Origin of the sequence: Pseudomonas putida, assembly GCF_050990305.1 — a bacterium.
GTDB classification, from domain to species: domain Bacteria; phylum Pseudomonadota; class Gammaproteobacteria; order Pseudomonadales; family Pseudomonadaceae; genus Aquipseudomonas; species Aquipseudomonas putida_AH.
The window spans coordinates 2,406,818-2,459,881 of sequence record NZ_CP158817.1 but is presented as its reverse complement, the minus strand read 5'-3'; the positions used below and the strand labels follow the sequence as shown (position 1 = coordinate 2,459,881).

59 protein-coding genes and 1 pseudogene (1 of these 60 running past the window's edge) are annotated in these 53,064 nt (G+C 60.2%); 26 read left to right on the top strand and 34 right to left on the bottom strand.

The genetic code is table 11. The features are described from left to right. Window positions 1–604 carry the 5' portion of a polysaccharide deacetylase family protein gene (locus ABTV22_RS11445; RefSeq protein ID WP_433740206.1) on the bottom strand. Its footprint begins 296 nt before the window's first position, so the window shows 604 of its 900 coding nt (coding positions 1–604); the start codon lies at window positions 602–604; its stop codon lies beyond the left edge, outside the window. A gap of 225 nt (window positions 605–829) precedes the next feature. Here ABTV22_RS11445 and ABTV22_RS11440 point away from each other — a divergent pair, with 225 nt between their 5' ends. Both ABTV22_RS11440 and ABTV22_RS11435 read left to right on the top strand, forming a co-directional pair. Then, window positions 830–1,510 (top strand): SOS response-associated peptidase, encoded by a 681-nt coding sequence (locus ABTV22_RS11440; RefSeq protein WP_433740205.1) that lies wholly within the window; start codon window positions 830–832, stop codon window positions 1,508–1,510. Window positions 1,511–1,801: 291 nt separating this feature from the next. Continuing rightward, entirely contained in the window at window positions 1,802–2,044 is a 243-nt protein-coding gene (locus ABTV22_RS11435; RefSeq protein ID WP_433741367.1) for a hypothetical protein, read from the top strand. A gap of 111 nt (window positions 2,045–2,155) precedes the next feature. On the opposite strand, the gene ABTV22_RS11430 is transcribed toward ABTV22_RS11435, so the two are convergent. The 3 genes from ABTV22_RS11430 to ABTV22_RS11420 form a co-directional block, all read right to left on the bottom strand. Further along, on the bottom strand, window positions 2,156–2,311 hold the full coding sequence (locus ABTV22_RS11430) for a hypothetical protein (RefSeq protein WP_433740204.1): 156 nt from the start codon (window positions 2,309–2,311) through the stop codon (window positions 2,156–2,158). A gap of 68 nt (window positions 2,312–2,379) precedes the next feature. Next, the gene (locus ABTV22_RS11425; RefSeq protein ID WP_322618258.1) at window positions 2,380–2,691 is read right to left on the bottom strand and encodes an AzlD domain-containing protein; all 312 of its coding nucleotides are present in this window, start codon (window positions 2,689–2,691) and stop codon (window positions 2,380–2,382) included. Further along, the gene (locus tag ABTV22_RS11420; RefSeq protein WP_433740203.1) at window positions 2,691–3,389 is read right to left on the bottom strand and encodes an AzlC family ABC transporter permease; all 699 of its coding nucleotides are present in this window, start codon (window positions 3,387–3,389) and stop codon (window positions 2,691–2,693) included. The genes ABTV22_RS11425 and ABTV22_RS11420 overlap by 1 nt, the downstream gene beginning before the upstream one ends. Before the next feature lie 163 nt (window positions 3,390–3,552). Here ABTV22_RS11420 and ABTV22_RS11415 point away from each other — a divergent pair, with 163 nt between their 5' ends. Together ABTV22_RS11415 and ABTV22_RS11410 are read left to right on the top strand one after the other, a co-directional pair. After that, window positions 3,553–3,909, top strand: a complete 357-nt coding sequence (locus ABTV22_RS11415) for a DUF2784 domain-containing protein (RefSeq protein ID WP_433740202.1) — start codon at window positions 3,553–3,555, stop codon at window positions 3,907–3,909. Window positions 3,910–4,000: 91 nt separating this feature from the next. After that, window positions 4,001–4,918 (top strand): LysR family transcriptional regulator, encoded by a 918-nt coding sequence (locus ABTV22_RS11410; protein ID WP_433740201.1) that lies wholly within the window; start codon window positions 4,001–4,003, stop codon window positions 4,916–4,918. An 11-nt stretch (window positions 4,919–4,929) separates the two neighbouring features. Here the strand turns inward: ABTV22_RS11410 and ABTV22_RS11405 are convergent, their stop codons facing one another. Together ABTV22_RS11405 and ABTV22_RS11400 are read right to left on the bottom strand one after the other, a co-directional pair. Then, complete coding sequence (locus ABTV22_RS11405) at window positions 4,930–6,483, bottom strand: sensor domain-containing diguanylate cyclase (RefSeq protein WP_433740200.1); 1,554 nt, start codon at window positions 6,481–6,483, stop codon at window positions 4,930–4,932. 313 nt (window positions 6,484–6,796) lie between these two features. Continuing rightward, a complete protein-coding gene (locus ABTV22_RS11400; protein ID WP_433740199.1) occupies window positions 6,797–7,324 on the bottom strand; it encodes a DUF3087 domain-containing protein in 528 nt (175 codons plus the stop codon). Between the two features lie 213 nt (window positions 7,325–7,537). Between ABTV22_RS11400 and ppnN the strand changes: the two genes are divergently transcribed. The 3 genes from ppnN (at window position 7,538) to ABTV22_RS11385 (ending at window position 10,266) form a co-directional block, all read left to right on the top strand. Beyond that, window positions 7,538–8,911 (top strand): nucleotide 5'-monophosphate nucleosidase PpnN, encoded by a 1,374-nt coding sequence (gene ppnN / locus ABTV22_RS11395; protein ID WP_433740198.1) that lies wholly within the window; start codon window positions 7,538–7,540, stop codon window positions 8,909–8,911. A gap of 133 nt (window positions 8,912–9,044) precedes the next feature. After that, entirely contained in the window at window positions 9,045–9,779 is a 735-nt protein-coding gene (locus tag ABTV22_RS11390) for a response regulator (protein WP_433740197.1), read from the top strand. 172 nt (window positions 9,780–9,951) lie between these two features. Next, the gene (locus tag ABTV22_RS11385) at window positions 9,952–10,266 is read left to right on the top strand and encodes a phage infection protein (RefSeq protein ID WP_433740196.1); all 315 of its coding nucleotides are present in this window, start codon (window positions 9,952–9,954) and stop codon (window positions 10,264–10,266) included. A 469-nt stretch (window positions 10,267–10,735) separates the two neighbouring features. Here the strand turns inward: ABTV22_RS11385 and ABTV22_RS11380 are convergent, their stop codons facing one another. From ABTV22_RS11380 to ABTV22_RS11370, 3 genes are all read right to left on the bottom strand, one after another. Then, window positions 10,736–12,172, bottom strand: a complete 1,437-nt coding sequence (locus ABTV22_RS11380; protein WP_433740195.1) for an FAD/NAD(P)-binding protein — start codon at window positions 12,170–12,172, stop codon at window positions 10,736–10,738. A 306-nt stretch (window positions 12,173–12,478) separates the two neighbouring features. Next, the gene (locus ABTV22_RS11375; RefSeq protein WP_433740194.1) at window positions 12,479–13,882 is read right to left on the bottom strand and encodes an LLM class flavin-dependent oxidoreductase; all 1,404 of its coding nucleotides are present in this window, start codon (window positions 13,880–13,882) and stop codon (window positions 12,479–12,481) included. 160 nt (window positions 13,883–14,042) lie between these two features. After that, window positions 14,043–14,606: a helix-turn-helix domain-containing protein gene (locus ABTV22_RS11370; RefSeq protein ID WP_433740193.1), complete on the bottom strand. Its 564-nt coding sequence runs from the start codon at window positions 14,604–14,606 to the stop codon at window positions 14,043–14,045. On the opposite strand from ABTV22_RS11370, the pseudogene ABTV22_RS11365 reads away from it, so the two are divergent. The 7 genes and pseudogenes from ABTV22_RS11365 to ABTV22_RS11335 all read left to right on the top strand — a co-directional run bounded on the left by ABTV22_RS11365 (window position 14,601) and on the right by ABTV22_RS11335 (window position 21,950). Further along, window positions 14,601–15,627, top strand: a pseudogene (locus ABTV22_RS11365) (DMT family transporter). The gene ABTV22_RS11370 and the pseudogene ABTV22_RS11365 sit on opposite strands and share 6 nt — an antisense overlap. Before the next feature lie 268 nt (window positions 15,628–15,895). After that, complete coding sequence (locus ABTV22_RS11360; RefSeq protein ID WP_433740192.1) at window positions 15,896–18,814, top strand: monovalent cation/H+ antiporter subunit A; 2,919 nt, start codon at window positions 15,896–15,898, stop codon at window positions 18,812–18,814. Further along, the gene (locus tag ABTV22_RS11355) at window positions 18,814–19,158 is read left to right on the top strand and encodes a Na+/H+ antiporter subunit C (protein ID WP_095196030.1); all 345 of its coding nucleotides are present in this window, start codon (window positions 18,814–18,816) and stop codon (window positions 19,156–19,158) included. The genes ABTV22_RS11360 and ABTV22_RS11355 overlap by 1 nt, the downstream gene beginning before the upstream one ends. Then, window positions 19,155–20,834 (top strand): monovalent cation/H+ antiporter subunit D, encoded by a 1,680-nt coding sequence (locus ABTV22_RS11350; RefSeq protein ID WP_433740191.1) that lies wholly within the window; start codon window positions 19,155–19,157, stop codon window positions 20,832–20,834. The genes ABTV22_RS11355 and ABTV22_RS11350 overlap by 4 nt, the downstream gene beginning before the upstream one ends. Next, window positions 20,831–21,319 carry a Na+/H+ antiporter subunit E gene (locus tag ABTV22_RS11345; protein ID WP_433740190.1) on the top strand — a complete coding sequence of 163 codons (489 nt, stop codon included), beginning with the start codon at window positions 20,831–20,833 and terminating at the stop codon, window positions 21,317–21,319. The genes ABTV22_RS11350 and ABTV22_RS11345 overlap by 4 nt, the downstream gene beginning before the upstream one ends. Continuing rightward, window positions 21,316–21,594 carry a K+/H+ antiporter subunit F gene (locus tag ABTV22_RS11340; RefSeq protein ID WP_433740189.1) on the top strand — a complete coding sequence of 93 codons (279 nt, stop codon included), beginning with the start codon at window positions 21,316–21,318 and terminating at the stop codon, window positions 21,592–21,594. The genes ABTV22_RS11345 and ABTV22_RS11340 overlap by 4 nt, the downstream gene beginning before the upstream one ends. Further along, a complete protein-coding gene (locus ABTV22_RS11335; RefSeq protein WP_433740188.1) occupies window positions 21,591–21,950 on the top strand; it encodes a Na+/H+ antiporter subunit G in 360 nt (119 codons plus the stop codon). The genes ABTV22_RS11340 and ABTV22_RS11335 overlap by 4 nt, the downstream gene beginning before the upstream one ends. A 96-nt stretch (window positions 21,951–22,046) precedes the next feature. Here the strand turns inward: ABTV22_RS11335 and ABTV22_RS11330 are convergent, their stop codons facing one another. The 4 genes from ABTV22_RS11330 to ABTV22_RS11315 all read right to left on the bottom strand — a co-directional run bounded on the left by ABTV22_RS11330 (window position 22,047) and on the right by ABTV22_RS11315 (window position 24,529). Beyond that, the gene (locus tag ABTV22_RS11330; RefSeq protein WP_433740187.1) at window positions 22,047–22,484 is read right to left on the bottom strand and encodes a DUF3995 domain-containing protein; all 438 of its coding nucleotides are present in this window, start codon (window positions 22,482–22,484) and stop codon (window positions 22,047–22,049) included. A gap of 257 nt (window positions 22,485–22,741) precedes the next feature. Then, on the bottom strand, window positions 22,742–23,758 hold the full coding sequence (locus ABTV22_RS11325) for an ABC transporter substrate-binding protein (RefSeq protein ID WP_433740186.1): 1,017 nt from the start codon (window positions 23,756–23,758) through the stop codon (window positions 22,742–22,744). 118 nt (window positions 23,759–23,876) lie between these two features. Continuing rightward, window positions 23,877–24,080, bottom strand: coding sequence for a hypothetical protein (locus tag ABTV22_RS11320; protein ID WP_433740185.1), 204 nt, complete (start codon window positions 24,078–24,080; stop codon window positions 23,877–23,879). Then, complete coding sequence (locus ABTV22_RS11315) at window positions 24,080–24,529, bottom strand: hypothetical protein (protein ID WP_433741366.1); 450 nt, start codon at window positions 24,527–24,529, stop codon at window positions 24,080–24,082. The genes ABTV22_RS11320 and ABTV22_RS11315 overlap by 1 nt, the downstream gene beginning before the upstream one ends. 434 nt (window positions 24,530–24,963) lie before the next feature. On the opposite strand from ABTV22_RS11315, the gene ABTV22_RS11310 reads away from it, so the two are divergent. Beyond that, window positions 24,964–25,200 (top strand): hypothetical protein, encoded by a 237-nt coding sequence (locus ABTV22_RS11310; RefSeq protein ID WP_433740184.1) that lies wholly within the window; start codon window positions 24,964–24,966, stop codon window positions 25,198–25,200. A gap of 151 nt (window positions 25,201–25,351) precedes the next feature. Further along, entirely contained in the window at window positions 25,352–25,582 is a 231-nt protein-coding gene (locus ABTV22_RS11305) for a hypothetical protein (protein ID WP_433740183.1), read from the top strand. A 101-nt stretch (window positions 25,583–25,683) separates the two neighbouring features. On the opposite strand, the gene ABTV22_RS11300 is transcribed toward ABTV22_RS11305, so the two are convergent. From ABTV22_RS11300 to ABTV22_RS11290, 3 genes are all read right to left on the bottom strand, one after another. Further along, window positions 25,684–25,893, bottom strand: coding sequence for a hypothetical protein (locus ABTV22_RS11300; protein WP_433740182.1), 210 nt, complete (start codon window positions 25,891–25,893; stop codon window positions 25,684–25,686). Between the two features lie 242 nt (window positions 25,894–26,135). Further along, entirely contained in the window at window positions 26,136–27,359 is a 1,224-nt protein-coding gene (locus ABTV22_RS11295) for a methyl-accepting chemotaxis protein (protein WP_433741365.1), read from the bottom strand. Between the two features lie 630 nt (window positions 27,360–27,989). Next, on the bottom strand, window positions 27,990–28,394 hold the full coding sequence (locus tag ABTV22_RS11290) for a TraR/DksA family transcriptional regulator (RefSeq protein WP_007935965.1): 405 nt from the start codon (window positions 28,392–28,394) through the stop codon (window positions 27,990–27,992). Window positions 28,395–28,756: 362 nt separating this feature from the next. Here ABTV22_RS11290 and ABTV22_RS11285 point away from each other — a divergent pair, with 362 nt between their 5' ends. Next, a complete protein-coding gene (locus ABTV22_RS11285; protein ID WP_433740181.1) occupies window positions 28,757–29,368 on the top strand; it encodes a glutathione S-transferase in 612 nt (203 codons plus the stop codon). A 100-nt stretch (window positions 29,369–29,468) separates the two neighbouring features. Beyond that, the gene (locus ABTV22_RS11280; protein ID WP_433740180.1) at window positions 29,469–29,927 is read left to right on the top strand and encodes an REP-associated tyrosine transposase; all 459 of its coding nucleotides are present in this window, start codon (window positions 29,469–29,471) and stop codon (window positions 29,925–29,927) included. Window positions 29,928–30,276: 349 nt separating this feature from the next. Here the strand turns inward: ABTV22_RS11280 and ABTV22_RS11275 are convergent, their stop codons facing one another. Further along, a complete protein-coding gene (locus ABTV22_RS11275; protein WP_433741364.1) occupies window positions 30,277–30,579 on the bottom strand; it encodes a hypothetical protein in 303 nt (100 codons plus the stop codon). A 181-nt stretch (window positions 30,580–30,760) separates the two neighbouring features. Here ABTV22_RS11275 and ABTV22_RS11270 point away from each other — a divergent pair, with 181 nt between their 5' ends. After that, a complete protein-coding gene (locus tag ABTV22_RS11270; RefSeq protein WP_433740179.1) occupies window positions 30,761–31,444 on the top strand; it encodes a response regulator transcription factor in 684 nt (227 codons plus the stop codon). Further along, window positions 31,422–32,816 carry a sensor histidine kinase gene (locus ABTV22_RS11265; protein ID WP_433740178.1) on the top strand — a complete coding sequence of 465 codons (1,395 nt, stop codon included), beginning with the start codon at window positions 31,422–31,424 and terminating at the stop codon, window positions 32,814–32,816. Before ABTV22_RS11270 ends, ABTV22_RS11265 begins: the two co-directional genes overlap by 23 nt. Before the next feature lie 79 nt (window positions 32,817–32,895). On the opposite strand, the gene ABTV22_RS11260 is transcribed toward ABTV22_RS11265, so the two are convergent. The 3 genes from ABTV22_RS11260 to ABTV22_RS11250 are packed head-to-tail and all read right to left on the bottom strand — an operon-like array spanning window position 32,896 to window position 35,151. After that, on the bottom strand, window positions 32,896–33,306 hold the full coding sequence (locus tag ABTV22_RS11260; RefSeq protein ID WP_433740177.1) for an SRPBCC family protein: 411 nt from the start codon (window positions 33,304–33,306) through the stop codon (window positions 32,896–32,898). Window positions 33,307–33,334: 28 nt separating this feature from the next. After that, window positions 33,335–34,132, bottom strand: coding sequence for an SDR family NAD(P)-dependent oxidoreductase (locus ABTV22_RS11255; protein ID WP_433740176.1), 798 nt, complete (start codon window positions 34,130–34,132; stop codon window positions 33,335–33,337). Window positions 34,133–34,134: 2 nt separating this feature from the next. After that, window positions 34,135–35,151 (bottom strand): aldo/keto reductase, encoded by a 1,017-nt coding sequence (locus tag ABTV22_RS11250; protein ID WP_433740175.1) that lies wholly within the window; start codon window positions 35,149–35,151, stop codon window positions 34,135–34,137. Between the two features lie 221 nt (window positions 35,152–35,372). Between ABTV22_RS11250 and ABTV22_RS11245 the strand changes: the two genes are divergently transcribed. Together ABTV22_RS11245 and ABTV22_RS11240 are read left to right on the top strand one after the other, a co-directional pair. Further along, window positions 35,373–36,287, top strand: a complete 915-nt coding sequence (locus ABTV22_RS11245; RefSeq protein ID WP_433740174.1) for a LysR substrate-binding domain-containing protein — start codon at window positions 35,373–35,375, stop codon at window positions 36,285–36,287. Between the two features lie 354 nt (window positions 36,288–36,641). Continuing rightward, a complete protein-coding gene (locus ABTV22_RS11240; protein WP_433740173.1) occupies window positions 36,642–37,562 on the top strand; it encodes a LysR substrate-binding domain-containing protein in 921 nt (306 codons plus the stop codon). On the opposite strand, the gene ABTV22_RS11235 is transcribed toward ABTV22_RS11240, so the two are convergent. The 3 genes from ABTV22_RS11235 to ABTV22_RS11225 all read right to left on the bottom strand — a co-directional run bounded on the left by ABTV22_RS11235 (window position 37,483) and on the right by ABTV22_RS11225 (window position 39,683). Then, window positions 37,483–38,076, bottom strand: a complete 594-nt coding sequence (locus ABTV22_RS11235; RefSeq protein ID WP_433740172.1) for a DinB family protein — start codon at window positions 38,074–38,076, stop codon at window positions 37,483–37,485. The genes ABTV22_RS11240 and ABTV22_RS11235 overlap by 80 nt on opposite strands. Window positions 38,077–38,272: 196 nt before the next feature. Then, the gene (locus ABTV22_RS11230) at window positions 38,273–39,379 is read right to left on the bottom strand and encodes an NAD(P)/FAD-dependent oxidoreductase (RefSeq protein ID WP_433740171.1); all 1,107 of its coding nucleotides are present in this window, start codon (window positions 39,377–39,379) and stop codon (window positions 38,273–38,275) included. Window position 39,380: 1 nt separating this feature from the next. Further along, window positions 39,381–39,683 carry a hypothetical protein gene (locus ABTV22_RS11225; protein ID WP_433740170.1) on the bottom strand — a complete coding sequence of 101 codons (303 nt, stop codon included), beginning with the start codon at window positions 39,681–39,683 and terminating at the stop codon, window positions 39,381–39,383. Between ABTV22_RS11225 and ABTV22_RS11220 the strand changes: the two genes are divergently transcribed. After that, complete coding sequence (locus tag ABTV22_RS11220; RefSeq protein WP_433740169.1) at window positions 39,682–40,002, top strand: DUF2388 domain-containing protein; 321 nt, start codon at window positions 39,682–39,684, stop codon at window positions 40,000–40,002. The genes ABTV22_RS11225 and ABTV22_RS11220 overlap by 2 nt on opposite strands. A gap of 161 nt (window positions 40,003–40,163) precedes the next feature. Here the strand turns inward: ABTV22_RS11220 and ABTV22_RS11215 are convergent, their stop codons facing one another. Beyond that, the gene (locus ABTV22_RS11215; protein WP_433740168.1) at window positions 40,164–41,078 is read right to left on the bottom strand and encodes a pyridoxal-phosphate dependent enzyme; all 915 of its coding nucleotides are present in this window, start codon (window positions 41,076–41,078) and stop codon (window positions 40,164–40,166) included. A 127-nt stretch (window positions 41,079–41,205) separates the two neighbouring features. After that, window positions 41,206–41,997: an SDR family NAD(P)-dependent oxidoreductase gene (locus ABTV22_RS11210; RefSeq protein WP_433740167.1), complete on the bottom strand. Its 792-nt coding sequence runs from the start codon at window positions 41,995–41,997 to the stop codon at window positions 41,206–41,208. A gap of 120 nt (window positions 41,998–42,117) precedes the next feature. Here ABTV22_RS11210 and ABTV22_RS11205 point away from each other — a divergent pair, with 120 nt between their 5' ends. Next, on the top strand, window positions 42,118–43,059 hold the full coding sequence (locus tag ABTV22_RS11205; protein ID WP_433740166.1) for a GlxA family transcriptional regulator: 942 nt from the start codon (window positions 42,118–42,120) through the stop codon (window positions 43,057–43,059). A 107-nt stretch (window positions 43,060–43,166) separates the two neighbouring features. Continuing rightward, window positions 43,167–43,826: a methyltransferase family protein gene (locus ABTV22_RS11200; RefSeq protein ID WP_433740165.1), complete on the top strand. Its 660-nt coding sequence runs from the start codon at window positions 43,167–43,169 to the stop codon at window positions 43,824–43,826. A gap of 108 nt (window positions 43,827–43,934) precedes the next feature. Here the strand turns inward: ABTV22_RS11200 and ABTV22_RS11195 are convergent, their stop codons facing one another. After that, entirely contained in the window at window positions 43,935–44,549 is a 615-nt protein-coding gene (locus tag ABTV22_RS11195; protein ID WP_433741363.1) for an HAD-IA family hydrolase, read from the bottom strand. A 189-nt stretch (window positions 44,550–44,738) separates the two neighbouring features. Further along, window positions 44,739–45,146 carry a response regulator gene (locus ABTV22_RS11190; RefSeq protein ID WP_433740164.1) on the bottom strand — a complete coding sequence of 136 codons (408 nt, stop codon included), beginning with the start codon at window positions 45,144–45,146 and terminating at the stop codon, window positions 44,739–44,741. 192 nt (window positions 45,147–45,338) lie between these two features. Here ABTV22_RS11190 and ABTV22_RS11185 point away from each other — a divergent pair, with 192 nt between their 5' ends. Beyond that, entirely contained in the window at window positions 45,339–46,214 is an 876-nt protein-coding gene (locus ABTV22_RS11185; RefSeq protein ID WP_433740163.1) for a LysR substrate-binding domain-containing protein, read from the top strand. Window positions 46,215–46,337: 123 nt separating this feature from the next. On the opposite strand, the gene ABTV22_RS11180 is transcribed toward ABTV22_RS11185, so the two are convergent. The 7 genes from ABTV22_RS11180 to ABTV22_RS11150 all read right to left on the bottom strand — a co-directional run bounded on the left by ABTV22_RS11180 (window position 46,338) and on the right by ABTV22_RS11150 (window position 53,017). Continuing rightward, complete coding sequence (locus ABTV22_RS11180; RefSeq protein WP_433740162.1) at window positions 46,338–47,702, bottom strand: MFS transporter; 1,365 nt, start codon at window positions 47,700–47,702, stop codon at window positions 46,338–46,340. Window positions 47,703–47,879: 177 nt separating this feature from the next. Next, the gene (locus ABTV22_RS11175; protein WP_433740161.1) at window positions 47,880–49,328 is read right to left on the bottom strand and encodes an NAD-dependent succinate-semialdehyde dehydrogenase; all 1,449 of its coding nucleotides are present in this window, start codon (window positions 49,326–49,328) and stop codon (window positions 47,880–47,882) included. Continuing rightward, window positions 49,325–50,359 (bottom strand): aldo/keto reductase, encoded by a 1,035-nt coding sequence (locus ABTV22_RS11170; protein WP_433740159.1) that lies wholly within the window; start codon window positions 50,357–50,359, stop codon window positions 49,325–49,327. Before ABTV22_RS11170 ends, ABTV22_RS11175 begins: the two co-directional genes overlap by 4 nt. Before the next feature lie 10 nt (window positions 50,360–50,369). Continuing rightward, the gene (fae, locus tag ABTV22_RS11165; protein ID WP_008043405.1) at window positions 50,370–50,882 is read right to left on the bottom strand and encodes a formaldehyde-activating enzyme; all 513 of its coding nucleotides are present in this window, start codon (window positions 50,880–50,882) and stop codon (window positions 50,370–50,372) included. A 376-nt stretch (window positions 50,883–51,258) separates the two neighbouring features. Continuing rightward, the gene (locus tag ABTV22_RS11160) at window positions 51,259–51,570 is read right to left on the bottom strand and encodes a pentapeptide MXKDX repeat protein (protein WP_433740157.1); all 312 of its coding nucleotides are present in this window, start codon (window positions 51,568–51,570) and stop codon (window positions 51,259–51,261) included. Window positions 51,571–51,617: 47 nt separating this feature from the next. Next, on the bottom strand, window positions 51,618–52,403 hold the full coding sequence (locus tag ABTV22_RS11155; RefSeq protein WP_433740155.1) for a molybdopterin-dependent oxidoreductase: 786 nt from the start codon (window positions 52,401–52,403) through the stop codon (window positions 51,618–51,620). Continuing rightward, entirely contained in the window at window positions 52,400–53,017 is a 618-nt protein-coding gene (locus tag ABTV22_RS11150) for a cytochrome b/b6 domain-containing protein (protein ID WP_433740153.1), read from the bottom strand. The genes ABTV22_RS11155 and ABTV22_RS11150 overlap by 4 nt, the downstream gene beginning before the upstream one ends. Between the last annotated feature and the right edge of the window lie 47 nt (window positions 53,018–53,064).

The window sequence follows — 53,064 nt, the reverse complement described above, 5'->3', positions numbered from 1 at the left end:
TCGAGCGCAAAAAGTGCGCTCGCCGCCGTGGGCTGGCGTTGAAACCCCAGATTTTGCCGTCATTGGCGCTCAGGTCGGTCAACAGCACATGCAGGCCATGCTGCTGATACGCGGCGAAGGTGCGTTTGTCGTAGTTCCAGAATGGCGGGCGTAACAGCGTCGGCGGTGCACCGGTGATGGCGGCGATGTCGGCACTGCCCCGGGTGAGCGCCTCTTCCAGTTCTTGCGGGTCCAGGGAACGGTGATTGGTGTGCGACGGGGTTGCCGTATGGAAAGCCAGAATGTGCCCGGCGTCCCGCTCGCGGTGCATGATCGCACGCCCGATATCACTGTTGCCGGCACGCGTGGCCTGGGTCTGCACGAAGAACACGGCCTTGATGTCCGTTTGCAGCGAATTGCGCGCCAGGCTGTCGAGTACGGTTTCGGTGGGGTTCCAGAAGCTCGACGCGCTAGGGCCGTCATCGAAGGTCAGCAGGAAACGGATCGGTGGTTGTATTTGCAGCCGTTGTTCGGTCTGCGGCGTCATTTCGATGGGTGCCGCGATGCAGCCCAGCAGACTGGCTGCCATGGCGCACGCCGAAAGAATCTTGAACAACTGTTTCATGTTTTGCTTTGGGCCAGAACTCTAAGAAGCCGACATCTTACCTGTAGGAGCGAGCCTGCTCGCGATGGTGTTCAACGATAACGCTGGCAGCCTGACACTCCGCGGTGTTCTGTCGTGCATCGCGAGCAGGCTCGCTCCTACAGTAGTTGCAGCGCGCGCATGTGATCTGAAGCAACCCTGGTATGGGAACGACTATGCTGAAAACACCCACCGGAGGATTCGGTCATGTGCGGACGCCTGTCGCAATACCGGGGCATCCACGATTTCGTGGCGGTGCTGAGCATTCCCGACGCGTTGATCAACCACGTCGGCGATCAGCCATTGGCCCACTACAACGCCGCGCCCACCACGCAACTGGCGCTGCTGCATCTGGAAGACGACGGCCTGCATGCCGATTTACAGCGCTGGAGCTGGCGGCCACATTGGGCCACCGATCGCGCAGCACCGATCAATGCACGGGTCGAAAAAGTCGCCCACGGCCCGTTCTTCCGGGCGATCTGGCCGCACCGGGCGATTTGCCCAATCGACAACTGGTTTGAATGGACCGATGCCGGCGATGGCACACGGCAACCCTGGCTCATCCGTCGACGCGACCGAGGGCCGGTTTACTGCGCCGCAATCGGACAATTTCCCATCGGCAGTGCCATGCCCCGGGACGATGACGGTTTCGTGATCATCACCGCCGACAGTGCAGGCGGCATGGTGGATATCCATGATCGGCGACCGGTGGTGCTGCCCCCGAAACTGGCGCGGGAATGGTTGGACCCGGCCACCCCCAAGGAGCGCGCCGAGCAAATGGTACTTTTGCAGGGGGAAGACAGTGAGGTGTTCGAGTGGTTCAAGGTCGGCAAAGCGCTTAACAACGCCAGAAACCAAGGGGTGGAGTTAATTGAAGAGATCACTTGAACTGTCAGTATCGACAGCACTCCTTGCATAAGTAACAGGGTGATCTCAGTTACTGTTACAACGACTGTTTCACCGAATTAACACCCATAACGTTATAGGCGTTGGTGATTTAACCGCTTGTCCGACAATCCGTTGGCCATACATACATTTTGAATGAGTACAGCTAGCATTCGCGCCGCATTTACAGTGGCACAACCGGTTGACCAAAGAGTCAGCAGCTAAGGGCATTCCGAAAAACAACAAGCCTGGCAGAGAACCCAATTGCGCGACGAGTTAACACATCATCAAGTCATGAGTCTGGCGTGTGTCTATCTCACAAAGACTGAACACTACCAACTCGACTCATTTATCGGGCAATACATACAGACCCGCAATCTGGGATCAGTTCCCGACATCGACAACCTGTTGAATTCGACACTTGAGGACTATCCGGGCAAGCCGCCGGTAATGGTTAACGAGTTGAATGCCTGGATCGACAGGACGCTGGGCTATCGCGCCGCTCACCCCGATTTTCTGTCGCTGGAAGACCTTTGAACACCGCTCGCTACCGCTCCCTGTAGGAGCTGCCGCAGGCTGCGATCTCTTGATCTTGTTTATTAAAAGCAAAATCAAAAGTTCGCAGCCTGCGACAGCGCCTACAAAGGCTCAAGGCTTCAATGGGATCTCGATATCACGCTCCGACAGCTCTCGGCTGCGGTCATGCTTCCACGTCTTTTCCTCATGTTCCTGTTGTTCAATCTCTTCTTCCGAGGGTTCATCCTCGACTTCTTCTGGCTCTGGGCGCTTGGGTTCGTTGGCCATGTTCACCTCTCTTCCTGAAGGGATCGTTCATCCATCTTTAAGCGTAGAACACTTTCCCTGGCCCCGAACTACAGCCACCAACGCAGCAAAAAGAAAAAACCCATGCTCAACAACATGCTGAGCAAGGTGTTACGCGTGTAAAGCACCAGACCAACGGCCACCAGCGAGCTGATCAGGTACGGGTTGTCCCATTGCAGGTTCAGTTGCTTCTCGGGCATGAACACGATCGGCCCACAGATCGCGGTCAACATGCCTGGCACGGCAAAACCGAGGAACTGCCGGGCATTGCTGCTCAAGCGCACGGGCAGTCGCGGCTCCAAAAAGACATAGCGATTGAGAAACACCAACACGCCCATGCCGAAAATCACTGCCCAGACCATCATGTGCGTGCTCCCTGGAATTTGTTGCAGATAAAACCGGCGGTCATCCCCGCCAACCCCGACAGCACCAGGGCCGAGCCCCATTGCCAATAGCTGAACAGCACCGAGCAGAACAGCGACACCGCGACACAGACCACCGTAGGCACGTTGCGCACCACCGGGGTGATCAGGGCGATGAAGGTGGCGGCGATGGAGAAGTCCAAGCCCAAATGCTCAAGACCGGGAATGCTGCTGCCGAGCACGATCCCGGCCAGGGTGAAGAGGTTCCAGGCGATGTAGAACGTCAGGCCCACACCTAGGGCATACCAGCGGTCGAATTGTTGCTTGTCGTGCTGGCTGGTCAGGGCAAACAGCTCGTCGGTGAGCAGAAAGCCCAAGCCCAGGCGCCAGCGCCCGGGCAATGGCGAGATCACCGAACGCATGCTCATCCCGTAGAGCAAATGTTGGGAGGTCAGCAACAAGGTGGTGAGCAGGATCGAAAAGATCCCTGCCCCGCCCTTGAGCATGCCGATGGCCACCAGCTGCGCGGCGCCGGCAAACACGATGCTCGACAAGCCCTGGCCTTGCAGGGGGGTGAGATTGGCTTCGATGGCCATGGAGCCGGCCAGCAAGCCCCAGGGCGCGGTCGCCAGGGACAGCGGCATGATTGCCGCGGCGCCGCGCAGGAACGCACTGCGTGGCAAGTGTGAGTTGGACATAACGCTCTACAACCAAGGGAAAGACCCGTGACTGTGCCAGCAGTCACGGCCAATGGCTTGAACAATCTTGCGCACATTGCCATTGATCGCTGCCCGCTCGTTTCGCCACCCGCCAGCGGCACGAGTACCATAGAACCATTCGCCAGAGGCCTGCGGAGTCGACATGCTCTACCGAATCGCCGCCGATGGGTTGGTGTTGTTTCACCTGTCGTTCATTGTGTTTGTCCTGTTCGGTGGCTTGCTGGTGCTCAAATGGCGCCAGGTGATCGGGTGGCACCTGCCTGCTGCGGCCTGGGGCGTGGCCGTGGAGATTTTCCACTGGCCCTGCCCGTTGACCCGCTGGGAAAACCAGATGCGCTTCGCCGCCGGGCAAAGCGGCTACGACGGCGGTTTTATCGAACATTATGTGTGGCCGATCATTTATCCGGCTGGCCTGACGCCGGCGATTCAACTGTGGCTGGGTGTAATGGTGTTGGTGATCAACCTAGTGGTCTATCTTCGAGTGATCAGGGCACGTTAAAAGATCGCAGCCTTTGGCAGCTCCTACATTGAGTGCGTACATCTGTAGGCTGCGATCTTTTGATCTTCATCTCCCACCCAGGATTGAAACCATGCTGTCGACTGACGATTTGGCATTGTTGGAGGCCATCCGCGAAACCGGCAGCCTGTCTCGGGCGGCAGCGCAGCTGGGCAAGGCACCGTCCACAGTGTCCTACGCCGCGCGGCAACTGGAAGAGCGCTTCGATGCCTTGCTGTTCGACCGCCGCCGCTATCGCTTGCAACTGACCCCGGCCGGTGAGTTGCTGGTCAATGAAGCGTCGCGCCTGATGGAGGACGTCTCGCGCCTGACCCAACGGGTGCAGCAGGTGGCCAATGGCTGGGAGAGCCGGTTGTGGATCGTCACCGACGAATTGCTGGAGTTCGACACATTGATCCCGCTGATCCGCGAATTCGATGCACTGCAATCCGGCGTGCCGCTGCGCATCACCCATGAAGTGCTCAAGGGGGTTTGGGAGGCACTGCGTGAAGGCCGCGCAGACCTGATTATCGGTGCCACCAACGAACCTCCGGCGATTGCGAACCTGCGCTGGATGCCCTTGGGGGAAATGGAGTGGGTGTTCGCCGTCTCGCCCAGGCATGCGCTGGCCAAGGCCAAGGAGCCGATCACCAGGGCGATGGTGACGCAACACCGGGCGATCGTCGTGGCCGACTCATCCAGAACCACTGAGGGCCGGACTTACGGAGTCTCGGGAGGGCAAGCGGTACTGGCGGTACCTTCCATGCGCGCGAAAATCCTCGCCCAGTGTGACGGTTTGGGCGTGGGCTGGCTGCCGAGGCACCGGGTCGGATCGCTACTGAAGAACGGTACGCTGATTGAAAAACAGATGGCCGACCCACGCGAGCCAAACGTCCTGTATGCCGGTTGGCGCAGCGATCAGGATGGCCGCGCCTTGAACTGGTGGCTGGAAAAACTCCGGCAGTCGTACCTCACCCACCGGCTGGTACAGGGAATCGACCTGTTCGGTTGATCTGGCAAACGTCAGTTGGCAATCACACTCATGTTGCGCCCACTGGCCTTGGCCACGTACAGCGCCTTGTCGGCCGCACCGATCAGCTCTTCGATGCGGGTTTGTTGCGCCGGATCGTAACCGCACACGCCGACACTGACCGTGATCGCCCCTTCCGGGCTTTCACTGTGTGCATAGCCGGCCGCCAGCACCGCCCGACGGATTTTTTCCGCCACCAAAAATGCCCCAACGTAGTCAGTGCCCGGCAGCACCACGGAAAATTCTTCGCCACCAAAACGTGCGGCCAGGTCACCGGGGCGCTGGATATGCTCAGTGATGATCGCGGCGATATCACGCAAACGCTGGTCACCGGCCAGATGACCGTAGCGATCGTTGAACGCCTTGAAATGATCGACGTCGATCATCAGCAATGAGAGGCCGCTCAGGTTGCGCCGGGCACGGCCGGCTTCCGCCTGGATGAACAGATCGAATTGACGCCGGTTGGCCAGCCCGGTGAGCGCGTCCTCAAGCGCCAGCAACTCCAGGTTGCGATTGAGCTCAAGGAGTTTTTCCTGGGACCCGAGCAATTCGACCTGAATGCGGTTCTGCTGCTTCATCAACTTGATCAGGCGAAAACCGAGCACGCCAAGGAACCCGAGCAACAGCGCCACGATCACTGCACTGAGCATCGACTCCTGGCGCCACCCGGCCAGTACTTCGTCCTTGTTCAGCGCGACGAAGACAATCAACGGGTAGCCCTCGACCCGGCGATAACCCACCACTCGCTCGACCCCGTCAATGATCGATTTGATCGTCGCCGTGCCCGCGCTGGCATTGGGCAGCAACTGGGTGAACAGCGGACTCTTGGCGAGGCTGGTGCCAATCTCCGCCTCATTGAACGGCCGGCGCACAATGATGTTGGCGTTGTCGGCGATCAGGTTGATCACGCCGTTGCTGCCCATGTCGATGCTGTCGTAGAGCTGCAGGAAATGACTGAGATAGAGCGTCGCCAGCGCCACGCCGGCAAAACTGCCATCGGGGTGATTGATGCGCCGCGACACGGTCATGATCCACTCTTCGCTGGACCGGCTCTTGATCGCCGGGCCGATGTGCGGGCCGCGGTCGGGATGATCGCGATGGAAGATGAAATATTCACGGTCGGAATTATTGGCCACGCCCACTTCCGCGCCGTTGGAGTTGGCGATCCATCGGCCGGTTTCGTCGTATACGAACAAGCCATGGAGCTGACTCAATTCGCTGCGCTGAGCGCCGAGCAAGCGTTGCAGGCGATTGAGCCGGTCGCCTTCGATGCCGTCGTTTTCCAGGCGATCGACCAGGCTGAACAGCAACGTATCGGCCTGCTTGATCGATGCCTGCGCCTGCGAGGCCAGAGTCTGCGCAAGGTTGGACATCGCCACTTCCTTGTCATGCAGATGGTACTGACGCGAATTCCAGACTTGCCAGCCGACGATCAGTGTCATCGACAGGCACACCGCCACCAGCAGCGTTATGGCCGAACGGACCCGGAGCCTGGCGACACCTGGCCGGTTTTTTTCGATTCGGTCGTAAATGGACGGATGCCCCATGACGCGCCCTCCTTCATCCCTGTGAACAACTAGGCTGCGATCTGTTGATCTTCAAAGCAAAATCAAAAGATCGCAGCCTGCGGCAGCTCCTACAAAACTCCGTACACCCTCACCCTGTAGGAGCTGTCGAGTGAAACGAGGCTGCGATCTGTTGATCTTCGAAGCAAAATCAAAAGATCGCAGCCTGCGGCAGCGCCTACAAAAATCCGTACACCTTCAGCTTGTAGGAGCTGTCGAGTGAAACGAGGCTGCGATCTTTTGATTGTCAAAAGATCGCAGCCTGCGGCAGCGCCTACCGTTAAAGCGGACAAGATTAGACCGATGTACGCTTCACCGCCTCCAGCCAGCTAGGGTCCAGTCGCGTCTGTTCGGTGTCGATGCCCTGCGCGTGCATGCGCGCCTCGTGCTGTTCCATTTCCCGGCGCAATTGGCCATGGTCGCTGGAGTTCCCGTCCAATTGGTGCATTTGGCTCAACCCCAGGTGGTAGAAGCGTAACAGCTTCATGGCCGTCGGATCGCCCGCCTCTACCGCCGCCGTGACGTGGTGCATCACATTGGTGACGCTCATCAGGCTGCGCTTGAGCTGCCAGCTGTAGACCGCCGGCGCCATCCACGCCTGGGTCCAGAACACCTTGCGCATCAGCGCCGCCATCACCAACACCGCAGCAAATACCCCGCCGATGTTGAAGCGCAGGTTGTCCCCGCCCGGTTCGCCGAACACCGCCACCGCCGCAGTGGACAGCACCATCGCCAGTGCCAGGAAAATCAAAGCGATCACCAGCGTGCTGCGCCGTGTCTGTTGCCGATAGCTCTCGGCGTTCATCGGCTGGATTTCGAACATGAGCTGGGGTTTCCTTCAACGGCATACAAAAAGTTTGCGGGCATTATCGCCTTTGCAAAGGATTTGGCTATGCTGGGGCTCCTTTTCATCTTTTCATCGTCAAACGGGGACATGGCGAGACCACGTAATCAGTGCCATCTTCTTTTATGGATACACACTATTCGGATGCCGTTCGTTGTTCTTTGGCAGTGGCATCGTTTTAAGGATCTTTGAATGACCCAACGACAAGTAATCAACGCTTCGGTCAGCCCCAAAGGCAGCCTGGAAACACTCTCCCAACGGGAAGTCCAGCAATTGAGCGAAGCCGGATCCGGCAGTACCTACAACATCTTCCGCCAGTGCGCCCTGGCCATCCTCAACACCGGCGCCCACGTCGATAACGCCAAGACCATCCTCGAAGCCTACAAGGACTTCGAAATCCGCATTCACCAACAAGACCGTGGCGTACGCCTGGAACTGCTGAACGCCCCGGCCGACGCTTTCGTCGACGGCGAAATGATCGCCAGCACCCGTGAAATGCTGTTCAGCGCCTTGCGCGACATCGTCTACACCGAAAACGAACTCGACAGCCAACGCATCGACCTGAGCACCTCTCAGGGCATCAGCGACTACGTGTTCCACCTGCTGCGCAACGCCCGCACCCTGCGCCCCGGCGTCGAGCCGAAGATTGTGGTGTGCTGGGGCGGCCACTCGATCAACACCGAAGAATACAAATACACCAAGAAAGTCGGCCATGAACTGGGCCTGCGCAGCCTCGATGTGTGCACGGGCTGCGGTCCCGGCGTGATGAAAGGCCCGATGAAAGGCGCCACCATTGCCCACGCCAAGCAGCGCATCCATGGCGGCCGCTATCTGGGCTTGACGGAACCCGGAATCATTGCCGCCGAGGCACCAAACCCGATCGTCAACGAACTGGTGATCCTGCCGGACATCGAAAAGCGCCTGGAAGCCTTCGTCCGCGTCGGACACGGCATCATCATTTTTCCGGGCGGCGCCGGTACGGCCGAAGAGTTCCTGTACTTGCTCGGTATCCTGATGCACCCGGGCAACGAAGGCCTGCCCTTCCCGGTCATCCTCACCGGCCCGAAACACGCCGCGCCGTACCTGGAGCAACTCGACGCCTTCGTTGCCGCCACCTTGGGTGAAGCCGCCAAGCAGCATTACCAGATCATCATCGACAACCCGGCGGAAGTCGCCCGGCAGATGACCGCCGGCCTCAAGGCGGTGAAACAGTTCCGCCGCGAGCGCAACGACGCGTTCCACTTCAACTGGCTGCTGAAAATCGACGAAGGCTTCCAGCGTCCGTTCGACCCGACCCACGAAAACATGGCCAACCTGAAACTGAGCCGCGACCTGCCACCCCACGAACTGGCCGCCAACCTGCGCCGCGCGTTCTCCGGCATCGTCGCCGGCAACGTCAAGGACAAGGGCATCCGCCTGATCGAACAACACGGGCCGTACCAGATCCGTGGCGACGCGGCGATCATGCAACCGCTGGATCAACTGCTCAAAGCCTTCGTCGCCCAGCACCGGATGAAACTGCCGGGTGGCGCGGCGTATGTGCCGTGCTATCGCGTGGTGGCCTGACCGTGCGCCTGTAGGAGCGAGCTTGCTCGCGATGGACTGGCGAGCGCCGCTGGGTGTCAGGAAGCCAGCGTTATCGTTGACGTCCATCGCGAGCAAGCTCGCTCCTACAACAACCCATACAAGAGATCGACCCATGGACCACGTGAACCACATCCTGATCGTCGACGACGACCGCGAAATTCGCGAACTGGTGGGCAACTATCTGAAGAAAAACGGCCTGCGCACCACCGTGGTCGCCGACGGCCGGCAGATGCGCAGCTTTCTGGAAGCCAACCAGGTCGACCTGATCGTGCTGGACATCATGTTGCCGGGCGACGACGGCCTGGTGCTGTGCCGCGAATTACGCTCGGGCAAGCACAAAGCCACACCGATCCTGATGCTCACAGCGCGCAACGATGAAACCGACCGTATCCTCGGCCTGGAAATGGGCGCCGACGACTACCTGACCAAGCCTTTCGCCGCCCGTGAACTGCTGGCGAGGATCAACGCCGTGTTGCGCCGCACCCGTATGCTGCCGCCCAACCTGCTGATCACCGAAAGCGGTCGCATGCTGGCCTTCGGGCGCTGGCGCCTGGACACCACCGCCCGGCACTTGCTGGACGAAGACGACACCTTGGTCGCCCTCAGCGGCGCCGAGTACCGCCTGCTGCGGGTGTTTCTCGATCACCCGCAACGGGTGCTCAGCCGCGACCAACTGCTTAACCTGACCCAGGGCCGCGACGCCGACCTGTTCGACCGTTCCATCGACCTGCTGGTGAGCCGATTGCGCCAACGGCTGAAGGATGACTCTCGGGAATCGACCTACATCAAGACCGTGCGCAGCGAAGGCTATGTGTTCTCCTACCCGGTGCAAATGCTGGAGGAATGAGCCATTCGCCCACAGGTTTGTATCCGTCTGTATAAAAAACCTGTTTCGATACGCAAAAACCGATTTCGAGCCATGGCGGCACACATCGGTGATACACCCCGGCGTTTAACTGTGATCACCCGCTAGCACGCGCTACGGCCCCTTCACTTCTTAAACGCACGGAGAATCAACCATGTTCAACTTCTCGAAAGTTTCGTCCCTGGCGCTCGGTCTGGCACTGGTGGGTGGTCTTGGCCTGTCGAACCTGGCCTCGGCCAATACCGCCAGTGTGGCAGCCCCAAGCACCATCCACGCCTTGCTCGCCGAAGGCGGATCGGACCGGTTGCAACAAAACCGAGTGGCTGAAGGCGGTGCCGACCGTTTGCAGGAATTGCGTGAACGGGTCGCCGAAGGGGGGGCAGACCGCTTGCAGGAATTGCGTGAGCGCGGTGGTGTATCCGTCGCTGAAAACCGCGCGGAGTTCGGCTCCAAGTATCAGCGTTACTGATTTCCCGTTCCCCGTGTAGGAGCTGCCGCAGGCTGCGATCTTTTGATCTTGATCTTGAAAATCAATAGATCGCAGCCTTCGGCAGCTCCTACACAGCCCGTACGCAGGTGTCATGCGAGCATTTGTAAACGATCGCTGTCCTATATAACGACTATGCCCGAGGGAGTTTTCTCATCATCACGCTCCAGCCCTACAGATGGCCTCATCTTCTTCCCACGCTCTGGAGCATCATCATGAAAAGCATCATCGGATGTGAACACCGCCAGCATCTACCGTCAGGACAATCAGAAAGCAAAACTCTACCTTGCGGAAAACCGTCCTGAGTTCGGCTCCAAATATCAGCGTTATTGATCATCAACCCAGAAGCACCCTCTTGTAGAAGCGAGCATGCTCGCGATGAACGTCCAGGCAACGCGTTCACTCAGACAGAGCACGTTATCGTTGACCTCCATCGCGAGCTTGCTCGCTCCTACAGATAGCCACCCACCAACCGTGCGGCGAGCGCCTTGGCCTGGCTCGCCACGTCGGTGACCGCCGTACTCTCCCACCACATTCCCCGCAACGGCGGCCCCATGGCGAACAGCCGTGCGCTCGCCTGTCCATCCGCATCCAGTACCGCCCCGTCCACCTGCGCAGCGATTCCCAGCGCCAGCGGCCCGGGCAGGATCAACCCGCGTGCCAGCAACTGTTGTGGAAGCGGTCGCGCCACGCGGCGCCAGTCGTACTCGATGCCGCTGGAGTTGATCAACGCCGCGCCACTGACCACTACCGTTTCGGCTTCACCGCGACGGCGGATACGAATGCTCACCCCGCCGCCCACAGAAGGCTCAAGCCCTTTGAACGACGCAGCCTGGATTCGTAACCGGCCCTCCCCATGCAAGCGCGCCACCAGTTCGGCGCTCAGCGGTGGCGAGCGGTGGTGATGGCTTTCCCACCATGGCCGCACGTGCCGCACGAACTGGCGACGCTGAACGTCGGTGGCCTGGCTCCACAAGCGACCGATGTGCGCGCGCACGGTGTCCAGCGGTGCCTGCCAATCGATGCCTTGGGCGATCGCGTCACGGCAATGCCTGCGCAGTTCGCGTACCAGTTCCCGTGGCGTGCGAATGCTGTGATCCTCGGCGAGGAAATCCGCCCAGGCCGGGGGTTGCCGCCGCACGTGAGGCAGCAGGCCATGCCGGGAAAACACTTCAATCGGTCCGCGATGCCCGGACTGCTCCAGCGACACCACGGCGTCGACCATGGTCAGGCCCGAGCCGATGATGAGCACTGTCGCCTGAGGATCCAGCTGCCGCATGGCGCTGACATCCCAGGGATCGAGCGCCGCGGCGTTCAAACCGCTGGACTCGGTCTGCGGCGTGCGCGCGGCGGGGAACATACCGGTGGCGAGCACGGCAAAGGCGCCCTGCAAACACTGGCCGTCGCTCAGGGTCAACCGCACTGAATCGGCAGCGGTCTGCAAATCCACCACCTCGGCCCGCACATGCTCGACCGTCGAACCGTTCAAGGCCCCCACCGCTTGCGCTTCGGCCAGGCGCTGCTGCACGTACAACCCGAAGATGCCCCGAGGCGGGAACAGTTCGCTGACCGGCACATGCTGCTCGTCCGACTCCGGCCAGCCACCGGCGGCGATGAATTCGGTCAACCATTGGGTCAGGTCGTCGGCATTGTCCGGGTCGACGCTCATGCGCGCCGCATTGCCGTTGAGCGTGTGCCCCAACTCCACGGCACTATAAGCCTCGCCCCGACCAAGCTCGGCGCGGGGTTCGATCACCAATACCTGGCGGCGACCCGGCAGGCGCAGCAATTGTGCCGCCAGCATCGCGCCGCTCAGGCCGCCGCCGACGATCAGGATGTCTGCGTGACGGATGGCGTCGGTGGCCTGTCCGCTCTGGATTTCACTCATGCCGTTCTCACTGATTCCAAATAGAAGTGATGCACTGGTCGTGGCTCAACAACGTACATTATTGCCGGGACGATAATAGGCGCCAAAACCGTGGACAGTTCGTCTAACAGTACCAAAGTAGGATGCGCCATCGGCACCGGATCTGGTGGGAGCGAGCCTGCTTGCGATGGTGGCCTGGCAGGCAACGTCGATGTTGGCTGTGTTGGATTCTTCGCGGGCAAGCCTCGCGCCTACGAGGTTGGTGTAAATTGCAATTGAGGTGAACAACGCAAAACCTGTGGGAGCGTGGCTTGCCCGCGAAGGCCTCTAGGCAGACACCACCTTCTTCTCCTGCTGCCGCAACGCCCCCAGGTCGCGATAACCACTGCCCGGATGTGCTTGCGGCAAACGCGGCCCTTCCCCGAACAACTTCTCGCGCAAAGTCCCAGGCGCGTACTCAGTCTTGTACACCCCACGTTTCTGTAGTTCGGGCACCAGCAACTCCACGGCGTCGATGAAGGTTTCATGGGTCAGTGCATAGGCCAGGTTGAAGCCGTCCACATCGGTCTCCTCGACCCATTCCTGCAACAGGTCGGCGACAGTTTCCGGGCTGCCGACGAACAACGGGCCAAAACCGCCGATGCCCACCCAGTCAGCCAGTTCGTTCGGAGTCCAGACCTTGTTCGGGTCCGCGGTGGAGAACGCCTCCACCGCCGATTGAATGGCATTGGTGTGCACATGCTTGAGCGGTTCATCGGGTTTGAACTGGCTGAAATCGATCCCAGTCCATCCTGAAATCAATGCCATCGCGCCTTCGTAGCTGACCCAGGATTTGTATTCCTCGAACTTGGCCTTGGCTTTGGCATCGGTCTCGCCGAGGATCACCGTTTGCAGATTGAAAATCAGAATCTTCGACGGATCGCGCCCCGCTTGCGCCGCACGACGACGGATGTCAGCCACGGTTTTCTTGAGCAGCACTTTCGAAGGCGCGGCGACAAACACGCACTCGGCATGTTCGGCGGCAAATTGCTTGCCGCGACTCGAGGCGCCGGCCTGATACAAAACCGGCGTGCGTTGCGGCGACGGTTCGCACAGGTGGATGCCTGGCACCTGGAAGTGTTTGCCGGCATGCCGGATCTCATGGATTTTGCTTGGGTCGCTGAACACCCGGCGTTCGCGGTCACGCAGGATCGCGCCCTCTTCCCAACTCCCCTCCCACAGTTTGTAGCAAACCTCCAGGTACTCCTCGGCGAAGTCGTAGCGGGCGTCGTGTTCGGTCTGGGTTTTCTGCCCAAGATTCTTCGCCCCGCTTTCCAGGTATGAGGTGACGATGTTCCAGCCGGCGCGGCCCTTGGTCAGGTGATCGAGGGTCGACAGGCGCCGGGCGAACGGATAGGGATGCTCGAACGACAGCGACGCGGTCAGTCCAAACCCCAGATGCTCAGTGACCAGCGCCATGGGTGGGATCAATTGCAATGGATCGTTGACCGGTACCTGCGCGGCTTGGCGAATCGCTGCATCGCCATTGCCGTTGTAGACGTCGTAGATGCCCAGCACATCGGCAATGAACAGGCCGTCGAACTTGCCTCGCTCAAGGATCTTCGCCAGGTCGGTCCAGTACTCCAGGTCTTTGTATTGCCAGGAGCGGTCCCGCGGATGTGCCCACAGCCCCGGCGACTGGTGGCCGACGCAGTTCATGTCAAAGGCATTAAGACGAATTTCACGGGCCATCAAACGGCACTCCGAAGCTTGGGTAATGGATACCCGGAGCTTTGCAGGAGTCATGCCTGAAATTTATATCGTTAATTATCAATAAGTTAACCAACAATTAGAGAACTGCTGGCAGCTTTAGAACAGCAAAGTGTTTATCCGCTGTTGATCGGCCAACAGTTCAGATCACCACGTTGCGCACAAAGCGCACCGCCACCTCTCCGTCGTTGCGATAGGAGTGCGGCTGGTTACTGGCAAACATGAAGAACTCGCCAGCGGCAATGCGGTGCGGCACGTCGCCGACCATGACAGTCAGGCAACCTTCGAACACGTAGAACTGTTCACTCCAACCATCGGCGTCCGGCTCCGAGGGGTAATGTTCACCCGGTTCCAGGCGCCATTCCCAGAGTTCGACTTCACGGCTGGCATTGGCCTTGGCCAGCAACACGGCTTTGCTGCCGGGAAGGGTCCCTGCCCAAGCCAATTCGTTGATGCGGCTATGGTCGCGTACATCGGGAGCCTGGATCAGATCACTGAAGGCCACGTCCAGAGCCTCGGCCACGCGGTCGAGGGTGGTCAGGCTGACGTTCTTCTCGCCCGCCTCGATGGCCACCAGCATGCGCCGGCTGACCCCGGACTTTTCGGCCAGGGCGGTCTGGCTCATGTCGGCGGCATGGCGCAAACGGCGAACGTTCTGACTGACATGCTGAAGGACCGAAGCCCGTTGCGTGGAATCTTTGTGCACTATATTGCTCACTGGGTGGTATTGGGCAGTATACTGCCCAACTTCGGGCGCATTGTGCGTCCCCCTCTTACTAGTGTGCAAGATCATGACGTCGGTGAACTCCCCTCAGGCTTCTTCCCGTTTCCTGCGGCTCAGCAAGGCTGAGTGCGTGCTGGTGTTGATCACCATGGTTTGGGGCGGGACCTTTTTGCTGGTCCAGCATGCGATGACCGTCAGCGGACCGATGTTTTTCGTCGGCCTGCGCTTTGCCGCCGCCGCCAGCCTCGTCGCGCTGTTTTCCTGGCGCAGCCTGCGGGAACTGACCCTGTTCGAACTCAAGGCCGGCGCCTTTATCGGCGTGGCGATCATGCTCGGCTATGGCTTGCAGACGGTTGGCCTGCAAAGCATCCCCAGCAGCCAGTCGGCATTTATCACAGCGTTGTACGTGCCCTTCGTGCCCTTGCTGCAATGGCTGGTGCTGGGGCGTCGCCCGGGGTTGATGCCGAGCATCGGGATCATGCTGGCGTTTACCGGGTTAATGCTGCTGTCCGGGCCTTCCGGGGCTTCCTTTAACTTTAGCCCCGGCGAAATCGCCACGTTGATCAGCGCCATCGCCATTGCCGCGGAGATCATTTTGATCAGCACCTTTGCCGGCCAGGTCGATGTGAAGCGGGTGACCGTGGTGCAGTTGGCCGTCACCTCGCTGTTGTCCTTTCTCATGGTGGTGCCGACCCAGGAACGGATTCCGGATTTTTCCTGGTTGCTGCTGTGCAGTGCGCTGGGCCTTGGCGCAGCCAGTGCAGCGATTCAGGTGGCGATGAACTGGGCGCAGAAGAGCGTTTCGCCGACCCGGGCGACCCTGATTTATGCCGGCGAGCCGGTGTGGGCCGGGATTGTCGGGCGAATCGCCGGGGAGCGCTTGCCGGCGATTGCCTTGCTGGGCGCCGGGATGATCGTGGCCGCGGTGATTGTCAGCGAGTTAAAGACCAAGGGTAAGGGTGCGGCAGCTGAGGAAGCGTTGGAGCGGGAAACCCAAGGTTAAGCCGCATCATTTGCTGTGCCTGATAGATCGCCTTCGCGGGCAAGCCTCGCTCCTACGGGTTTGGTGTTGTTCACATAAATTGCAATTAACAAACCCTGTAGGAGCGCGGCTTGCCCGCGAAGGGGCCGGATCTGCCGAACACAACCCCTGAAACAATGTGAATCAAGGATTTTCCGTCTATTTTGTAGGATTCTGCGACAGCTTGGCGTTTGGTGATCCGGGAGCTGGCACGTATGATGCTTCATAAACTTCCGCAGATTAGAAGCCTATGTCCCTGATAGTTCTACTGCTTCTGCCTTTCATAGGCAGCTGTCTGGCAGCCGTGCTGCCACACAACGCACGTATCACCGAATCCCTCCTGGCTGGCCTGGTTGCCCTGATCGGCACTATTCAGGTCGCCCTTCTGTATCCGCAAATCGCCCATGGCGGCGTGATCCGTGAAGAGTTCTTCTGGCTGCCCAGCCTGGGTCTGAACTTCGTCCTGCGTATGGACGGCTTCGCCTGGCTGTTCTCGATGCTGGTGCTGGGCATCGGCACTCTGGTGTCGCTGTATGCTCGCTACTACATGTCGCCAGATGATCCGGTGCCGCGCTTCTTCGCGTTTTTCCTGGCGTTCATGGGTGCCATGCTCGGGCTGGTGATCTCCGGCAACCTGATTCAGATGGTGTTTTTCTGGGAGCTGACCAGTCTCTTCTCGTTTCTGTTGATCGGCTACTGGCATCACCGCGCCGATGCCCGGCGCGGCGCCTACATGGCGTTGATGGTCACAGGGGCCGGCGGTTTATGCTTGCTGGCAGGGGTCATGCTGCTCGGCCATGTCGTCGGCAGCTATGACCTGGACAAGGTCCTGGCCGCCGGCGATCTGATTCGCGCACACGCCCTCTACCCCATCCTCCTCCCCCTGATCCTGATCGGCGCCCTGAGCAAAAGCGCGCAATTCCCCTTTCACTTCTGGCTCCCCCACGCCATGGCTGCGCCGACACCGGTCTCGGCCTATCTGCACTCGGCGACCATGGTCAAGGCTGGGGTGTTCCTGCTCGCGCGGCTGTGGCCGTCGCTGTCGGGCAGCGAAGAATGGTTCTATATCGTCAGCGGCGCCGGGGCCTGCACCCTGTTGCTGGGCGCCTATTGCGCGATGTTCCAGAACGACCTCAAGGGCCTGCTGGCCTACTCGACCATCAGCCACCTGGGCCTGATTACCCTGCTGCTGGGCTTGAACAGCCCGTTGGCAGCGGTGGCCGCGGTGTTCCACATTCTCAACCACGCGACCTTCAAGGCCTCGCTGTTCATGGCCGCCGGGATCATCGACCACGAAAGCGGCACCCGGGACATTCGTAGGCTCAATGGCCTGTTCAAGCTGATTCCGTTCACCGCCACCCTGGCCATGGTCGCCAGTGCCTCCATGGCCGGCGTGCCGTTGCTCAACGGTTTCCTGTCCAAAGAAATGTTCTTCGCCGAAACGGTGTTCATCAACGCCACCGCCTGGGTCGAAGCGACGCTGCCCATCGTCGCGACCATCGCCGGGACCTTCAGCGTCGCCTATTCCTTGCGCTTCACCGTGGACGTGTTCTTCGGCCCGACCGCCACCGACCTGCCTCACACCCCGCACGAGCCGCCGCGCTGGATGCGCGCACCGGTCGAGTTGCTGGTGTTCACCTGCCTGGTGGTGGGGATATTCCCGGCGCAAGTGGTCGGCCCGTTGCTCGCCGCCGCAGCGCTACCAGTGGTAGGCGGCACGCTGCCCGAATACAGCCTGGCGATCTGGCACGGCTTGAACGCGCCGATGATCATGAGCCTGATCGCCATGTCATGCGGCATCGTGCTGTACCTGCTGCTGCGCAATCAGCTCAAGCGCGGACGCTTCCGTTACCCGCCGCTGGTTGGCCGGTTCAATGGCAAGCGCCTGTTCGAGCGCAGCCTGATGATCAAGATGCGCCTGGCCCGTCGCCTGGAGCGCTACATCAGTACCCGACGCCTGCAAACCCAATTGTTCCTGATGGTCCTCGCCGCCGTGCTGGCCGGGTTGATCCCGATGTTGCACAGCAGCCTGCACTGGGGCGAACGGCCGAAGATTCCGGGGTCAATCGTGTTTGTCATCCTGTGGCTGCTGGCCATTGCCTGTGCCCTGGGCGCAGCCTGGCAAGCCAAGTACCACCGTCTCGCCGCCCTGACCATGGTCAGCGTCTGCGGGCTGATGACCTGCGTGACCTTCGTCTGGTTCTCGGCACCGGATCTGGCATTGACGCAATTGGTGGTCGAAGTGGTGACCACGGTGCTGATTCTGTTGGGCCTGCGTTGGCTGCCGCGACGGATCGAAGAGGTGTCGCCCTTGCCCAGCAGCCTGCGAAAGGCACGCATCCGGCGTATCCGCGACTTGCTGCTGTCGACCGTGGTCGGTGGCGGCATGGCATTGCTGGCCTACGCGATGCTGACCCGGCAAACGCCGAACGACATTTCCTCCTTCTACTTGAGCCGCGCCTTGCCCGAGGGCGGCGGCAGCAATGTGGTCAACGTGATGCTGGTGGATTTCCGTGGCTTCGACACCCTCGGCGAAATCACTGTGCTGGTGGCGGTGGCGCTGACCGTGTTCGCCCTGCTGCGCCGGTTTCGCCCGCCGAAAGAGAGTCTGCAATTGCCGGCCCAGCAGCGCTTGCTCGCGCCCGACGTGGTCACCGACCTGGTCAACCCGCGCCATGCCAGCGACACCGCGCTGGGCTTCATGATGGTCCCGGCGGCACTGGTGCGCCTGTTGTTGCCGATTGCCCTGGTGGTGTCGTTCTACCTGTTCATGCGTGGGCATAACCAGCCGGGAGGCGGTTTTGTCGCCGGGCTGGTGATGTCGGTGGCGTTCATCCTGCAATACATGGTGGCGGGCACCCAGTGGGTCGAAGCTCAGATGAGCCTGCGTCCGTTGCGCTGGATGAGCACCGGCCTGCTGTTCGCCACAGTCACCGGCCTGGGCGCGATGGCGGTTGGCTATCCGTTCCTGACCACCCACACCTGGCATTTCAGCCTGCCGCTGCTGGGTGACATTCACCTGGCCAGCGCGTTGTTCTTTGACGTCGGCGTATATGCGGTGGTGGTCGGGTCGACGCTGCTGATCCTCACGGCCCTCGCCCACCAATCGGTGCGGGGTCACAAGACCGCTGCCCAGCCCAAACCTGTCGTCATCAAGGAGGCCGTCTGATGGAAGAAGTCATCGCAATCGCCATCGGCGCACTGGCCGCCTCGGGCGTCTGGCTGATCCTTCGCCCCCGGACATTCCAGGTGGTCATGGGCCTGTGCCTTTTGTCCTATGGCGTCAACCTGTTCATCTTCAGCATGGGCAGCCTGTTCATCGGCAAGGAGCCGATCATCAAGGACGGAGTGCCCCAGGACCTGCTGCACTACACCGACCCGCTACCCCAGGCGCTGGTGTTGACCGCGATTGTCATCAGCTTCGCCATGACCGCGTTGTTCCTGGTGGTATTGCTGGCTTCCCGGGGCCTGACTGGCACCGACCATGTGGATGGCCGGGAGCCTAAAGAATGAATCCCATGACACACCTGATCGCGGCACCGATTCTGCTGCCGCTGCTGACCGCCGCCGTCATGCTGATGCTCGGCGAGAAGCACCGGCCGCTCAAAGCCAAAATCAACCTGTTCTCCAGCCTGCTGGGTTTGGGCATCTCGCTGATGCTGCTGCAATGGACGCAAACCACCGGTGTGCCCGGTTCCATCGGCGTGTACCTGCCGGGCAACTGGCAGGTGCCGTTCGGCCTGGTGCTGGTGGTCGATCGCCTGTCTGCGTTGATGCTGGTGCTGACCGGGATCATCGGCGTCAGCGCCCTGCTGTTTGCCATGGCCCGTTGGGACAGTGCCGGTTCGAGCTTCCACGCGTTGTTCCAGATCCAGTTGATGGGCCTGTATGGCGCGTTCCTGACGGCGGATCTGTTCAACCTGTTCGTGTTCTTCGAAGTGCTGCTGGCTGCGTCCTATGGCTTGATGTTGCACGGTTCGGGCCGGGCGCGGGTGTCGTCGGGGCTGCATTACATCTCGATCAACCTGTTGGCATCGACCCTGTTCCTGATCGGCGCGGCGCTGATCTATGGCGTCACCGGCACCCTGAACATGGCCGACCTGGCGCTGAAAATCCCGCTGGTACCGGAGGCCGATCGCGGCCTGTTGCACGCGGGTGCAGGGATTCTGGCGGTGGCGTTTTTGGCCAAGGCCGGGATGTGGCCGCTGAACTTCTGGCTGGTGCCGGCGTACTCTTCGGCGAGCGCCCCGGTGGCGGCGATGTTCGCGATCATGACCAAGGTCGGCGTCTATACCTTCCTGCGTCTGTGGACCCTGCTGTTCTCCGGCCAGGCCGGGGCCTCGGCGTACTTCGGCGGCGACTGGCTGATCTACGGCGGCATGGCAACCATCGTCTGCGCCGCCGTGGCCATCCTCGCCGCGCAACGCCTGGAGCGCATGGCCAGCCTGAGCATTCTGGTGTCGGCGGGGATACTGCTGTCGGCCATCGGTTTCGCCCAGCCCAACCTGATCGGCGCGGCGCTGTTCTATTTGGTCAGCTCGACCCTGGCCTTGAGCGCGCTGTTCCTGCTGGCCGAATTGATCGAACGCTCACGCTCGGCCAGCGAAATCCCTCTGGAAGATGAAAACGAAATGCTGCCGCGGCCGTTGGAATCGTCCGCGCCAGTCAAAGGCATCAACCTCGACGATGACCAGAAGGCCGTGGTCGGACAGGTGATTCCCTGGACCATGGCCTTTCTCGGTTTGAGCTTCATTGCCTGCGCACTGCTGATCGTCGGCATGCCGCCACTCTCCGGATTCATCGGCAAACTCGGCCTGCTCAGCGCCCTGCTCAATCCACTGGGTCTTGGCAACGAAGCGCCAATCTCAAATGCTGCTTGGGGCTTGCTGGCGTTGCTGATCCTTTCTGGCCTGGCGTCGCTTCTGGCCTTTTCGCGCCTGGGCATTCAGCGTTTCTGGACCCCGGCGGAACGGCCCTCGCCGGTACTGCGCCGCCTGGAATGCGTACCGATCTTCGCGCTTCTGGGCTTGAGCATCGCCCTGACCTTCAAGGCCGAACCGCTGTTGCACTACACCCAGGCCGCCGCCGATGCCTTGAATAATCCGCAGCAATACGTGATGGCCGTGCTCGGCACCCGTGCCGTGCCGAGTCCCGAAGCCAGGGCCGCGTTGCTGGAGGTGCAACCATGAAGCGACTGTTTCCCGCACCCTGGCTATCGCTGTGCTTGTGGTTGTTGTGGCTGGTGCTGAACCTGTCGATGAGTCCCGGCAACTTGCTACTGGGTGCGGCGCTGGGCTTCTGCGCACCCTTGATGATGCGCAAGTTGCGACCTCAGCGGATTCGCATCCGCCGGCCAGGGGTGATATTGCGTCTGTTCCTGGTGGTCGGTCGCGATGTGCTGGTGTCCAACCTCGTCGTGGCCTGGGGCGTGCTCAACGCCGGTCACCGTGAGCCGCGCTCGCGGTTCGTCAAGGTGCCGTTGGACCTGCGCGATGCCAATGGCCTGGCGACGCTGTCGATGATCTGCACCGTGGTGCCCGGCACCGTTTGGTCGGAACTGGCGCTGGACCGCAGCATTCTGTTGCTGCATGTCTTCGATCTGGAGGACGACGCGCCATTTATCGAGCACTTCAAGGCGACCTATGAGCGCCCGTTGATGGAGATATTCGAATGAGCGCCCTGCTATCGAACGCGATTTTGCTGAGCCTGTTCCTGTTTTCCGTGGCGATGGTCCTGACCCTTATCCGCCTGTTCAAGGGGCCATCCGCCCAGGACCGGGTATTGGCGCTGGATTACCTGTACATCGTCGCCATGCTGATGATGCTCGCGCTGGGCATTCGCTACGCCAGTGATACCTACTTCGAAGCAGCGCTGCTGATTGCGCTGTTCGGCTTCGTCGGCTCGTTTGCCCTGGCGAAATTCCTGCTGCGCGGCGAGGTGATCGAATGAGCGCTCAATTGTCTTTGTGGGTGGAAATCCCGGTGGCGATCCTGCTGGTGCTCAGCAGCCTGTTTGCACTGGTCGGCGCCATTGGCCTGGTGCGAATGAAGGATTACTTCCAGCGCATGCACCCGCCAGCCCTGGCTTCAACCTTGGGCGCTTGGTGCGTGGCGCTGGCGTCGATCATCTACTTTTCCGCCCTCAAGTCCTCGCCGGTTTTGCATGCGTGGCTGATTCCGATCCTGCTGGCGATCACCGTGCCGGTGACCACCTTGCTACTGGCTCGGGCGGCGCTGTTTCGCAAGCGCATGGCCGGGGATGATGTGCCGGCGGAAGTGAGCAGCCGGCGGACCGAAAACCTGTAACTGTAGGAACGAGCACGCTCGCGATGGACGAGAGAACACCGCAGGGTGTCAGACTACCAGCGTAATCGTTGATGACCATCGCGAGCGTGCTCGCTCCTACACCCAGGCCACGGCCAACAACCCGCCACCCAACACCACACACAACGGCGAGTAAACCCAGGTATCCCACCGGGCAAACCGGGAATCCTTGATCTCCTTGAAAAAGCCCACCAGCTCCGAATCGCCAATCGCCCGGGCGAACAGCAGTATCGCAATCGCGCTGATCACCCACTGCAGCGCCTGATGCTGCACTTGCGGCAGCCACCAGCCGACCCGTAGACAGACCAACGCAGAAATCACCAACAAAGCCGCAGCCACCAGCAGGGTGACCCAACCTCGCGGTTCGAAGGCCGGATGCAATTGCACACCGTCCTCCACCGGCACCAGTGGAACGGCCGCAACAGCAGCCCACTCCCCACCCAGCGCCCAATACACGTGTACCAAACTGATCGCTGCAAACATCGACACCAGCCATTGAGCCAACGCAAAGGTCATGGTTGAAGATCCTTGAAAGAGATTTGGACAAAATCATCCTAGTCGGCTTTTTTTGACCTGCACGACCGGTCGGCGGAGGAGCAAAGTGCTCACCTTGAAATTCTCCCGGTACAAACGCGGTTTTGATCTCTTTTTTAGGAGCGATGCAGGAGCTGTGTAGGAGCTGTGTAGGAGCTGTCGAGTGCAACGAGGCTGCGATCTTTTTTATAAGCAAGATCAAAAGATCGCAGCCTACGGCAGCTCCTACACGGGGGGAGTTATTTCAGTTCGGCAGACACCTTGTCCGCCACTTCCTTGGGCACCCAGGCCTTCCACACGTCCGGGTGTTTCTTCATGAAGTCCTCCGCCGCCTGACGTGGCGGGGTATGTTTTTCGCTCATGTCAGCCAGGGCCTTGTTCAACGGATCAATAGGGAAATCGACCTTGCTGAAGAACTCGGTAATCTGCGGATACTGCTTCTGAAAGGGCGTGGACACGCCGATGGATAATTTCGAAGGCAGCGACCGGGTGGGTTGCGGATCGGGGTTGTCGGCGTCGGTCAGGGTTTTCCAGGCCTCGGCATCGAAGGGCGGTTCTTCCAGCTGAACCAGTTTGAAGCGACCGAGCAACGGCGTGGGCGACCAGTAGTAGAACAACACCGGTTTGCCCCGGCGGATCGACGAACTGATCTCGGCATCCAGTGCCGCTCCCGAACCGCTGCGGAAATTCACGTAGCTGTCGTCCAGTCCATAGGCCTTGAGCTTCTGCTTGTTGACTACTTCCGAGGTCCAGCCGATCGGGCTGTTGAGGAAACGCCCTTTGCTGGGTGCTTCCGGGTCCTTGAACACGTCTTTGTATTTAGGCAGATCACTGACACTGCGCAGCTGCGGCGCCATCGGTTTGATGCCCTTGCTCGGGTCGCCCTTGATCACGTATTCCGGCACCCACCAACCTTCGGTGGCGCCCTTGACCGTGTCGCCGAGCGCGACAACCTTGCCTTCGGCCTCGGCCTTGACCCACACCGGACTGCGCCCGGCCCACTCCTCGCCAATGACCTGGATGTCATTGTTGGCCAGTGCGGTTTCCAGGGTAATGGTGGTGCCCGGCAAGGTGTCGGTGGGCAGACCGTAGCCCTTCTCGACAATGATCCGCAGGATGTCAGTGATCAGGCTGCCGCTTTCCCAATTCAGGTCGGCGAAATGGATCGGCGTCTGGGCAGCCAGCACCGGCACGGGGGACGCCAACAATCCACCAGTGACCAAGACAGCAGCCAGCAACCGTCGAAAACCTTTCATGCTTTTGCTCCTCGTGCTGTTCACAGCAATAGCAGGATGGCCAGGCAGAAGACCGCAAAGCCTCTGAAACTTCAGTCAATTGACTGTAGTAGAGGTTCCTGCTTTCGAGGGGTTCGGACTAATTTTCGGAAATTTCCTGCAAACGCACCAGCTCTCGCCTGACCATGCTGGCGTACTCCGCCGGCTGCAACGTGTAGATCTGTGCCGCTACCCAATTGAGCCAGCCGCCCTGCAGAACAGCCTTCTGCTCGAACAGCCGCAAGGCCTCGGCTTGAGCACTGGCTTGGTTCTGTTGGTGGAAATCGGCGCGGGTCGGGCGCATCACTCGCTGGCCTTGAAGGTCACCAGTTCGCCTTTTCGCCATTTGGCTGCCTTGGCGGTCACGGCTTTGAGTGTCTTGGTCAGGCCTTCCTGCAACTGCTGGTGGGCAGCAAACACGGTCACCGCACTGTGGCCTTCCTTGAAGACGATGGCCTCGCCATCGGCGGTGCTCACGAAGGCGTAGTCGCCCAGGCCGTAGACCGTCATCTTGACTTCGCGGAACCTGATTTCCAGTTTGCCGCCTTCGCGACTGGGCAAGACCGACGCGCTGAAATGGTCGCCAACTTTGAGTTTTAGCCCCGGTTTATCGTCCACCACCAGCGCCGATTCGGTGTCGATTTCGGCGACGTAGATGCCTTCGGCGTTCTGCTCGGTGATGTAAACGAAACGTGACTGAAATTGTTTAACCAGCTTTGCGCGCAAATCACCCAGCACGAACAAAGCATGCATATCGAGATTACTGACTGCCAAGGAACCATCCCCACATCTGAAAATAATGCCGCACGCATGAAAAGCGCCCAGCCGAAAAAAGCGGCAATGCCGAAGGTGACGCTAAATAAACCCGGGTCGAGATCCTGTATGAGCAGAGGGCTCATTTATCACGAGGCTTGAACAGACTACTGGACGCCGCTCGCCTCGTCTTACCTGGCTTTCGTCAAAGGTTGAAGGAAAACACCTTTCTTACGGCCAGAGAAAATACGGACTATCAACTTCAGGGAAAAAACTCGTGAAAAAAAGCACTTTTCTGACATATCGCCCGCCGAAAATTGCTTTAGATAAACATCAATCACCCACCAGTGAGGGTGATTCTAGAGCAGCCATGCTCACCGAGACTACCCATACCGGCGTACATACGTCGGTAAAAACAACGAAAAGGACTTCTTATGTGCACGCTGACACACTTTGCCCATCCTTCGGCACCCGCGTCGATTCCACACCCGCCAATGTTGCAGCACCCTGAACTTCAAGCTCAAGCCCCCGAAGCTCCAAGGTTTCAGGTGATTTTGGCCGGCAATGCGTTCTTTCATATCAAAGAAATGTCCACAGGCCATGTAAGAGGTTTCCGCGTCAATCACAACGAAGCGTGTGCCCTCGCCCGCTCACTTGAATCACGTATTTGACACAACGCGCCTCATCGGTTCATAGCGACATTTCATCAGGCCTGCGACTTAACTCAACAACTACTGCCATACTGCCCGCCCAATCAACGGCGCCCCATCGCGATGGGGCGCCGTTGAACACAACAATATATTTCCAAGGGAAGACTGCGACGTGACGGAATTTGATATCGGCGAGTTTTTTATCCGTGGCGAAGCCCGAGAGGTCGACGGCGAATTCCAGGCCGTGATTATCATGCGCGCCAAACCGCCGCTGAAAACTGTGACCTTGCACCAAGTCGAGAAAGACCGCTGGTTCAAGACCCTGGACACCGCTGACGTCGCCGCCAGGGAGTCGGCCAAGGCACTCAAGGCCGCTGTCGATGCCGGTGCATTGAAAGCCTGAAGACCAGGTTTGCGGTCTATGCTCACTCCTGCATTTGAACATTGCTTTCGAACGTTTAAAGCCAGCCGCCCTCAGAAGTCATTGGGGCCATGGCACAGACCTTAGGCGCAATGCAGGCTGTCCGGGGTTTCGGCGCTCAATTGCGCCAACCAGGCAGCCTTGCACTCTTGCGCTTCATCGCGACTGGAGAAGGCCGTGCCACGGCGTTCGCCGTTCACCAGCACCACCCAGCACACCCGTTGCCCCAAGGCTCGCAAACTGGCGGGCACGCCACTGCCAATCATGACGGCGACATCGACTCTGCTTTGCATGTTGCCCTCCAAACTCCGTTAGCAACCTAACTATGTAGGTATGGTAATGAGTCCGCTCACCGGGAAACAGCAACACTTTGTACAGCTTCGTTGCAAAAGCCGTAACAATCCACGCCCCCTGTAGGAGCAGAGCTTGCTCGCGATCAAGGCAGACCAATCGATCGTGTATTGGCAGATACACCGCCATCGCGAGCAAGCTCTGCTCCTACAGGTAGGCGTGTTGTCCAAAACATCGTTGGCATTTAACGTGGATTTTCCGGCTTGTACCCCAACCGCAACCCACCCCAATGCCGGCCCTTGAGCATGATCGGCACCGAAAGGTCATGCATCAGCTCACCGGTATCACGGGTGTAGGTCTGCAGCAGCACCGCCTGCTGATGGCTGCCACAGCGAATCCCGGTGCGGTCGGCGAATTTGCGTTTGGTGCGGTTTTGCAGCGCATCGACCTGCGCGTCGTTGGTCAGCGGCTGACTGAAGACGTTGTTGTGGGTGGGCACATAGCCGTGTTGAGTACAGGCAATCGCGAATACCAGGCCCTCGTGACGGGGCAGCAAGGGTTCCTGAATTGCCGGCAAGACCTGATCGGTGTAGCGGTCGAAACGCGTCTGGTATTTGGCCGGACTAGTATTGGGAATCGCTTGATATTGGCGGTCGAACAGGTCTTCAAGGCTGATTCGGCCCGCGTCGATGTCCGCTTCGAAACGCGCCGTAATCTGACAGGCGCCTTCGCGGGCCAAGTCATAGATCCGCTGGTGATAGTCATCCAGACCGACTTCGGCCAGACGCTCGCTGATGGTTTCAGCCTGCCCTTCCATTTGCACCGCGGCCTCGGCCAGGCGCCGGGTCTGCTGATCGCTGATGGCCAGGTCACTGCGCATTTGTTCGATGGCATGAAACAGGCTGTCGAGTTGTTCGCGATTGATCTCGGCACCCCGGGCGATTTCCCCGACCTGGGTCTCGACACTGGCCGCCAGGCGAGCGATGTTTTCCAGGTGCTGCCCCGTGTGTTCGACTTGCGTGACACCGATGTCCAGGTCACTCGACAGCTGGCGGATCTGTTCCACCACCTGAGCGGTGCGTTGCCGGATATCGGCCACCATCTCGCCGACTTCGTCGGTCGCGGTTGCTGTGCGCGCAGCCAGCCCACGCACCTCGTCGGCCACCACCGCAAAACCGCGACCGTGCTCCCCGGCCCGTGCCGCTTCAATCGCCGCGTTCAAGGCCAACAGGTTGGTCTGACTGGCGATGGACTGAATCACCAGGGTCACGCGCTGGATATCGTCGCTGCGCTGGCTCAAGGCTTCGATCAGTTCACGGCTGCTGTTGGCCCGCTGGCTGAGTTGGTGCATGCGCGCAATCGAGTCAATCAATTCCGTTCGGCCGGCCGCGCCGCTCTCATGCGCCTCACTCGCAGCCCCCAATGCCTGACGGCTGAGGGTCGAGGTGGCCTGTTCGGTGGCAATCATGACTTCAGCATTGCTGACGATTTGCGCTGCGGCGCCAAGTTGCGATTGAAGCTTGTCAGCCAACTGCTTGACCGAAAAGGCCACGCCGGCAGCAGACAGCGCGTTGTGACTGGTGGTATGGGAAAGATCGCGGGTCAACGCGGCGATGGTGCTGGACGAATCGGCGGGAACGACCTCAAGGGGCGCACGCGAACGCAGGCGAGGTAGCCAGATAATCAGCACGGACACGGGCAGGCCAAGGTAAAGCGACCAGCCGCCGAGCGTCATGCCACACAGCAACAGCATCAGGGCGATACTTTGCAATGTGGGGGTCAGCCAACGGTTTTTCGGCAAACGTACGGGCGCAGGCACCGTCGCGACCACAGAGCCATCTCTCGTCATCGTAGTCATCCCAAACTGTTTCTAATTGTTGTCGTCGCATTAAGCGCCACCATAAGGCCATTATCCATAAGCCTTTAGTCGCGGTTTTTGCAGCAGATCAACAGAAGAGTTTGGGGTTTTCATGGACGGCAAAAAGCAAAGATCGCAGCCTTCGGCAGCTCCTACATGAATTCACATGAACCTGTAGGAGCTGCCGAAGGCTGCGATCTTTTCACAGGCAACCCGTTTTCAATGGGTCACCTGGCCGTGTCAGGCCTGACGCTGGTGCTTATCGATCTGCTCGTGACGTTCTTGAGCTTCGATGCAGTACTTGGTGGTCGGGCTGATCAGCAGGCGCTTGAGGCCGATTGGCTCGCCGCTGTCGTCGCACCAGCCAAAGCTGTCTTCTTTAATACGTTCCAGGGCTTGTTCCAACTGAGGGAGCATGCGCTGATCGCGATCGATCGCGTTCACCAGCCAGGTGCGCTCTTCTTCGACCGACGCCGCGTCAGCCGGATCGGCCGGGGTGTCCAGGCTTTCGATGGCGATGCGGTTCTGCTCGATGCGCTCATGGGTTTCGACTTTCATGTTTTGCAACAGCTCGGAGAAAAAAGCATGTTGCTCGGCATTCATGTAGTCATCCGCCGGCATGGCCAGCAACTTGTCCTTTGTCATTGATATCTCTATAAAAAAACGTGCATTAAGGCGAATAAGGGAGCGTTCCGGCAGACCTGCGCAGGTCATCGGAAAGGCGCCGTTTGTTCCAAGCGCCACCCGGCACTCAATTTACGAGGGGCGGCAGTCTAAGGCCGACTTGAGGCCTCAGCAACTGAAAAGACAGCGAATTTGTCCGACAAGGCCTCGAAAATGCGCTATAGCAGGCATCCAGGCGGATATCGGAGTGCGTTTATAGCAAGAAATTCAATTGAGCGGAGCTATATAGAAGACAAACGGATGAGCCGCTGCCCCTGTTTGCAGGTCGTGTGAGCTCGGCTAAGGTTGTGCCTCCCGAAATTTCAATCCCAAGGAGCGGTTAAATGAAGCTGATCGGCATGCTGGATTCACCCTATGTGCGACGCGTCGCCATTTCTGCCAAGCGACTGGACATCGAACTTGCGCACGAATCGGTCTCGGTGTTCAGGACCTTCGAGCAATTCCAGCAGATAAACCCGGTGGTCAAGGCGCCCACGCTGGTGCTGGATGACGGTGAAGTGCTGATGGATTCCACGCTGATCATCGATTACCTGGAGGCCCTGGCGGGTCCGGAACGCAGCTTGATGCCCGCCCCTATCGAAGATCGCCTGCGCGCATTGCGCCTGATCGGCCTGGCCTTGGCGGCGTGCGAAAAATCGGTGCAGCTTTATTACGAGCGCAACCTGCGGCCGGCGGACATTCAGTTCGGACCTTGGGTCGAGCGAGTCGAGGGACAATTGGCAGCAGCCTATAACGCCCTGGAGCGGGAGCTGGAAAAGCAACCGTTGAAAACCGACGGCGTGATCGACCAGGCGGGCATCACCCTGGCAGTGGCGTGGACCTTTACCAACTATGTGGTGGCGGATCAGGTGTCGACCGAGAAGTTTCCGAAGATTGCTGCATTCACCGCCTATGCCGAGGGATTAGACGTCTTCATCAACACGCCGATCTTTTGATGTTAAAAAAACCTTGAAATACCGCGAATTGTCTTCATTCACCAGCGAAGGTAACAGCAACTATCGTTCATCCATTACAACGTGAATGGAGGGCAAAGGAATGCCTGTCGCCGCAAATGGATGCCACCTGCGCAAAGGTCGGTACTCGGAATCTGGACGAATTTACTTGATCACTGCGGTTACCCATGAACGCCAACCTGTTTTTTCAGACTGGCGATCAGCGCGCCTACTCGTCGAACAGCTACGCGAAGCGGATGAAACTGAAATTGTCACGTCAATGGCTTGGGTAGTGATGCCCGATCATTTGCATTGGCTGTTACAACTTCAGCAGGGCTCGCTAGCTGAGTTGATGTGCCGCATCAAATCCCGAAGCAGCCGATCGATCAATCTCATGCAGGGCGTACAACACCGCCTGTGGCAGCGGGGTTATCACGACCGAGCCTTACGTCGGGACGAGGATCTGAAAGCCACTGCGCGTTACATCATTATGAATCCATTGCGCGCGGGCCTGGTGACGCGCATAGGGGATTATCCTTTGTGGGATGCCATTTGGATTTAGAAGATCAAAGTCAAAAGATCGCAGCCTGCGGCAGCTCCTACACACATCCCTGTAGGAACTGCCGCAGGCTGCGATCTTTTTGTCTTTCAATAATCAGTGCATGAACAACGCGATCAGGATAATGATCGGAATTGGTACGCCAATCATGAACAGCAGTAGTGAACGCATGAGGGTTCTCCCGGATTAATGGCGATGCCACTCTTCAAACAAGGAGCAGCAGTGAACGTGCCAACCGGGCCTCATTGGATAAACCGTTATAGATCATCGAACTATAAAGTTTGAACTTCCCCGCGCCATGCAATACGCAACGAATCGCTCGACCATGCGGGCGTTATGCATTACTTGCAGGCTATTTGCGCTTGTAACTCTTGCTGCCGCCGGGCGTCAGGCAATACACCCCGCCTCGCGGGCCTGTACAGAATGCACCGGTGCCGCAGGCACAACCGTCATTGTCTTGGACGAACGCTTGTGGCCGAGCCTGGCTTCTGTTGCCAAACATCGCCGAGCAGCTTTTTTTCGAACCGCTGATGGAACCGTCATTACACAGAAACAGGTCGCCGTCGCAGCGATCGATACCGCCCTTCTTTCCCGAGCAAGGTGTATTGGCGGCCCAGGTCGATGAGCTGACAACACACAACAACAGCAGAATCATCGGCATCCAGCTATAACGGATCAAATTGAGCACAATACAGCGTCCTGTTGAATTTATGGCTCAATGATATCAATGTTGCTCGCAAGCGCTGAAACAACATGAAAGTTAATTTATTAAGCGGCGGACAATTCTTGGCAAAATACGCCTCACTCCGTATTGAATCGATTATCAGGCCAACCCTATGACCCGCATCTTGACCATCGAAGACGACGCCGTGACCGCCCGGGAAATTGTCGCCGAACTGAGCAGCCACGGCCTTGACGTCGACTGGGTCGACAACGGTCGCGAGGGACTGGAGCGCGCGGTCAGCGGCAATTACGACCTGATCACCCTCGACCGCATGCTGCCTGAACTCGATGGCCTGGCGATCGTCACCAGGCTGCGGACCATGGGCGTGGCCACGCCTATCTTGATGATCAGCGCCCTTTCCGACGTCGATGAACGCGTGCGCGGCCTGCGTGCCGGTGGCGACGATTATCTGACCAAACCCTTCGCCACCGATGAGATGGCCGCCCGGGTCGAGGTCCTGTTGCGCCGGCAGAACACCGTGACCGCCCAGGCCACCACGCTACGAGTGGCGGACTTGGAGCTGAACCTGATCAGCCACGAAGCCAGCCGCGACGGCCAGCTGCTCACCCTGCTGCCCACCGAATACAAGCTGCTGGAGTTCCTGATGCGCAACACCGGGCAGATCCTTTCGCGAATGATGATTTTCGAAGAAGTCTGGGGGTATCACTTCGACCCCGGCACCAACCTGATCGATGTTCACATCGGCCGTCTGCGCAAGAAAATCGATCCACCCGGCAATGTCCCGTTGATTCGTACCGTACGAGGCTCGGGTTATGTCATTGCCGAACCCGTCTAAAGGCTGGCGCTCTTCCAGCAGTCGCCTGCTGGCGCTCTACAGTGCGTTGTTCGTGGCCTGGAGCGGCATTCTCATGGGCGTCATGTATTACGAGGTGTCCGCTTACCTGGACAATCTGGCCAAGCATTCGCTGATGCAACGCCAGCATTTGTTCTCCCACTTCCAGGGCGACCAACTGGCGGACGCCCTCGCCGTCAGCATGACGTTCGACATCCGCGGCATCGACGCCTATGGCCTGTTCGATGCCGAGCACCGTTACCTCAGCGGAGCCCTGCGCCAAATCCCCAAAGGTTTGCCGCTGGACGGCAAGATCCACATGCTCAACGACTGCGCCGGCTACGACGACCCGACCCTGCCCGCCGACAGCTGCGACGCGGTGGCGACCCAGACCCGGGACGGACGCTGGCTGGTGCTGGTGCGCGACAACGGCTCGCTGTTCGCCGTGACCCGAATCATCCTCCACGCCTTGTTCTGGGGCGTGACCCTGACCATCCTGCCTGGCATCGTCGGCTGGCACCTGCTGCGACGCCGGCCGCTTCGACGTATTCGCGGGATTCAGGCCAGCGCCGAAGCCATCGTCGCTGGCGACCTCACCCGACGCCTGCCACTGTCCAACCGCCGTGATGAACTGGACATGCTCGCTGCCATCGTCAACGCCATGCTGGAACGCATCGAGCGCTTGATGCATGAGGTCAAGGGCGTGTGCGACAACATCGCCCATGACTTGCGCACGCCGCTGACCCGCTTGCGCGCGCAGTTGTATCGCATGCAACAGCAGGCCGGTGAAGGTTCAGCACAAGCGACGCAGCTTGACCTGGTGCTGGCCGAGGCCGACACATTGATGGCGCGTTTTCGCGGGTTGCTGCGCATTTCCGAGCTGGAAGATCGCCAGCGTCGGTCCGGATTCGTGCAGCTCGATCCGGTGTCGTTGCTGCAGGAACTGCATGAGTTCTATCTGCCGTTGGCCGAGGACGATGACCTGACCTTTGAACTGCAATTGCCGGCGTCCTTGCCAGCGCTCAATGGTGATCGCGCCTTGCTGTTCGAAGCGGTGGCGAACCTGCTCAGCAATTCGATCAAATTCACTCCGCCCGGTGGCCGGGTGATTTTGCGTGGGGTCAATGAGAATGGGCATACCCGCATCGAAGTGCTCGACTCAGGTCCCGGCATTCCAGAGTCTGAACGCGAGGCGGTGTTCCAACGGTTCTATCGCGCCGAGGCGGGCAATCAGAAAAGCGGATTCGGACTGGGGCTGTCGATCGTCGCGGCGATTGTCAGCCTGCATGGATTTTCGCTGGAGGTGGGGACCAGTGAGCTGGGTGGGGCGCGGTTGGTGCTTGATTGCGTGCAAAGCCTGATTGCTCCGGCTTGAAAATCAAAAGATCGCAGCCTGCGGCAGCTCCTACATAGATCCCTGTAGGAGCTGCCGCAGGCTGCGATCTTTTTAAGGCTCAGGCTGGGTAATTGGCCCGCAACGCCTCAAGCCCACCCTGATAAATCCCGGTAAACAACGCCACCACTTCCTCGTTGCTCACACCCACCGGTTCAAACCGGCCCGACCAAGTCACCCGGGCGCCGTGCTCCTGCGCTTCAACCTTGATGGTCGCCAGATAATCCGTGGCCGGAAACGGCGCTTGCACGATCGTGTAGCTGTAGGTTTTCGCCGCATCGTCGAACCCTTGCAGGCGTTCGATGATCACTGCGCCATCGGCCGTTTGCAGGCTGCGCACCCGTCCGCCTTCGCTCAGTTCGCTCTTGGGAATGAACGGCAGCCAGTCCGGCAGCGAGTTGAAGCCGCCGATCAATTGCCAGACCTGATCGGCCGAGGCCGGGATGTCGATGTAGGCTGAAGTTGTTGCCATGTAATGTTCTCGCTTACTCAAATAAGGTTCAAATGGCCAGGCTGTCGACGACGCCACCGTCGACCCGCAAAGCGGCGCCGGTGGTGGCCGAGGACAGCGGTGATGCGATGTAGGCCACCAAGTTCGCGACCTCTTCGACATCCGCCACACGTTGAATGATCGACGTCGGACGGGCCTTGCGCACAAAGGCATCGGCTTCTTCGCGCACGCTACGTCCGGAAGCGGCGACGGCATCTTTGAGCATTTCCTCCACCCCGTCGGTGAGGGTTGGACCCGGCAGGATCGAATTGACCGTCACCCCGGTGCCCGCCAGGCGCTTGGCCAGGCCATGGGACACCGCCAGGTTGGCGCTTTTGGTTACGCCATAGTTGAGCATGTCGGCCGGGATCGCGATGCCGGATTCCGAGGACAGGAAAATCACCCGGCCCCAGCCCTGCTTGACCATGTCCGGCACGTAATGCCGGGACAGGCGCACACCAGAGATCACGTTGATCTCATAGAACCGCGTCCACTCGCTGTCGGGGGTGTCAAAGAAATCAACCGCGTTGTAGATCCCCAGGTTGTTCACCAGGATGTCGGCCCGTGGCTCGGCGGCGAATAATTTCTCTGCGCCTTCGGCGGTGCCCAGGTCAGCGGTCAGGCCGCGCAATTGTGCGCCCGGCACGCTCTGGCGAATGCTCGCCAGAGCGTGCTCGACCTTGGCCGCATCGCGGCCGATCACCACCACCGTGGCGCCGGATTCGGCCAGTACCTTGCTGATGCCCAGACCAATGCCGGCCGTGCTGCCGCTGACAATCGCCAGTTTTCCACTCAGATCGATTTTCATGCTCAAGCTCCAACGATGGGTAAAGGGGCGCGATCGGAAACCAGCTTCGCCTCGCGCAGTGCCTGCCAGAAGGCAGCGGGAATCACCGCCGACAAGGCAGCGACATCTTCGGCAATCCGCTCTGGACGACTGGCGCCCGGAATCACCGCGGCAACGGCCGGGTTAGCCAATGAGAACTGCAAGGCAGCGGCTTTGATATCGACGCCATGGGCGACGGCGATGCGTTTGATGTGTTCGACCTTGGCGATGATCGCCGGACTGGCCTTCTGGTATTCGAAGTGCGCGCCACCGGCGAGGATGCCCGAGCTGTAAGGGCCACCGACCACGATCTCGACCTTCTGCGCCAGCGCAGCCTCCATCAAGCGCTGCAAGGCGCGGTCATGGTCCAGCAGCGTGTAGCGCCCGGCCAGCAAGAAACCGTCCGGCTGCGCCTCACTCAGGTCCAGGGTCAGTTCGCACGGCTCGACCTTGTTCACCCCCAGGCCCCAGCCCTTGATCACACCTTCTTCACGCAGGCGGGTCAGCACTTTGAAGGCACCGGTACGTGCCTGGTTGAAATACTCCAGCCATTGATCGCCGTAGAAATCCTGAGCGATGTCATGCACCCAAACGATGTCCAGGCGATCGGTTTGCAGGCGCTTGAGGCTGTCCTCGATCGAACGCAGCGTCGCGTCAGCGCTGTAGTCGTTGACGATCTTGTTCGGGCGACCGTGCTCGAAGACCCCGCTCTTCTCGCCCAGATCCCGAGCGGCGGCGTCTTCGACTTCGTCGAGAATCACTCGGCCGACCTTGCTGCTCAAAACGTAGTCGTCACGGTTGTAGCGGGACAGCGCTTGGCCCAGGCGAATTTCCGACAGACCCGAACCGTAGAACGGCGCGGTGTCGAAGTAACGCACGCCGGCTTCCCAGGCCGCGTGGACAGTGGCTTGCGCTTCTTCCTCGGGAATGGCGCGGAACATATTGCCCAGAGGGGCAGTACCGAAGCCCAGTGCGCCGGGCAATTTGTCTTTCAAGCTCATGGATGAATCCTCTGAAATGCCTGGTAAACCTGTAGGAGCCGGCTTGCTGGCGATGATGGCGGTGTATCAGGCAGTGCATTGTTGACGGGACTGCTGCCATCGCCAGCAAGCCGGCTCCTACAGAGAGCGGTTATTCGCCTTACCGTTGAGCAGATCCTAGATTGCGATGATCGGACCGTCCAAGACATAATGCGCAGCACTTAAGTCCCCAGAGGTCTAACATGATCGACATCCGCCAATTGCGCTACTTCGTCGCCGTCGCCGAAGAAGAGCACGTCGGTCGCGCGGCCGAACGCCTGCACATTTCCCAGTCGCCCCTGAGCCGACAAATCGCCCAGCTCGAAGAGCGCCTGGGCCTGACCCTGTTCGAGCGCAGCCAGCAACGCATCCGCTTGACCCGCGACGGCCAGACCTTCCTCGCCGAGACCCGCGCCCTGCTGACCCACGCCAATCGCCTGGAATCTTTGGGCAAGCGCCTGGGGCGCGGTGAAGAAGGCGGCTTGTGCATCGGCTACATCGAAAACGCCATGCACGCAGGCGTCCTGCCCAATGCCTTGCGCGTGTTGCGCGGCGAGCGGCCGAACGTGCATGTCGCGCTGTACAACCTGAGCTCGGCTGAACAACTCGAAGGCCTGCGTCAGCGTAGTCTGGATATCGCGCTTGTCAGTGAGCCGCCGACCGATGACGACCCGGACCTGCTGGGTTTCCAAGTGCTGGACGACCCGATGCTGCTGGCATTGCCCGACGATCATCCCCTCGCCCACCAACCGACGCTCACACCTCAAGACCTCGCCGCCCAGGAATGGATCGGCGTGCAGCACCACCACAATCTCAACAACCGCGAAGACTTCGTCAGCGCCTGCATCCGCGCCGGCTTCACCCCGGACATCCGCATGGAAGCCACCGGCCCGTTCACGGCATTTGCGCTAGTGGCCTCGGGACTGGGCATCGCCATGATTCAAAAAGGCTTGAGCCGCAACGCCCCACCGGGCGTAGTCCTGCGGGAAGTGCCGTGGATTTGCGTCAGCCGGCCTCTTTGGGCGGCATGGCATCGGGTCAATCTGCGACCGTTGGTGGAGACGTTCAGGAAGATGTTGACCGAGCCCGAGCTCGAGCCTGAACCCGTTCCTGCCTAGTCCAAAAATCCTGTGGGAGCGGGCTTGCCCGCACACATTTGATCAGTGTCGATATGAGTTTCATGCTCACGGAAAGTGGGTGGGTGAACTGGCAGTGAACCGGGCGCCGGATCGATTAGCCCCAACTGAATAAACACCGTCCCCTGTGGCGAGGGGATTTATCCCCGTTGGGTCGCGCAGCGGCCCCTATACCGGCAATCGCAACCCCTCAGGCACACCGCGTGTAACTGATCTGCGACTGCTGCGCAGTCGGACGGGGATAAATCCCCTCGCCACAGAGTGCAGACCGTACGACCGCACCACCATGGCTTTGGTGCTTTACTGAAGAATTTCTGCAACCGGCGAGCCCCCACCATGAACCGCAACGACCTGCGCCGCGTGGACATGAACCTGTTAGTGATTTTCGAAACCCTGATGTTCGAAAAAAACCTAACCCGGGCCGGCGAGAAATTGTTCCTTGGCCAGCCCGCCGTCAGTGCGGCGCTGGCGCGGTTGCGGGATTTGTTCGATGACCCACTGCTGGTGCGCAACGGGCGGGTGCTGGAGCCGACCCAGCGCGCATTGGCGATTCTCAAGGAGTTGCAGCCGGCGATGGACACCATTTCCGGCGCGGTCAGTCGGGCCAAGGATTTCGACCCCTCCACCAGCCGCGATGTGTTTCGTATCGGCCTGTCCGACGATGCCGAATTCGGCCTGTTCCCGCCGCTGCTCAAACAACTGCGCGATGAGGCGCAGAACGTGGTGATCGTGGTGCGGCGGGTGAATTTCCTGCTGATGTCGCCGATGCTTTCCTCCGGAGAAATCTCCGTCGGGATCAGCTACACCACTGAACTGCCAGCCAATGCCAAGCGCAAGAAGTTGCGGGATTTGAGCGTGAAGATCCTGCGTGGGGACAATCGTCCCGGCACGCTGAGCCTCGATGAATATTGTGAACGCCCCCACGCGCTGGTGTCGTTTTCCGGGGATTTGACCGGGGCGATCGACACCGATCTGGCGCGCATCGGCCGTTCGCGTCGAGTCGTGCTGGCGGTGCCGCAGTTTGCCGGTCTGCGAGATTTGCTCGCGGGCACCGATCTGCTGGCCACGGTGCCGGATTACGCTGCCTGCGCGCTGGTCAGGGGCAGCCCCCAGTTGCGTGCCGACGACGCCCCATTCGAGATCAACCTGTCCGAGCTGTCCATGGTCTGGAATGGCGTCAACGATAACGACCCGGCAGAACGTTGGTTGCGCTCGCGAATTGTGGAGCACATGTCGGCGCCACTACCGGCGCATTGAGCGAGTTGAAATGCGGGTCGGTTTCGCGCAGGTAGATCGGCAGGTCAGTCATGGGCGGCATGGTCGGGATTTCGAAGTAGATCTGGATGATCCAGCCCCGGTGATAACTGGCGTGATTGACCACGTGCAGCAACATCGCGCCGGCGCTCATGGTGCCGCTTTCCCCGGAAATGAAAGTGAACCTGACGGGCCTGTCCAGCGAGGCATCGGTTTGCCGGGCCGCCCATTCGCAGTACCAATGATCGACGTCCTGCTGCGCCCGGCACAGGTCCGTCAGTACGGGATAGATCAGATCATGGGAAGTGGTGAAGCCGTGCCCTCGGCCTTCGAGGTGGGCTTGCCAGAGACAGTCCACCACATAGATGTGATTCAGCGTGCCGATTATGTTTTTGAAAATCCCGGCGCGTTCCTTTTCGACTTCGCCCGGTGGCAGTTGCGCCAGGTTGTCGAACAGACGCCGGTTAGCCCATTGTTTGTAGTCGGCGAGCATGCGGGCAGTGCGTACGTTGATCATCAGATGACTCCGATGGCGATAAGCGCATTTTTCAAGGATAGCGCTATCTGCCCATAGCGGCGCCAACACTGATTACCGGTCGTCCACGCACCCCGTACCTGTAGGAGCGAAGCTTGCTCGCGATGGACTCGAGAACAACGCGGGGTGTCAGACGCCCAGCGTTATCGTTGACGACCATCGCGAGCAAGCTTCGCTCCTACAGGTTAAGGGCGTCCACCACCCGCTCGGCCAGCGCCAGGCAGCTGGTCAGGCCTGGCGATTCAATGCCGAACAGATTGACCAGCCCCGGCACCCCATGCTTGGCCGGGCCGCTGATGCGAAAATCGGCGGCCGCTTCGTTGGGGCCACTGATTTTCGGGCGAATGCCGCTGTAGGCCGGTTGCAGACTGTTGTCCGGCAAGCCCGGCCAGTAACGACGGATCGCCTCGTAAAAGCCGTCGGCCCGGGCGGGTTCCACGCGGTAATCGACGCGCTCGACCCATTCCACGTCCGGCCCGAAACGCGCCTGGCCGCCCAGGTCCAGGGTCATGTGTACCCCCAGCCCGGCGCTTTCCGGCGCCGGGTACACCAGATGACGAAATGGCGCCCGACCGCTGAAGCTGAAATAGCTGCCCTTGCATAAATACATCGTCGGAATGTGCTGGGCTGACAGGCCAGCGATGCGACTCGCCACATCGGGTGCAGACAGGCCTGCACAGTTGATCAACTCGCGGCAACCCAAGGTCATGGGCTCGGCACCGCCCATGTGCAACTCGAATCCCTGATCGGTGCAGCGAGCCAACAGCAGCGGCGTGTGCAAGACCAACGACGCGCCATGGGCTTGGGCATCGCCTTGCAGCGCCAGCATCAGCCCATGGGAATCGACAATGCTGGTGGATGGCGACCACAGCGCGGCGACGCAGGACAACGCCGGCTCCAACGCCCGCGCCTGTGCGGCATCCAGCCATTGCAGATCATCGACGCCATTGCTCCGGCCCTGCTCCAGCAAGCGTTTCAGGGCCGAGTGCTGCGTTTCATCGGTCGCGACGATCAGTTTGCCCAGGCGCCGATAACTGACGCCGTGCCCGTCGCAGAAGGCGTACAGCCGTTGTTTGCCCTGCACGCACAGCTGCGCTTTGAGGCTACCGCTGGGGTAGTAGATGCCCGCGTGGATCACCTCAGAGTTGCGCGAACTGATGCCCGTGCCGATGGCTTCTGCGGCCTCGACCACAACCACTTCGCGCCCGCTCATGGCCAGAGCCCTGGCCACCGCCAGCCCCACCACCCCGGCCCCGACCACCACACAGTCGATATCGACGCTCATGTCACACCCGCCCTCGCTCCCGGTAATCGATCAGGCCGGAGGATATCGCCAGCAGCGGGCCATGACCACGAAGAAGATCAGCAAGGATCGAGCCCGCCCCGTTGCCCTGTAGGAGCTGCCGCAGGCTCGGGCCGCGTTCGGACGATCTTTTGATCTGGCTATAAAAAATCAAAAGATCGCAGCCTGCGGCAGCTCCTACAGAGATCAGGTGATCGGTCGAAAATTGGAACTCTCGGTGAACGGCGTGCCTCTCAAAATACGAGGCACTTCCTTTTTGTTGCACGCGTTCAGAGGACACCATCATGCGCCGTCTGATTATTGTTTCTTCCCTGCTGCTGTGTTTACCGCTCGGTTCTGCATTGGCCAGCGTGGATGCGGAGGACGTCGCCACTTCGGCCGGCGTATCCGCGTCTCTGTACTCGACCTTCAAGGACCACAAACTGATGATTCCCGCCCGGGACGACGCTTCCAGCTTCGTGGCCAGTGGCGGTGCCATTCGTGGCGTTTATCTGGAGCAGGTTCTGCAACGGATCCGTCAGGACCACCCCGATCTCAACAACGCAAGCGACGAAGCGCTGGCTCAAGCCATCCTCGTCCAGGAGGGCGCTACGGCAGGTCAATAACCTCACGCATCACGAGCCATTACATCTGTGGCGAGGGGATTTATCCCCGTCGGGACGCGAAGCGTCCCCTTGGAATCTTTCAGCCACATGGCGTTGTCAGGATCTACGACTGCTGCGCAGCCGAACGGGGATAAATCCCCTCGCCACAGATTTTTGCTCGTCTAGGACAACCGTGCCCAACCGGCCACCAGTTGCGCGCTGATGCTGACCCCGCCACACACCACAACCACTACGTCGTGGGTTTCGGCGATGGCCGGGTGGTCGAGGTAGGCAATGGCCAGCGATACCCCGCAAGCAGGTTCGACCAACTGGCGCATGTCACTGGCGTAACGCACCACGCCCATGATCGCTTCTTCATCGCTGAGGACCACGCATTCGTGGGGGAAATCGAGGATGTGTTGCACCGGCCACGCCGCCACTTGCGCGGCACCGAGCGAGGTGGCGACCGTATCGATTCGCGGCAAACGAACCGGATGCCCTGCCGCCATGGCCGCTGCGAAAGACGCCGCGCCCTCGGTCTCACAGGCCACGATCCGGCAGTCCAGTCGTTGGTGACGGATCAACCCGGTCAGCACCCCCGCGAGCAAGCCACCGCCGCCCACCGACGTCACCAGTGCATCAACCTGCGGACAGTCTTCGAGAATTTCATCGATCATCGTGCTATGCCCTTGCCACAGCACCGGATGATCGAAGGCTGGCACGTATTCGGTGTCCGCGCCCTGGGCAAGCTCTCTGGCCCGTTGATTGGCGTCATCCCACACCTTGCCATGGACGATCACCTCGGCCCCGGTCTTGCGGATTCGGGCGCGGGTGGTTTCCGGCGTGGTATGCGGCACGATGATGCAGGCCTTGAGCCCCAGGCTGGCGGCGGCCACGGCAGTGGCGAACCCGGCGTTGCCGCCTGAGGGACAGACGACCCTTTTTTTGCCCTGTGCCGCCGCCTGGCTGCACAGCAGCCCCATGCCGCGCAGCTTGAACGAGCCACTGGGTTGCAGGTTTTCCAGTTTGAGCCAGATACGACGATTCGGGGTCGAGAGGCCTGGGTGCAGGATCAACGGTGTTCTGATGTGAAGCATGACGGCTCCTGTTGCACGCCGATGCCCCGTCGAAGTGTCCACGGGGCAGCGGTGAACGGTCCTTGTTCAAGCTTAGTTCATGGGCCGCTGCTAACGCCTTCGCGACCCGACTTGCCCGCGAAAGCGATTAACGATAACGCGGCGCTGCCGTGGAATTACCGAACAACCCCGAAAGCACCTGCCGTTGAGTTTCGTAAAGATCCCACTGCGCGCCGTCATGCAAACCCGGAATAGTCACCACTTCGCCACTGGCCAGCCCGACCAGCGCCGCATCGACCATATCCTCGGCAGACATGACGATTTCCCGAGGCAGGTTCTCCACCGGGTTGCCCGCCTCGCTCCAGAAATCGGTGGCGGTGGCGCCCGGCAACACGGCCTGGACCCGCACGCCTTTATCAGCCAGTTCGCGATGCATCGACTGGCTCAAGGCCAGGACGAACGCCTTGGTCCCGCCGTATACGCCGTTGAGGACTTCGGGGGCGATGGCGACGATCGAAGCAATGTTGATCACGGTCCCGGCACCACGAGCGACGAACCCCGGCGCCACGGCGTAGGCCAGGCGCGTCAACGCGGTGATGTTGAGACTGATCATGTCTTGCATGTCATCCACCGGGCTGCCCAACAGGGGCATGACGGCACCGACCCCGGCATTGTTGACCAACAGGGTGATGCTCGCGTCGCTGTGCAGGAGTTGTTCGACCCGCAGCAAGTCGGCCCGGTTTTTCAGATCGGCGGCCACCACTTGCACGTTGCGCCCGGTTTCATCGCTCAAGCGATTGGCCAGGGCATTGAGTTTTGCCTGACTGCGGGCAACCAGAATCAGGTCGTAGCCCTGGTGAGCAAGCCGGTCGGCATACACCGCGCCAATACCCGACGAAGCGCCAGTGATCAATGCAGTGCCTTTGGATGAGAGTGTCATGTGCAATTTCCTTCACAGAGAGGCGAGACGGTCGCCGTGTGTGCACAGTTATAAATTGGCTGACATCTGTCTCAAATGACGTTTAAAGTACGTTTTTCGGACATGATTGAGGACAGACCCATGATCAGCGTGGCGTTCGTGGTTTTCGAAAGATTCCAGTCCATGGCGCTGGCGGCGATGCCGGTGTTCGAGTACGCCAACTTCAGCGCCGGTGAAACGCTGTACGACGTGCGGGTGCTGTCTGAAGATGGCCGCACACTGCGCGCCTCCGGTGGGTTGACGGTCGGCACCGAGGCCTTCGATGAGCAAGTGATCGATACGGTGATCGTGGTCGGCGGCGACTCGATCCTCGAACAGGCACCCCAACCGGTCATCGAGTATGTGCGGGCCAGCACCCGGACCGCGCGACGCACGGCATCGATTTGCTCAGGCGCCTTCGTCCTGGCCCAGGCCGGTTTGCTCGACGGACGGCGGGCCACCACGCACTGGGCTTATGCGCGGCAACTGCAGGAACGCTTCCCTTCGATCAATGTGGAGGCTGACCGCATCTACGTGGTCGACGGTTCGATCTGGACGTCCGCCGGCATGACCGCCGGTATCGACCTGGCGCTGGCCATGGTGGAAAAGGACCATGGCGCCGCACTCGCTCGTGCGGTGGCGCAGAAGCTGGTGATGTACCACCGCCGTGCCGGTGGCCAGTCGCAACATTCGGTGCTGCTGGAGCTGGAACCGAAGTCCGATCGCATCCAGACCGTGCTGGGCTACGCCCGGGAACACCTGGCCCAGTCGCTGACGGTGGAGCAATTGGCCGACGTGGCCCGGCTCAGTCCTCGGCAATTCAGCCGTGCATTTCGCGCCGAAACCGGTCAGTCGCCGGCCAAGGCCATCGAAAACCTGCGCCTGGAAGCGGCGCGACAAATGCTCGAGCGCGGGCGCTTGACCCTCGATGAGATCGCCATGGAGACCGGCTTCAGCGACCGCCGTCGCATGCGCGAAGCCTTCCTGCGGGCGTTCGGGCAACCGCCGCAGGTGATTCGGCGCAGCGCCCGCTCAGATAGTTGACTCAACCGCTGTTGGAGGAGCTGCCGCAGGCTGCGATCTTTTGACTTTGCTGGTTTTAAGAGCAAGATCAAAAGATCGCAGTCTGCGGCAGCTCCTACGGAGGTGTCATGAAAATCTCGGCCAAACTGGCGTTTTTCGCCATCGTCAGCACCCTCGCCTACCTCGCCCTGGCGGTTTGGGGGTTGGGGGGCTTCGGTGCGTTTTTCTCCCATGGCGCGCTGGTGGTCGTGGCATTGGCAACGCTGCTCATGGCCGTTGCATCGCTGTTCACCGAGGTCAACTTAAGCTCAGGCGAACGTGAAGACCGGGCCAATCGCTGGGTGATTCCCGCCTTTGCGGTGATCGGTTTGATAAGCGGCTACCTGCCGGCCTGGACCGACCGCATCGACTTCTGGACCTTCGGTGGCGAAGGTGTGCGCTGGCTCGGGGCGATTCTGTTCATCATCGGCGGCGCGCTGCGGTTGTGGCCGGTATTCGTGCTCGGCAAGCGATTCAGCGGGCTGGTGGCCATACAACCAGGGCACCGGTTGGTGACCGACGGCCTCTACCGCCACCTGCGCAACCCCAGCTATCTGGGCATGCTGGTCATCGGCGTGGGCTGGGCGCTGGCGTTTCGCTCGAGCGTGGGTCTATTGCTGGTGGTCTTGACGCTGATCCCGCTGATTGCGCGGATTCAGTCCGAAGAAGCGCTGCTGCGGACGCAGTTTGGTCAGGAATATGAAACGTACTGCGCGCGAACCTGGCGGTTGATCCCAGGCGTGTATTGAAATATTCCCTGTAGGAGCTGCCGCAGGCTGCGATCTTTTGATCTTGATTTTTAAGAACAAGATCAAAAGATCGCAGCCTGCGGCAGCTCCTACAGGGTTCGGTGTTTTTCAGACATTGTGCAGGTGCATCAGGCCGGCAGCATCGGGTCGAACTGTGATCGAGTCATAACGGCTCAGCGTCGCATGCGTCGTCTCGATCGGCTGGTCATGGGTTGCTGTGACAATCACCAAATCTGCCCCCGCCGCCTCGGCTGCGAGTATCCCCACGGTGGCATCTTCGAACACCAGGCAATCACGCATCTCCACATCCAACCGACGCGCCGCCAGTCGATACCCCGTTGGATCAGGTTTGCCAACACTGACGTCCTCGGCGGTGATCATCACCTTCGGTTCGGGAATTCCGGCCGCTGCCATGCGCCGCAGCGCCAGGGTCCTCGGCGCGGAGGTGACGATGGCCCATTGATGGGGCGGCAGCGACAGGAGGAACTGTGCCGCGCCGGCGACCTCTTCAACCCCTTCGACATCTTCGATTTCGGCCGCGGTGATCCATGCCGCTTCAACCTCGGCATCGACACCGGGCAACGCCAAACGGCGGATGGTGTCGATGGCGCGGGCACCATGAATGGTGGGCAGGAACGAGTCGACATCGACGCCGTGACGCAGGGCCCAAGTGGTCCAGACGCGCTCGGCGGCAGCAATGGAAGTGAGGATGGTGCCATCCATGTCGAACAGAAAGGCACGGTATGGACGATTGAAAGCGGATGCGGGTGCGGGCAAAGGGTCCTTCCTGTTTCAAGGCATGGGTAGAGGCCTCAGGACTCTACACGATCCCTGTAGGAGCTGCCGCAGGCTGCGATCTTTTGATTTTGCTTATTAAAAACAGGATCAAAAGATCGCAGCCTGCGGCAGCTCCTACAGGGTACGGCGTGAGTTGAACGCGCCGTCCACGCAATCGAGCAACTGCCCCAGCGCCCAGGGTTTCTTGATGAATGAAACCGCATGCCGCACGCCAGAGCTTTCCGGGGTTTCATAGCCGGACATGATCATGATCGGTTTTTCCGGCCAGCGATCGCCGAACAGGTTGGCCAGATCCGCGCCATTGAGCGTGCCGGGCATGGTGATGTCCGTCAGCAACAATCCGACCTCCGCTGCGTGGCGCTGCAAGTACACCGATGCAGCGTCCGCACTGGTCTGGGACTGCACCGCATAGCCTTCTTCCTGAAGAATTTCACAGAGAAATTCCAAAATAAGCGGGTCGTCTTCAACCACCAGAATCAACCCGCCATGGAGGTCTCCATCTCCGGCCGATACTCGACTCATGACCTTGCCGCTCCCCGTACTCACCGATGAATTGACGGACTCTACTCCGCTAATACAGGTAGGAGCAGCGCAAGCGGCGGAAATTCATTTTTGATACAGGACAGCGACAAAGTCGTCAGCCCAAACAATGCTTGCAACCGCCCCTGGCCAATAGTCAGATAGGCAACACACAAAACCACAGAGCCCCCGCCCATGCGTCAACTGCCCTCGCTCAACACGCTGCGCATCTTCGAGGAGGTCGCGCGGCATCGCAGTTTCAGTCAGGCCGCTCTTGGCCTGAACGTCACTCAGGGCGCGGTGAGTCGGCAGATCAAGCAACTCGAAGACTACCTCGGTGTGGCGCTGTTTATCCGTACGCCCCAGGGCCTGTTGCTGACCGAGGCCGGCACCGCCCTTTCCCCGCACTTGAGCGATGCCTTCGATCACATCGAACGCGCCTTGCAAGCGGTGCGTGTGCCCAACCTGCGCCAGCGCCTGCGCATCGTCGCCCCCCCGACCTGGGCCACGCGCTGGCTGTCGGCGCACCTGCGGGCGTTTGTTCAACGCTACCCCGACATCAGCCTCAGCGTGACCAGTCAGCTGGGCCACGAGAACCTCGCCGAGATCGACTGCCACATCCGTTTTGGCCTCGAGGCGGACAGTCATTGCCACAGCCAATTGCTGGTGATGGAACGGCACATTGCCGTCGCCAGCCCGGAGCTGTTCACCGATGGCCAGGCACCCGACCTGCAGCACTGGCCATTGCTGCACATCCTGCACAACGGCAAGCGCCTGAAGGTCTGGGAAAACTGGCTGGCGGCGATGGGTCGCGACGATGTCGATGCCGGGCAAGGCCTGGAGTTCAGCACCCTGGACCAGGTGATCCACACCACTCTGGCCGGTGGCGGCCTGGCGGTGATCGACCGGCAGATGATCGAGAAGGAACTGGCCAATGGCAGCCTGCTGCCGATCACCCCAGTGGAGGTGATCGGGCCTTATGGCTATTGGCTGGATGTGGCGAACGACAAATGGGGGTTGTCGAAAGTGCGGTTGTTCAAGGAATGGCTGGAGCTGGTCAGCAATCCCTGAAACATCACTCTCCCCTGTAGGAGCCGGCTTTGCTGGCGATTGCCATTTCACCTTCAACATTGATGGCGACTGACACGCCGCCATCGCCAGCAAAGCCGGCTCCTACAGGGGCTTGCCCAGCCGTTAGATTGGGGTCGCGGCCTTGCCGGCTACGTGCACACCACCTTCCACCGGGCTGTGCGCCTTGCACGCCTGGCTCAGGGTCAGCGACTTGGTCTCCGGCGCCCAGGCCCAGGACAGCAGCGCGCCTATCGCCAGGATCGCCGCCAGGATGCCCATGGTCGGGCTCAGGCCGATCCCCGCCACGCTCACCGGCAGCAGGAAAGTGCTGACCGCCGACCCCAGGCGGCTCACTGCCGTGGCCAGGCCAATGCCGCTGGCGCGCACTTCGGTCGGGAAGCTCTCGGCGGGGAACACACCCACCAGGTTACTCACCGCCGACAACACCAATGTAAACAGCCCGAACACCAACACCATCAAGAACGCCGCACTGCTCGGCAGCACCGCCAGCAGGAACAAGGCGATGGCGAGGATGATGAACGAGTTGATCAGGAACCCACGACGGGTGAATTTGATCGTGCACCAGATGCCGATCAACGCGCCAAGGATCAGCAGCATGTTCAGCATCAGCTCGGTGCCGAAACCTTCGGCCAGGCCCATCTTCTGCAGAATCGACGGCAGGAAGGTGTAGATGGCGAAGTACGGCATGACGATGCAAACGAAGAACAGGCAGTTGAACGCGGTACGTTTGCGGTACTCACGACTGAACAACACCGCGTAGCCGGAACGGGTTTCAGAGGAACGGGTTTCGTCGAGTTCGACGTGCTCGCCCAGGAACTTCTTGACGATGGCCCGCGCTTCGGCGATGCGGCCCTGATTGACCAGCCAACGCGGCGATTCCGGGGTGCCGATGCGGGCGATCAGGATCAGGGCCGCCGGGATCGCCGACGAGGCCAGCATCCAGCGCCAGGCATCATCACCGAGGCTGAGCATCGCGGTGCCGACAAAGGTCGCGGCGACGTAGCCGAACGTCCAGATCACGCTGAAGGAGCCGAGCAACACGCCCCGGTGTTTCTTCGGCGCGAACTCGGCGAGCATGGCGTGACCGACGCTGAAGTCACCGCCCAGGCCGATGCCGATCAGCACCCGGCAGAGGAACAGGCTCATCGCCGTTTCCACATAGAACTGCATCACCGAAGCGAGGGTGATCAGCACAAAGCTGACGAGGAAGATTTTCTGGCGGCCGACCTTGTCGGAGATCCAACCGAAAAACAGGCTACCCAAGAACAGACCGATCAGCGCCGAGGCACCGATCAGGCCCTGCCAGAAGGCATCCAGGTGCATCTGCGGGCTCAGCAGCGTGAAGGCGATGCCGATCAGACCGAGGATGTAGCCGTCGGTGAAGTGCGCACCGAAGGTCAGGCCAGCGATCTTGATGTGGAAGCGCCCGATGGGCAGGTCGTCGATTTTTACCGGTTGTACGGACATGTAAGTCTCCAATTGTTGTTATTGACGGAGAAATGGAACCGATCGATTTTGTTGTGTGCTGTTGGCTTTTGCTTTTTGTAGGAGCAAGGCTTGCCCGCGATGACGGAGTGTCAGGCACCACAGGCGTCGACTGACACTCCGTCATCGCGAGCAAGCTTTGCTCCTACAGGGGGGTCCTTACAAACCACCCATCAACAGGTATTTGATTTCCAGGTAGTCATCCAGACCGTACTTCGAACCCTCGCGACCCAGGCCCGATTCCTTGATGCCGCCGAACGGCGCCACTTCCGTGGAAATGATCCCTTCGTTGATCCCGACCATGCCCGCTTCCAGGCCTTCGGCCATGCGCCAGACGCGGCCGATGTCGCGGCTGTAGAAGTAGGCCGACAAGCCGTACGGCGTGTCGTTGGCCCGTTGCAGCACTTCGGCTTCGTCCTTGAAGCGAAAGCACGCCGCCACCGGGCCGAAGGTTTCGTCTTGGGCGATCAGCATGTCGCTACTGGCTTCGGCAAGAATCGTCGGCTCGTAGAAGGTGCCGCCCAGGGCATGACGGCGACCGCCGCACAGGACCTTGGCGCCCTTCTCCACCGCATCGCTCACATGCAGTTCGACCTTGGCCAGCGCTGCGATATTGATCAACGGACCTTGTTCGGTTTCGCCTTCCAGGGCGTTACCCACGCGCATCGCCGCCACGGCTTCGGCGAGTTTGCCGGTGAAGGCTTCGTACACGCCGTCCTGAATGAAGAAGCGGTTGACGCAGACACAGGTTTGCCCGGTGTTGCGGAATTTCGAGGCCATGGCGCCTTTCACGGCGGCGTCGATATCGGCGTCATCGAAGACAATGAACGGCGCGTTGCCACCCAGCTCCAGCGAAACCTTTTTCAGGGTGTCGGCGGCCTGGCGCATCAACAACTTGCCGGTGCGGGTGGAGCCGGTGAACGACAGCTTGCGCACGATACCGGACGCTTGCAGCGCGCCGCCAATGGCCACGGCATCGCCGGAGACCACGTTGAACACGCCAGCCGGAATCCCGGCTTGTTCAGCCAGCACCGCCAGGGCGAAAGCCGACAGCGGGGTTTCTTCCGAAGGCTTGAGGATCATGGTGCAACCGGCGGCCAGTGCCGGGCCGACCTTGCGGGTGACCATGGCCAGCGGGAAGTTCCACGGGGTAATGGCAGCCACGACACCTATAGCTTCCTTGACCACGACGATGCGCGCATCGGCCTTGTGGCTCGGGATCACATCGCCGTAGGCGCGCTTGGCCTCTTCGGCGAACCACTCCAGAAAACTCGCGGCGTAGACCACTTCGCCCATGGCCTCGGCCAGCGGCTTGCCCTGCTCGCGGCTGAGCAAGGTGGCCAGGTCCTTCTGGTTGCTCAGCATCAACTCGCCCCAGCGCTTGATGCGCTGGCTGCGTTCCTTGGCGGTCAGCTTTCGCCACGCCGGCAAGGCACGGTTGGCGGCGTCGATGGCCAGGTTGGTTTCTTCGGCGCCGGCCTTTTGCACGTCGGCGATCAGCTCACCGGTGGCCGGGTTCAGCACTGGGTACGTCGCCCCGCCGCTGGACCCTTCACCAGTAAACCAGTGCCCGTCGATGAAATTGCCGTGACGGATCAAATCGCTCATGCCACGGCCTCGGTCAGGGTGAAGCGTTCCGAACCCGGACGGGCGGTACGCAGGATGCGCTTGCCGGCGGTGTAATCGTTGATCACGTCGCACGGGGTGTAGTTGCGCTCCAGCTCGTACAGCTCTTCAGCATCGAACTTGGTCTCAAGGGCCGCCAGGGCGCTGTCGAACTGCTCGGTGGTATCGGCGCCGACCAGCATGCAATCCACGCCCGGGTGATTGGCCACCCAAGCCTGCGCGATCTGTGCGTTGGACACGCCGCGAGCACGGGCTACGCGCTGCACCGAACGGGCGATCTCGAACGAGGCCTCGTCGCTGTACATTTGCTGGGTGAAGAAGTCGGTCTGGTTGCGGGTCGACTGCACGTCACCGGTCAGCAAGCCACGGGCCAGCGGGCTGAACACCGAAACACCCAGGCCCTGGTCGCGGCAGAACGGGATCATTTCGCGCTCTTCTTCGCGGTAGGCGCAGTTCAGTTGCAGCTGCATGTTGATTGGCTTGACCCAGCCATTGCGCTCGCAGGCCATGAGGATCTTCGCCAGTTGCCCGGTGAGCATGGTCGAGACGCCGATGTAGCGGGCCTTGCCCGAGCGCACGATGTCGTTCATGGCGCTCATGGTTTCTTCGACCGGGGTGTTCACGTCGAAGTAGTGCAGCATGAAGACGTCGACGTAATCCATGTCCAGGCGCTTCAGGGACGCATCGATGCTGTCCATGATGTGCTTGCGCGAATGGCCGCTGGCGTTGATGCCAGGACGGGTGCCGTAGCCGACCTTGGTGGTGATCACCAGGTCTTCGCGACGGGCCAGGCGCTTGACGATGCGCCCTACCACTTCTTCGCCGACGCCTGCGGAATAGAAGTCTGCCAGGTCGATGAAGTTCACACCATTGTCCAGCGCGTGCTTGACGATCGGCTCGCTTTTCTTCTCATCGAAGATCCACGGTTTCCAGTCCGGGGTGCCCATGTTCATGGTGCCCAGGCACAGGCGGGAGACTTCAAGGCCGGAGTTGCCCAAACGGATGTATTGCATGGCGCGGACCTCAGGCTTTTGGCGTGTAGAAAGGGTTGCTGATGTGGTTGACCACGTCCGCCAGCTGCGCGGTTTCCGGCTTGCCCGTCAAGGCGGCGCGGATCGCGGTACGGCAGGCGTTGTAGTTGTTCAGGTACACCGCATCCAGGTCGTCGCAAGCCGGGTTGACCCAGTTGGCGGTGACGATGGCCCACTCGTCTTCGGCTTCCGGCGGCAGGGTGCCATCCAGCAGCGCTTCCAGGACAGCCTTGGCGATACCGGCCTGGGATGCGCCCCAGGTGGCGTTGCCGTGCAGGTCGCTGCTGATGGCGGCCTTGTTGACATACAGGGTCATCGGCTTGACCGGGATGTTCGGCTGGGCGATCACCATGAAGGGGCAATGGCCCTGGCTTGGCGACGCCAGGCTGTTGGCGAAGGCCTGGCCGGCAGGACCGTTGCGCGGGCCGATCAGGATGTTGATGTGCGCGGCGTTCACGCCTGGGCCTTCGAAGCCTTCACCGATGTACAGGTCGAGTTCTTTCATGAGTCGTTCTCTTGTTCAGGACGCAGAGGGATTTTGGGTGGTCAGAAGCGCACGCATGCGAGGTGCATGGCGCGGCAAATGTCAGGGTTCGAAGAGCGCAGCAGGAGGCTGGCGAAGACGTGGCAGTGATGATTGATCATGGTTGCAAACGCTCTTTTTTGTTGTTGATGAGCTGGTTTGCGATTTTTTATCACTGGGGGTTGGCGGGGCTGTAACCATTAAAAGTCATGGGGGTATGACTTCAGGTCATACCCATGAATAACCGCAATCCCTGTAGGAGCGAGCCTGCTCGCGATGGTGGGTCAGTCAACCTGTCATCGACTGACACTCCATCGCGAGCAGGCTCGCTCCTACAGGGGATCGGGGGTGTTTGGGGTTATTGGGACATGGCGTCCTTTTTCATCGCGTCCTTGGACATCGAGTCGGTCTTCTTCATGGCGTCCTTGGACATTGAGTCGCCTTTCTTCATGGCATCCTTGGACATTGAGTCGCCCTTCTTCATCGCGTCCTTGGACATCGAGTCGCCTTTCTTCATCGCGTCCTTGGACATCGAATCGCCTTTCTTCATCGCGTCCTTGGTCATCGCATCCTTGCTCATGCTGTCAGTTCCCATAGTGTCGGCCGCAAACACAGAGGCCGCGCCAACGGCCAGGCACATGGACAGAGCAATAGTGGTCAGTTTTTTCATGATGTAACTCCTTGCATTTTTTTGGGGGTGAAATTACGTGGCGCCCGTCAGCTGCCACCAAACCAGTTGTAGCCCTGGTCTTCCCAGTAGCCGCCGCTGTAGGTGTTGCTGACGAAAATCGCCTGGATGTGTTTGGGGTTCTTGTAGCCAAGCTTGGTGGGCATGCGCAGCTTCATCGGGAAGCCGTATTCGCGTGGCAGCACCGCGCCGTCATAGGTCAGCGTCAACAAAGTTTGCGCATGCAGCGCGGTGGCCATGTCGATGCTGGTGTAGTAGTCGTCGGCGCATTTGAAGCCGACGTATTTGGCGTCGGTGTCGGCGCCGATGCGCTTGAGGAAATCGCTGAAGCGCACACCGCCCCAGCGGCCGATCGCGCTCCAACCTTCGACGCAGATATGCCGCGTGATCTGGTCGGTCTGTGCCATGGCACGCAGCTCGTCGAGACGCCAGCTGCGTTTGTCCGCCACCAGGCCCGACACCTCCAGGCGATAACTCTCCTCCTCCACCGTCGGCGCTTCGTCGATGCCGTAGAAAGCATTGAACGGAAACGGCCGAGTGATCATCGACTCCGGATAGGTCGGTGCCATGGCGTTGGGGTTGAACAGCCAGCCCTGCACCCGATCATTGAAGCGCGACATCGACGACAGTGCGGTCTCGACGCTTTCGTTATCAGTGAGGTTGCAGCCGGACAACATCGCCACGCCACCGAGGGTCAGGCCACGCAGCAGGAACGAGCGGCGGGAGCGGTCTTCGATCTGCGGCGCGAGGATCTTGCGGGCGTCGGTCAGGATCGCAGACTCGTCCAGATCCGGATTTTGAATGCGCTTTTTCATACAGACTCCTTGCGACCGACAATCATGGCCAGCAGGGTTTTCGGAACCAGTGCGACCATCACCAGATGCACCACCACGAAGGCCACCAACAGCGACATGGCGATGAAGTGCACATGCCGCGCCGTGTCATAGCCGCCGAGCAATTCACGCAACAACGGGAACTGCACCGACTTCCATAACACCAGGCCGGATATCACCAACAGGGCGATATCCACCATGACAAACAGATAGGCAAAGCGTTGAACCTGGTTGTAATGACTGAGGTCCGCGTGGCCGAGCTTTCCGCGCAAGGCGGCCCACAGGTCGTGCAGTACGCCTTTGGGTGAAACCGGGAAAAAGCGGCGTTTGAGCCGTCCGCTGAACAGGTTGAAGGCCAGGTACACAAGGCCGTTGAACGCCAGCAACCACATCGCCGCGAAGTGCCACTGCAACGCACCGCCGAGCCAGCCACCGAGGGTGATCGAATTGGAAAAACTGAAATCGTAGAGCGGTGAAGCGTTGTAGATCCGCCAGCCGCTGGTGACCATCACCAGCACCACCAGGGCGTTGAGCCAATGGGTGAGCCGCAACCAGCGAGGGTGGCTGGCCTTGGGTGAAGCAGTTGACTGCGACATGACCGGGCTCCTTGTTTGTTATTCGTTGGAGCCGAGTATGGGAGCGC

What these genes read in the sequence shown, in the direction of transcription:
- ABTV22_RS11205 (WP_433740166.1), top strand. Translation starts at nt 42,118, where the DNA reads ATGATCAGCGTGGCGTTCGTGGTTTTCGAAAGATTCCAGTCCATGGCG.
- ABTV22_RS11300 (WP_433740182.1), bottom strand. Translation starts at nt 25,893, where the DNA reads ATGCAAAGCAGAGTCGATGTCGCCGTCATGATTGGCAGTGGCGTGCCC.
- ABTV22_RS11285 (WP_433740181.1), top strand. Translation starts at nt 28,757, where the DNA reads ATGAAGCTGATCGGCATGCTGGATTCACCCTATGTGCGACGCGTCGCC.
- ABTV22_RS11220 (WP_433740169.1), top strand. Translation starts at nt 39,682, where the DNA reads ATGCGCCGTCTGATTATTGTTTCTTCCCTGCTGCTGTGTTTACCGCTC.
- ppnN (WP_433740198.1), top strand. Translation starts at nt 7,538, where the DNA reads ATGACCCAACGACAAGTAATCAACGCTTCGGTCAGCCCCAAAGGCAGC.
- ABTV22_RS11150 (WP_433740153.1), bottom strand. Translation starts at nt 53,017, where the DNA reads ATGTCGCAGTCAACTGCTTCACCCAAGGCCAGCCACCCTCGCTGGTTG.
- ABTV22_RS11185 (WP_433740163.1), top strand. Translation starts at nt 45,339, where the DNA reads ATGCGTCAACTGCCCTCGCTCAACACGCTGCGCATCTTCGAGGAGGTC.
- ABTV22_RS11330 (WP_433740187.1), bottom strand. Translation starts at nt 22,484, where the DNA reads ATGACCTTTGCGTTGGCTCAATGGCTGGTGTCGATGTTTGCAGCGATC.
- ABTV22_RS11310 (WP_433740184.1), top strand. Translation starts at nt 24,964, where the DNA reads ATGTGCACGCTGACACACTTTGCCCATCCTTCGGCACCCGCGTCGATT.
- ABTV22_RS11195 (WP_433741363.1), bottom strand. Translation starts at nt 44,549, where the DNA reads ATGGATGGCACCATCCTCACTTCCATTGCTGCCGCCGAGCGCGTCTGG.
- ABTV22_RS11410 (WP_433740201.1), top strand. Translation starts at nt 4,001, where the DNA reads ATGCTGTCGACTGACGATTTGGCATTGTTGGAGGCCATCCGCGAAACC.
- ABTV22_RS11155 (WP_433740155.1), bottom strand. Translation starts at nt 52,403, where the DNA reads ATGAAAAAGCGCATTCAAAATCCGGATCTGGACGAGTCTGCGATCCTG.
- fae (WP_008043405.1), bottom strand. Translation starts at nt 50,882, where the DNA reads ATGAAAGAACTCGACCTGTACATCGGTGAAGGCTTCGAAGGCCCAGGC.
- ABTV22_RS11230 (WP_433740171.1), bottom strand. Translation starts at nt 39,379, where the DNA reads ATGAGCGTCGATATCGACTGTGTGGTGGTCGGGGCCGGGGTGGTGGGG.
- ABTV22_RS11355 (WP_095196030.1), top strand. Translation starts at nt 18,814, where the DNA reads ATGGAAGAAGTCATCGCAATCGCCATCGGCGCACTGGCCGCCTCGGGC.
- ABTV22_RS11275 (WP_433741364.1), bottom strand. Translation starts at nt 30,579, where the DNA reads ATGATTCTGCTGTTGTTGTGTGTTGTCAGCTCATCGACCTGGGCCGCC.
- ABTV22_RS11350 (WP_433740191.1), top strand. Translation starts at nt 19,155, where the DNA reads ATGAATCCCATGACACACCTGATCGCGGCACCGATTCTGCTGCCGCTG.
- ABTV22_RS11325 (WP_433740186.1), bottom strand. Translation starts at nt 23,758, where the DNA reads ATGAAAGGTTTTCGACGGTTGCTGGCTGCTGTCTTGGTCACTGGTGGA.
- ABTV22_RS11280 (WP_433740180.1), top strand. Translation starts at nt 29,469, where the DNA reads ATGCCTGTCGCCGCAAATGGATGCCACCTGCGCAAAGGTCGGTACTCG.
- ABTV22_RS11240 (WP_433740173.1), top strand. Translation starts at nt 36,642, where the DNA reads ATGAACCGCAACGACCTGCGCCGCGTGGACATGAACCTGTTAGTGATT.
- ABTV22_RS11390 (WP_433740197.1), top strand. Translation starts at nt 9,045, where the DNA reads ATGGACCACGTGAACCACATCCTGATCGTCGACGACGACCGCGAAATT.
- ABTV22_RS11440 (WP_433740205.1), top strand. Translation starts at nt 830, where the DNA reads ATGTGCGGACGCCTGTCGCAATACCGGGGCATCCACGATTTCGTGGCG.
- ABTV22_RS11415 (WP_433740202.1), top strand. Translation starts at nt 3,553, where the DNA reads ATGCTCTACCGAATCGCCGCCGATGGGTTGGTGTTGTTTCACCTGTCG.
- ABTV22_RS11190 (WP_433740164.1), bottom strand. Translation starts at nt 45,146, where the DNA reads ATGAGTCGAGTATCGGCCGGAGATGGAGACCTCCATGGCGGGTTGATT.
- ABTV22_RS11250 (WP_433740175.1), bottom strand. Translation starts at nt 35,151, where the DNA reads ATGAGCTTGAAAGACAAATTGCCCGGCGCACTGGGCTTCGGTACTGCC.
- ABTV22_RS11385 (WP_433740196.1), top strand. Translation starts at nt 9,952, where the DNA reads ATGTTCAACTTCTCGAAAGTTTCGTCCCTGGCGCTCGGTCTGGCACTG.
- ABTV22_RS11315 (WP_433741366.1), bottom strand. Translation starts at nt 24,529, where the DNA reads ATGCATGCTTTGTTCGTGCTGGGTGATTTGCGCGCAAAGCTGGTTAAA.
- ABTV22_RS11210 (WP_433740167.1), bottom strand. Translation starts at nt 41,997, where the DNA reads ATGACACTCTCATCCAAAGGCACTGCATTGATCACTGGCGCTTCGTCG.
- ABTV22_RS11160 (WP_433740157.1), bottom strand. Translation starts at nt 51,570, where the DNA reads ATGAAAAAACTGACCACTATTGCTCTGTCCATGTGCCTGGCCGTTGGC.
- ABTV22_RS11380 (WP_433740195.1), bottom strand. Translation starts at nt 12,172, where the DNA reads ATGAGTGAAATCCAGAGCGGACAGGCCACCGACGCCATCCGTCACGCA.
- ABTV22_RS11290 (WP_007935965.1), bottom strand. Translation starts at nt 28,394, where the DNA reads ATGACAAAGGACAAGTTGCTGGCCATGCCGGCGGATGACTACATGAAT.
- ABTV22_RS11400 (WP_433740199.1), bottom strand. Translation starts at nt 7,324, where the DNA reads ATGTTCGAAATCCAGCCGATGAACGCCGAGAGCTATCGGCAACAGACA.
- ABTV22_RS11200 (WP_433740165.1), top strand. Translation starts at nt 43,167, where the DNA reads ATGAAAATCTCGGCCAAACTGGCGTTTTTCGCCATCGTCAGCACCCTC.
- ABTV22_RS11245 (WP_433740174.1), top strand. Translation starts at nt 35,373, where the DNA reads ATGATCGACATCCGCCAATTGCGCTACTTCGTCGCCGTCGCCGAAGAA.
- ABTV22_RS11170 (WP_433740159.1), bottom strand. Translation starts at nt 50,359, where the DNA reads ATGCAATACATCCGTTTGGGCAACTCCGGCCTTGAAGTCTCCCGCCTG.
- ABTV22_RS11425 (WP_322618258.1), bottom strand. Translation starts at nt 2,691, where the DNA reads ATGGTCTGGGCAGTGATTTTCGGCATGGGCGTGTTGGTGTTTCTCAAT.
- ABTV22_RS11340 (WP_433740189.1), top strand. Translation starts at nt 21,316, where the DNA reads ATGAGCGCCCTGCTATCGAACGCGATTTTGCTGAGCCTGTTCCTGTTT.
- ABTV22_RS11215 (WP_433740168.1), bottom strand. Translation starts at nt 41,078, where the DNA reads ATGCTTCACATCAGAACACCGTTGATCCTGCACCCAGGCCTCTCGACC.
- ABTV22_RS11345 (WP_433740190.1), top strand. Translation starts at nt 20,831, where the DNA reads ATGAAGCGACTGTTTCCCGCACCCTGGCTATCGCTGTGCTTGTGGTTG.
- ABTV22_RS11265 (WP_433740178.1), top strand. Translation starts at nt 31,422, where the DNA reads ATGTCATTGCCGAACCCGTCTAAAGGCTGGCGCTCTTCCAGCAGTCGC.
- ABTV22_RS11335 (WP_433740188.1), top strand. Translation starts at nt 21,591, where the DNA reads ATGAGCGCTCAATTGTCTTTGTGGGTGGAAATCCCGGTGGCGATCCTG.
- ABTV22_RS11260 (WP_433740177.1), bottom strand. Translation starts at nt 33,306, where the DNA reads ATGGCAACAACTTCAGCCTACATCGACATCCCGGCCTCGGCCGATCAG.
- ABTV22_RS11360 (WP_433740192.1), top strand. Translation starts at nt 15,896, where the DNA reads ATGTCCCTGATAGTTCTACTGCTTCTGCCTTTCATAGGCAGCTGTCTG.
- ABTV22_RS11270 (WP_433740179.1), top strand. Translation starts at nt 30,761, where the DNA reads ATGACCCGCATCTTGACCATCGAAGACGACGCCGTGACCGCCCGGGAA.
- ABTV22_RS11320 (WP_433740185.1), bottom strand. Translation starts at nt 24,080, where the DNA reads ATGCGCCCGACCCGCGCCGATTTCCACCAACAGAACCAAGCCAGTGCT.
- ABTV22_RS11295 (WP_433741365.1), bottom strand. Translation starts at nt 27,359, where the DNA reads ATGATTGCCACCGAACAGGCCACCTCGACCCTCAGCCGTCAGGCATTG.
- ABTV22_RS11405 (WP_433740200.1), bottom strand. Translation starts at nt 6,483, where the DNA reads ATGGGGCATCCGTCCATTTACGACCGAATCGAAAAAAACCGGCCAGGT.
- ABTV22_RS11175 (WP_433740161.1), bottom strand. Translation starts at nt 49,328, where the DNA reads ATGAGCGATTTGATCCGTCACGGCAATTTCATCGACGGGCACTGGTTT.
- ABTV22_RS11435 (WP_433741367.1), top strand. Translation starts at nt 1,802, where the DNA reads ATGAGTCTGGCGTGTGTCTATCTCACAAAGACTGAACACTACCAACTC.
- ABTV22_RS11375 (WP_433740194.1), bottom strand. Translation starts at nt 13,882, where the DNA reads ATGGCCCGTGAAATTCGTCTTAATGCCTTTGACATGAACTGCGTCGGC.
- ABTV22_RS11180 (WP_433740162.1), bottom strand. Translation starts at nt 47,702, where the DNA reads ATGTCCGTACAACCGGTAAAAATCGACGACCTGCCCATCGGGCGCTTC.
- ABTV22_RS11430 (WP_433740204.1), bottom strand. Translation starts at nt 2,311, where the DNA reads ATGGCCAACGAACCCAAGCGCCCAGAGCCAGAAGAAGTCGAGGATGAA.
- ABTV22_RS11255 (WP_433740176.1), bottom strand. Translation starts at nt 34,132, where the DNA reads ATGAAAATCGATCTGAGTGGAAAACTGGCGATTGTCAGCGGCAGCACG.
- ABTV22_RS11420 (WP_433740203.1), bottom strand. Translation starts at nt 3,389, where the DNA reads ATGTCCAACTCACACTTGCCACGCAGTGCGTTCCTGCGCGGCGCCGCG.
- ABTV22_RS11225 (WP_433740170.1), bottom strand. Translation starts at nt 39,683, where the DNA reads ATGATGGTGTCCTCTGAACGCGTGCAACAAAAAGGAAGTGCCTCGTAT.
- ABTV22_RS11235 (WP_433740172.1), bottom strand. Translation starts at nt 38,076, where the DNA reads ATGATCAACGTACGCACTGCCCGCATGCTCGCCGACTACAAACAATGG.